Origin of the sequence: Nocardia acidivorans NBRC 108247, assembly GCF_001625085.1 — a bacterium.
Taxonomy (GTDB): Bacteria; Actinomycetota; Actinomycetes; order Mycobacteriales; family Mycobacteriaceae; genus Nocardia; species Nocardia acidivorans.
On the sequence record NZ_BDAW01000015.1, the window covers coordinates 113,376 to 166,151 of the forward strand.

Here is a 52,776-nt window from a genome sequence, read left to right on the forward strand (position 1 = left end):
GGCTACGGATTTCCTTAGCTCCGAGCGATTCTCGGGTCATCTTTGCCTCTACCGCCGCCTGTTCCTGGCATAGCACGAAGTCGATGCGATACGAGCCGCCCGCCCTACGCGGGGTCGTTTCTTCCGGCTCAGCTCGGAGGCAATCTCGCGGATCGACAAACCAGAACGGCGCAGGTCCTGAATTTGCTCACGCTCGACCAGACCGAGATATCGCCGATGGATGACCTTCTCGACAACCTCGAGGTCGACACTCCCACCGATCGCGCGTGATCTTCGTTGCGGCACAACGCCATTGTTGGGCTCGGGGTAACGCACCACGCGACCGTCCGGATAGACCCGGCCCCGGTTGATGATCGTGATGCCCTTGTCCCAATCGGTGGCCGATCGGGCATCGGCGCCGACCCGCTTGCGGGCCTGCGCGTGGGTAAGTCCGGCAGCGCGCAGCCGCGGGAATTCCTGCCTGCGCGGGTTGACCTTTCGTGCCTCGCTCGCACCAGGCGCAGAAACTCCGCCTTCAACTCCGCAGAGAGCCCAGGTCGAGAGCTGGGAGGCGGCATAGTGTGGCGGTATGACAGCGGCGAGGGTGTGGTCAGTGACGTCGACGACTCCGACCGAGGATGATGCGCGAGCCATTGCAAGGGCTGTAGTCGCTGACCGGCTCGCGGCCGGGGCCGAGATCAGCGGGCCTGCTACGTCGGTGTTTTGGCACTTGGGGGAGCTCGGCGAAGGCAAGGAGTGGCGGGTCACTCTGCGAACGTCCGCTGCCGTGCGCGACAGGCTCGCGGCACGGGTGGCCGAGCTGCATCCTTGGAGTAGCCCAGAAGTGACGGCGAGCCCGATCGAGTGGTGTATCGACAGCTATGCCGAATGGGTCGAGCAGACTACAGCTGCGTCGGAATAGGCACGTGCGCGGCGTTGGCACGCCTGGCGAGTTCGAGCCCACCCGTGAGACCGATTGCGGCGCATCGCTGTGCGACTCTCGCACCCTGGCCAAGGGGCGCACCGAGGCGACGCGACCGGCCAATGCGAATGCTTGCTCGGTGGTCGATATCGCCTGGGCTTCGTCGCCAGCGTCGAGGTAGGCATAGGCAAGCCACGTCAGGTACAGCGACTGGTCGCGCGCCCAGTGATCGGGGTAGGACGCGAGGGCGCGTTCCAAAGGTGCAGTCGCTCGGTCTGGTTGGCGTAGCACTGACCAGACGCGGCCGGTCTTGATGTCGAGCTCGGCAGCGTCGACCCAGGCGCACCAATGAGGAGCGTCATCGGTGGACGCACCCGCGAGTGCATCATGGGCCGAGTCGAGCGCACGGGCCACGCCGTCACGATCGCCAGTGGTGGCGTAGGACCAGGCACGCCGAGACTCGAGCAGGGCGCGAGCCTTGCCATGGGCATCGGGTCCTATTGCGGTGCAGGCTGATTCGGCTGATTGTGCGGACTCGGTTTCTCCAGTCGCATATGAGATGTGGACGAGTGCGTTCGCTGCCAGCGCGCGGCTCGATGCCTCGTCGGCAGCTCGGCCGCTGTAGTGAAACAGGACCCATTCGCTGGGGACGGGCCACTCCAGCCAGGCTCGCCCGAGCGGCCGGAAATTCGCTTGTTCGCGTGACTCCGGAACGGTGTACTGAAATGCGATGAAACAGCAACGCCCGGCTACAGCCAGATCCGCCACCGACGGCCTCAAACTGCACCGACACCTGGTGCGGTCCTCCGGTCGCACCCACACGGTCATCACCTTGCGCCCCGGTAGCGTCGCTCGTTTCAGCACGAACTACTACCACGGCACCTGGCACGTATTGTCGGACGACCACGGGGCACGCCTGCTGGCCCGATTGCTGTGGGGCCTTTCCTATCAGGCTCGTCCCGGGACGGTCGTGCTCATCGACCGACCGTTCCTCATCCCGACGCCGTTCGACGCCGACCCGCCCGATCCCATTGTCCTGGCGCCCGGTTGGTGCGCCCCCTTCGGCGATCGGGTTGCCCTCGAACTGAAACGCCAACTGCCCCTGTCAAATTCGGACGGCACGGTGCGCTGGCACACGTTCGGTCTGGACCGGACGTTGAAACCCGAGGCATGGCAGAGCTGGTGGGATCGCTACCGCCACTGGGACGACGAGGGCAGCGTCGGTCGCCGGAGCGGGCTGCTCGTCGTCGCCCCCGCCACCGCCGAGGAGTGCCGCGCCTGGGCGCTGAGCACAGCCCAACTCGATACGTCGGGCCCGTACGGAACCGACCACGTCGAGCTCGGGTCCTGGGATCGAGGCGATGACGGTGAAATCCAAGTCTTCCGGCGCTTCCGTTCAATGGCGAACGTGGCCAGCCAGGCTCGTGCGCAAGTGTTGTCCCGCTCCGACGCACCGATCGACCCCGCAGTCCTGCGACCGGCCATCTGGCGCGAGGCCGAAAAGGTCAGGGGCGAGGCCCATCTGACGATTCGCGAATGGAGGGGTGGCCGCTACGAGCTCGGCCGCGCCGCCGCTGTCATGCTCGCCCACGCCGAGGTGTCCACCCTCGACGATCTCGCGGACGTCGGCGCGGTCGAGGCGTACCGCCGCATGCGCGCCGCCGAGGTGAAGGGCCTGGACCTCGAGATGCTGTGGGCGATGGCAGGCGCACTCACCTATCGCGACCGTCGCGGCATCGATGCGGACCGCCGCCGCGAGCTGCTCGCCGCACTGGGTCCGGAGCCCGCACGACAGCCGCGCCGCCGACACCGCTACCGAGCGCCCGTCCGCCCCACTGTCGGTCGGCGTCGCTGACCTCTGGGCGGACCGTCGGTTGTTCGGTGACGCCGAACCGAGGACCCGGTGCACCTCCGAGGGCCGCCCCGACAAGGGCGACGGCGTCGCTCGCCGTGTTCAACAGACCCGCGCCGCGGCAGCGAAGTCGCTCGGGCAGGCCGCCCAGCAGGGTGTTGGCGGCCGGGGCCTCCCATAGCCCAGCGAAAGTCATGGCATCCCCGAGAAACGAATCACCACGGCGAGCCAGTACCGGCGATAGATCCGATCGCCCGGCAACTCCGGCATCGACGACTCCGACCAGACTCGTCGTCGGGTGCTGGGCCCGTCAGAACAGAGACTGAGCGCCAGCCGCGACCATGAATCCGTGGCCGCCCGAACTACATCTCACGCCGGTTCGCAGTGATTCGCACGCCGTGCCCTGAACAGTGATCGTGGCACCGTAGGGCAGGACCTTGCCGCCGCCCTTCGACCCGCCGCCAACCGGGTCGCCCACGAATACACCCTGGTTCAGACATGCGAATTGCGCTGCCCCACCGGCAATCCGGGCGGCAACCGCACGATCCGGCCGAGAACCGCAGTCCGGCAGGGCCGGTGGTACGACCGACACACGCGCCAGCTGACATCCGACGACACTGCCATCTCCGACGTTGAAGCCGCACATAATGTTTCCGCTCGGCGACTGGAAGTAGAACCGATCACCCTGTTGGTAGTCACGGGCATCGACGGTCGCGCCGTCACGCGCCGGCAATCCAGAGGGCGCCTGCGGTGCCAGAGGTGCGGTTGTCAACCGATCGACCGACGAGGCATCGGGCCGAGCTGAGCTGGGCGCGGCGGCGCCACTCGTCCCTGGCGCGGCGCCACCGTGGTCGCAGCCCGCAAGAGCGCTGACCGCCACGACAACCAGGGCCACGGTCGCAAATTTTCTCATGCCTGTTGATTCCTTTTCGGATAGGATTCCGGAATGGCGGCCCTCGGGCCATGATTGGCAAAATGGTTTATGATGCCCGCTACCGCGTTCCGCAATTAACCAATGAGGTACGTAGCAACTATCGGGCTGATTCCTGCCTTCAATCCCCATGCCAAGCTTAACTGGGCGATTTGTTGATACGCTACGAATCCGGCAGGGCATTACTGAAAGAAATCGCAATGCTGCTCGATCGCAAAACTATCGAAGGCATTGCCGCCCAGAACCGAGCCGCCCGGGTCACAGCGAACGGTCGGCCGATCATGTACATGGCATCGAGATCACCCAATCCCGCCGCCCAGCCGAGCCGGAGCAGTCGGCCTTCGGAAGCCAACCATGCCTTGATTCTCATCGTATTCACCCCCGTGCCTGTCCGGAGCACAGGCCACTCCATCATTCACCACATGAGACGGAGCGACCAGTCACTATCCGCAATGACACCGGCGAGAAGTTCTCTCCTAATCAGAACCCCACAGTTGTGGCCTTAGGCTCGTATTCATGCTTCATCCTTGGCGTTTGCGGCTTCTGGTGGAACTGTCCGAACGTGGCACCATCGCCGCTGTGGCAGACGCGCTGTACATCACCCCGGCGGGCGTCTCGCAGCAGCTCGCGAGCTTGGAGTCGGAGGCCAGGACTCAGCTACTGGAACGGATCGGCCGCCGCGTGCGGCTCACGGCGGCGGGCGAGCTGCTGGTCGGGGCGGCCAAGGAGATCCTCGCCGACATCGAACAAGCCGAGGCCGGCCTGGAACAGTTGCGCGGCTCCATCTCCGGTTTGCTGCGATTGAGCTGTGTCCCAACGGCTTCGGCCGCCGCCGTCCCGACCGTCACCAAGCTGCGAGCGGAGTATCCCGAGCTCGATCTAAAGCTGGAACAGCGAGAGACACCAGATGCGCTGCGCGCATTGAAACTCGGCGAGATCGACCTGGCGCTCGTGGACTCCTTCGAGCCGCAACCCCGGTCCGACGATCCTGTACTGCAACGGATTCCGTTGCTCGACGATCAACTGGTGGTACTGCTCGGCGCGGAGCATCGCTTGGCTCAATCGGAATCACTTCGCATCGAGGAGCTGCGCGCCGAGAACTGGGTGCTCTGCGAAGAGGGGACACCCTGGTGCGAATATCTCGGCAAACTCTGCGAGGACGCCGGATTCACCCCCAATGTGGTCGCCCGCTCACGAAGCATCGACTTCTCGGCCGCCTACGTCGAGGCCAGCGACTCCGTCGCGGTGCCTTCACTGCTACTGCTGCGCGACACCCATCGGCGGCGGGTGGTCTCGGTTCCGCTGGAGCCAACCGCCTACCGCTATCTCGGTCTGGCACTGCGCAAGTCCTCGACCACACGCCCGAGCATGCGCGCTGCCCTGGACGCCTTCACCCGACTGTTCGCCTGAGTCCGCCGTATCGACTCACCCCGCGCCTGGCGCGATGCACGCTGTATTCGGCGGTCCCCGTTTCGGCCAACGGGATCGCGCACAGCCCGAAAGCGCGCCATGACAATCGCGGCTCCCGTCCGGTCACCGGGCCCCCAATGCCATCATCGACCCCGTCGGCGGGTCGAAGGTAGTTGCCTGATTGGGCTCCAGCGTCGTCGTTCCCGTTGTGCTGCCGCAGGACTCGTCCGGGTAGAAGCGGACGGATACATTGGTGTCGTTGACGGCATAGTTCGCCCCGGCGATCTCGAAACTGCGGCATTCGAAGTCCGCGGGGTCGATGACGGGGTGCGTCTGTCCGTCGATGACCGCCTTGTAGTACACGATCCCGGACGCCGCCTGCGCGGTCGTCGCCGAATAGCCGCCGATCGAGGTTGTCACGAGGAATGCGACAACCGCGCCCCGCTCGAGCATTCGTCCCAGTGAAATCACTGTGACATCCTTTCGTTCTGTGGTGCGAGCATTCGGTGATCGCGTCAGCTGGTCGCCAGCGCATCCCAGTGGGACGGGAACTCGTAGATCCAGGACAGCGGGTCGGCTTTGCCTCTGCCCGCGTGAGGGCCGACGAAGAACGGGAAGACGATGTGGTCGCGGATCAGGCGACCGAAAGCGCCTGGAGCCTTGCCGTCCCCTGCCTTCTTTCCCCAGGCTACGACCCGTTCGACGCGGGCGCGGCGGGATTGCTCGAAGTGTTCGAAAGCGGCCGTCGCGGAAGATTTTTCGGAGAGCGCGTGGGCGAGGACGACGGCATCCTCGATGGCCAGCGACGCGCCCTGTCCAGCCGACGGTGAGGCAGCGTGAGCGGCGTCGCCGATAATGATCATGAGATCGCGGGACCAGGTGGGGACCGAGGGGAAGTCGTAGGTCCCGTACGGCGCGGCCAGTGCGGCGGTGCGGCCGATGATGTCGAGGGCCGGGGAGCGGTCGCGATCGAACAGAGTGACAAGCCGCGCACGAAGATCCATGCAAGACAAGTCCTTCGGGCACGGCTCGGTGCTCTCGGGCAGGTTGGCAAACCACCACACCGTGTCGTCCGGATGCACGACATATCCGAAGAACGCGCGCCTGCCGAAGATCAGGTTCAGTTCGCCCGGCGGCGAAGCCAACCGCACGCCGTTCGCGTATCCGCCGGTATTGAGCAAACCGGTGTAGCGGGCGGACGGTGCGGCGGCGTCGATGATCTCGCGAGTGCGCGAGCGCAATCCGTCCGCGCCGATGAGCAGATCGCCGACCGCGCTACTCCCGTCGGCGAAATGCGCGCGCACGGCGGAGCCGTCGCTTTCGGCATCGAGAAGCCGCTTGCCATGCAGTATTTCGATTCCACGATCCTGCGCCTCGGCGCGCAGTGCCGTATAGAGGTCGGATCGCGAAATCGTCCGGGCCACCGGACCGTTCGGCAGCGTCGGCCCGTAGGGGAAAGCGGCCAGGAGTTTGCCGCTGCCGCTGGAAATCGCCATGTCAGGAGTCGGGAAGCCCGCAGCGAGGCAGTGGTCGAGTTCCAGTGTGCGCAACGCATACTGGCCGTTCACCGCCACGGTCAGGAAGCCGCCCACCGATTCCGCTGTGCCGGAGTAGCTTTCGTAAATGGTCGCCGCTATCCCGGCGCGCTGTAGCGCGATCGCGGCGACCGGCCCGGCAATCCCCGCGCCGATGATCAAAGCTTGTCTCATGACGATCCCATCCCCCCGGGTCTCGAAGTGTCCGAATTCAGTGTTGTGCGGACGAGCCGAGGCAACCAGCTGGGATTCGCAGGGTCCACCGTAAGAGATTCTTTCCTAACAAAACCCTCACGGGGGCCTCGAGCTAATTGCGTCGCAGCACTTTCCACGCTTCCGAGGCTTCCAGTCGTGCCCGGTTCCGGCGGTTCGCCACAGCACCTCGATATGGTCCGCGGCTTCCTCAACCACCGAGCCGATGCATCAGCTCGATGCGGACACCACCCGTGGACAACATTGACATCACATCTAAAAGCGTTGCAGCCCAGCCGGTGTCGTCCGCACGGCAGACGGCGGTGACGACGCCCGACAGCTCGGCGGTTCCGTCATCCTCGCGCCGAAACAGCCGCGGCCACCACCGTGGCGACGACGCGGCCCGCTCGACGAGTACCGCCTTCGGAGGATCGTCGATCGACGGATCCGAGTCTGTCGTGCGGCGGGTATCCGGGTCCATCAACTCCCGCACGACGGTCCGGATCAATTGCTCTGTGGCCGTCGCGGCTTCGGCGTCGGGCTCCTCGCTGTATTCGAGATGGAACGGCTGCACCCGATGCTCTATCGGTCCCCGGCCGCGGTAGCGCCCGGTGATCAGATTCCGCACGAACATCCATGCGCCCTGCGCGACGTCGACGATAACGGAACCCATTCCCTCGAACGTCCCACTGAGTATCGCGAAGATCAACGCCCAGCCGATCAGGTGCTTGACGTCCATTGGGCCCGTCATCCACCTGTCGATTCGATACGGTACTGGGCCACGCCGACGCTGAAGGCCGCGGCGAACCGATCGATGCCAACCCGGCACAGGGAGTCGACTCTCCACTCGACCGGGAGTGCGGCAAGCCGGTCGCCGGATGGATCTCGTCGAGACCACGCCCATCACCGATCCGGTGACCACGCAGATTCCGGTCCTGCTCGATACGCGACCGCATTCGAAGGTTTCGGGTTAGCGCCGTGGTCATTTCCCGCTCCGTTGTGACCGGCGGGCCAGATGTCGGTATCGTCGCCGCCGATGAGTAGTTCGACCGCAGTTGATGAGCCGAAGTCGCTGGACCGCCGTTTCGGGCGGGTGATGTGGCTGGTTCCGGCGTTGCTGGCGGGCTTCACCGCACTGTGTTTGACCCGGCCGCTGTGGCCGTTCACGCGGATAACCGGCGGGTTCATCGATTTGCAGGTGTATCGGATCGGGATCGATACGCTGCGGCACGGTGGTGATCTGTACGGGCAGTTGCCGCAGACGACCATCGGGATCGGGCTGCCCTTCATCTATCCGCCGTTCGCGGCGTTGATTCTGTCGCCGTTCGCGCTGCTGCCGTGGGATGCGGCGGCGTTCGGGTTCTTCGTGACCTCGGTGGCGGCGCTGGCGTTGTCGCTGTATCTGGTGGCGCGGCGGGTGTGGGCAGGCGAGGACCGGGTTCGGCTGGCGCTGTTCGCGGGCGCGTGCGCTACGCCGCCGGCGTTGCTGTTGGAGCCGGTGCGGTCGACGCTCGATTTCGGGCAGGTCAATCTGCTGTTGATGGCGTTGGTGGTGGCCGACTGTTTGACGGAGAAGCCGAAGTGGAAGCGGGGGATGCTGGTCGGTATCGCCGCCGCGGTGAAGCTGACCCCGGCCGCGTTCGTGCTTTACTTCCTGATTCGCCGTGACTATCGGGCGGCGGCGACCGCTGCGATCACCACCGCGACGGCGACGCTGATCGCGTTTCCGGTGCTGCCGAAATCGTCGATGGAGTACTGGTTCGGCGGGCTCGGCAATGTGTCGGGGTTGAGCGGTTCGGCCTTCCATACCAATCAGTCGATCCAGGCGGTGCTGGCGCGGTACGAGATTCACAAGCCGTTGTTCACGGTGCTGTGGTTGGCGCTCGGGGCACTCGTGCTGGCGCTGGTGGTGGCCGCCATGCGGCAGGCGATGGATTTCCCGCCGTTGGCCTTGGCGCTCAACGCTGTCTTCACGCTGCTGGTGTCGCCGATCTCGTGGTCCCATCACTGGGTTTGGATCGCCCCCGCACTGCTCGCCATGGTCGGCTACGCGGTGCGGTTGCCGTGGAGTAGTGCGGTCGGCTGGTATGTGGTCACCGCGTGCACCGCGGCCGTCTTCGTGTACGGGCCGCCGAATTGGGTTCCCGGTGGCGATGGTCGCGAGATGTCTTGGACCCCTTGGGAACAGGTCTTCGGCAACTCCTATGTCTGGTTGAGCGTGCTGCTGGTGGCGCTGTACCTGGTCACCGCACGCCGCCGCGCCACCCCGGTGCCCGTCGCTTCCGGGATGGCCCTGAACAACTCGTAGTCCGCTGATATCGGCGGCGCGCTGGGCGCTTTCACGCCGGAACGTCGTCCGTGCCTTCGAGTATCGCGAGGCGGATCGCACCGAGCACGAGGGCGCGGTGCGGGAGGTGCAGGTCGCCCGGGGTGGGTTCGCAGGCCCACCGCCAGCCGAGGGTGTCGTCGGAGCGCGGGAGCATGACCCGGGAGCCGGGTTGGGGGAGGGTGACGCCGTGGTGGCCGAGGCGGCGCTGAAGTGGTTGGGGGACAGCGTGATGCGGGGTGGGGCGGGCGGTGAGAAAGGTCCAGTGCCGGTTGCGGGGGTCGACCACGGCCGGGGTGGGCTGGGAGAGGTAGGCGAGGCGGGCGCGGACCTGTTCGCCGAGGGTGCGGGGTACGACGATCGCCTCCAGATCCGGCCCGGTGGTGAGGTATAGCCGATCGGCGAACAGTTTCACGGGTAGCCCGTATCGCGCCCGCAGCAGGTGGGCGGATTCGTGTGGGGAGCAACAGGATTCGAACATCGGGACCTCCGGGCTACAGTGCGGAAATCATTGTGCGCCTTGACCGTCACCGCTGTGGTGACGAGCTGATGGCATTCCGATGACCGCTTGTGAACCCATCCTTCCCGGCCCGCCCCGAGCCCTGTGAGAGGGTTCGCCGCCACCCCGCACCCCGTTACGCGATGGCACGCACGCCGCGCCGAAATCCGATCGCATGTCGGACCTTGTCCATCTCCGCCTTCGGGACCGCGCCCACCAGACTCACCCCTCGGCAGCGGTGACCACCGGTCCCCGGCCCGATCGTTCGGGGCCGTAACGGAGACCGGTGCACACTGTGTCCGGACTATCTGTCTCGTGGATCACGCGCCCGGTTCGCCGTAGGCGGCCGCGATCTCCTTGGAGCCGCTCCAGCGGCTGTAGGTGGGGGATTGCGGCCAGCCGTCGGGGGAGTCCTGCCACTGCTCCTGGCGGCCGTACGGCAGCAGATCGATGAGTGCGAACGAGTGGCTGAGTTGTTCGGTGCCGCGGCCGGTGGTGTGCCAGGTGCGGTAGACGGTGTCACCGTCGCGGAGGAAGACATTGACGGCGAAGCCGCCGCCGGGCGGTGCGCCGACATCGGCGCCGAACGGGCTGTTCGCGGTCGAATACCAGTCCATCTTGTTGCCGACCCGGCGCTTGTAGGCCAGCGCCTCGTCGATGGGTCCCTGGGTGACGATGACGAAGCGCGCGTCGTAGTTGTCCAGGAATTCCAATCGGGTGAATTGCGAGGTGAATCCGGTGCAGCCGCCGCACTGCCACTCCTCGCCCTCGAACCACATGTGGTGGTAGACGATGAGTTGCGGTTTGCCGTCGAAGAGATCGACCAGCCGGACCGGACCCTGTGCGCCTTCGAGGGTGTAGTCGGGCATTTCGACCATCGGCAGGCGTCGGCGCTGGGCGGCGATGGCATCGAGTTCGCGGGTCGCGGCCTTCTCCCGAACGCGCAGCGCGTCGAGTTCACGCCGCCAGGTTTCGGTGTCGACGACGGGTGGCAGTGCGGAATTGCTCATGGGATCCTCCCTGAACGTGCTCACAGAGTGCGTGCTGTAGGTGTAGACCCCGCGGAGCGCGCGAACTCATCGGTCAACCGAAGCGCAGTATCGAGAGCGTTCCGGCGATCAGGCAGCGCGAAGACCCAATGATTCGCACGAAGTGTCCGATCTTGCACGCTATCGGGCGGTCAGTCTCCACAGCGAGGTGACCTCGGCGGAACGCGCCGCGTGCAGCGGATCCTCGGTCGCGGTGGCCCGCCGATGCCGCGGCATGGTGTCGAGCCGGTCGGCCACCCGCAGTCCCGCCGCCTCGATCAGGGCGAGAAGATCCGCGCGCGTACGCAATTCGAGCAGTTCGGCCAGATCGGAGATGATCAACCAGCCCTCGCCGCCGGGTTCCAGGTGTGCGGGCAGATCGGTGAGGAAGTCCCGCAACATGGCGCTGTCCGGGTCGTACACCCCGCGCTCCAGATCCGATGTCGGACGCGCGGGCAGCCACGGCGGATTGCAGACGATCAGATCGGCGCGGCCCGGCGGATAGAGCGCGGGTCCGACCACCTGGATCCGATCGGACAGCGCGAGATCCTCGACGGTCGCGCGGGCGCAGACCAATGCCCGGGGACTGGCGTCGGTCGCCACGATCCGCTCGACACCGCGCCGCGCGAGGACCGCGGCCAGCACCCCGGTCCCGGTGCCCAAATCGAAGGCGGTCCGAATCCGCTGGGGGAGTGGCGCTTTCGCGACCAGATCGATGTATTCACCCCGGACGGGCGAGAACACCCCGTAGTGCGGATGAATCCGCGCGTCGAGGCTGGAGATCGGCACACCCCGCTCCCGCCACTGCCGCGCGCCGAGCACGCCGAGCAGTTCGGTCAGCGCCACCACGGTGGCCCCGGTCGAAGGGCCGTACGCCTCCTGACAAGCCTGCCGGACATCCGGAGCCCGGCGCAGCTCGAGGGTGTAGTCCTGTTCGAGAACGACCAGCACGCGTCCCAGCACCCGGGCGCGATGACTGCGAATCCCGCGCTGCTGCCGGAACAGTCCGGCCGGATCGGCCACGGGGGCAGGGGTTTTGCGGTCCAATCGGCGCTCGAGCGCGGCGAGCAGCTGCCGGGCGTTGTGGTAGTCACCGCGCCACAGCAGGGCGGTGCCCTCGCAGCAGTGCCGGTAGGCGGTATCGGCCTTCATCTCGTCATCGGCGACCAGCACCCGCGCGGGCGCGGGCGCGCCGTTCTCCGAGTGCCGCCGCGCGGTGATCTCGATCTGGTTCTCGGCCCAGGAAATGGTGGTCACGGCGCTCTCTCCTCGTCGCGAAACGTGCGGGGTGCGAGAGAGCGCTGGCTAGCGAATTTCGCTGATGAACGGCGCCGCCGGGGCGCCGATACCCATCCGTCGAACCTAGCACGGTTTCACGTCCCGCTCCGGGAGACCCTCGCCACGTAATTGCATTTTCTGAAAAATTGCAGATTCTGCTAAATTTGCGCCATGCCCTCAGCGCAGGAGGAATCCGCCCTCGGTTGGCGGGAGGAGAAGAAGCGTCGTACCCGACTCGAACTCTGCATGGCCGCAAGGCGATTGGCGGTCGAGCAGGGGATCGACGCGATGAATGTCGACGATGTGGCCAAGGCGGCGGGGGTTTCCGCCCGCACCTTCTTCAACTATTACGAGACCAAGATGGACGCCGTGGTCGGCCCGGCCGGTGAGATCGGGACGCCCGAGGCCCGGCGGGATTTCATCGCCGGTGGTCCCGGCGGCGTGCTCATCGACGACCTCGTCGCGCTGTACGCCTCCCTGTACGAGCCGGAAGAGCAAGCACGCGAGGGCATTTCCTTGGTCACCCAACTCATCACCGCCGAACCCCGGGTGCTGGCGGGCTTCATCGCCGCGGGCATGCGACATGAGGCCGCACTGGCCGAACTGCTCTCCGCGCGCCTGGGCGAGCAGGTCGATCCCGAATTCGCCTCGCTCGCCGCGGGCATCATGTCCGCCCTCACCACCCGGGCCGCCATGTGCCTGGCCGCCGATCCGAACCGCTCCCTGACCGCCGCATTGCGCGATCAGTCAGTCCTGGCCGCAAGGCTTTTCGATAGTTCCGATGACAGGAGAAACCGATGACCTCGACGGCTGACGCGCCGCCGACCCCGATCGTCCTCACCCAGAAGCGCATCTGGCTCATCTTCTCCGCGCTCATCGCGGGAATGTTCCTGGCCAGCCTGGATCAGACCATTGTGGGCACCGCCATGCCGACCATTGTCGGCGATCTCGGCGGTGTCTCCCAAATGGCGTGGACCGCAACGTCCTACCTGCTGGCGACCACCATCGTGATGCCCGTCTACGGCAAGTTCGGTGATCTGTTCGGCCGCCGCTGGCTGTTCCTGTTCGCCATCGCCGTCTTCACCGCGGCCTCCATCGGCGCGGCCGCCTCGACCGGTTTCTGGGAGTTCGTGACCTTCCGCGGCCTGCAGGGCGTCGGCGGCGGCGGTCTGATGATCCTGGCCCAGGCCATCATCGCCGATGTGGTGCCCGCCAAGGATCGCGGTAAGTACATGGCTCCCATGGGTGCGATCTTCGGTATCACCTCGGTGGCCGGACCGCTGCTCGGCGGCTTCTTCGCCGATGGCCCGGGCTGGCGCTGGTGCTTCTGGCTGAATGTGCCGATCGGGCTCGCGGCGCTGGTCATCGCCTTCCGCTACCTGTCGATTCCGAGTCATCGGCCCAAGACCAAACCGGATTACCCGGGCGTGGTGCTGATGTCCTCGGCGACCGCGCTGCTGATTCTGATCACCGACTGGGGCGGGAAGCAGTACGCGTGGGGTTCGGCGGTGATCATCACGATGATCGTGGCGCTGGTGCTCGCCGTGGCCGCCTTCATCATGGTGGAATCGCGGGCGCAGGAGCCGATGCTGCCGCTGTGGTTGTTCCGCAATCGCACCTTCGTGCTGACCTCGGCGATCGGTTTGATCGTCGGCCTGGTCATGTTCGCCGCGCTGGGCTTCCTGCCGACCTACCTGCAGATGGCCACCGGCGCCTCGGCCGCGGTCTCGGGTCTGCTGCTGATCCCGATGATGGTCGGCATGATGGCCACCCTGATCACCTCGATGGGCGCGATCACCAAAACCGGTCGCTACCGCATGTATCCGCCGCTGGGCGCGCTGGTCATCGTCGCCAGCATGCTGTGGCTGACGACATTGAAGGCCGACACCCCCATGTGGGTGATCGGCGGGATGCTCTTCACCATCGGCGCGGGTCTGGGCCTGATCATGCAGATCATCGTGCTGGTGGTGCAGAACGCGGTGTCACCCGAGCAGATCGGCACCGCGACCAGCGCCAACAACTATTTCCGTGAGATGGGTGGCGCGATCGGCGTCGCGGTCTTCGGTTCGATCTTCACGCACCGGCTGACCGAGGGCCTCACCGATGCCTTCCACGCGCACGGTGCGGAGGCGATGGGCAGTGGTCTGGATCCGAGCAATCTGGTGCCGACGGTGGTCAAGCACCTGCCCGCCGGACTGCACGACGCGATCGTCGATGCCTATGTGCACGCGCTGGTTCCGGGATTCTGGTATCTGATTCCGGGCGCGATCCTGGCCTTCGTGCTCGCGCTGTTCATCCCGCAACTGACGCTCTCGGATGAGGCCGGAATGGTGGCACGCGGCGAGGCGATCATGGAAGAAGATGTGCCGCAGCAGGATTCGGAGCCGATCGGCTCTCGCTGAGCGCGGTATTCCGCGCAGCGCGGCCCCCGATCGTCTCGGTGATCGGGGGCCGTGCGCACGGTGCTCGCTACCCGCCCGCGCGGCGGCGGAAGGTGCGCTTACCGCCGGCCTGGGCATGTGTGCCGTGGATCTTGGCATTGTTCTGAGCGGTTCCGCCGTTTCCGGCGTGGCCGTTCTTGCGTTCGAGCGCTTCGCGGAACTTGCGCTTGGTCGCCTCGGTCGGCGACTCGTTGACATCGCCCTCGGGGTGTTCGGTGGGGGCTTCCTGTTCATCGGCCATGGGGTAAGCCTGCCATGACCGGACCCACACGGATGTCTGCGGATCGAGTACACCCGTGCCGGGCGTACTGCGAACGCAGTAGTCGCAACGGCCTTCACCTGCACGATGCCGACTACAGCGCCCGCGAACGAGCATGGGCGCATGGCGAAATTCCTGTACCGGGTGGGTCGATTCGCGTTCGAGAAGCGACGGCTCGTCGTAGTCCTCTGGCTGGGCATCATGGCCGCGCTGGTGGCCGGGGCGGCGACCGCGCCGACCGCGCCGCCGGACACCTTCTCGATTCCCGGGACCGAATCCCAGCAGGCGTTCGATCTGCTGGCCGACCGGTTCCCGGGCACCAAATCTGATGGGGCGCAGGCCCGTATCGTCTTCGCCGCCCCGGACGGTCAGCAGATCGGTTCGGATGCCAACAGGGCGGCGGTCGAGCGGCTCGTCGCCGAGGTCGCGGGCGGCGCGCAGGTGAAGGGCGTGCTCGATCCGTTCCAGACCGGTGCGGTCAGCAAGAGCGGGAGCACCGCCTACGCGACCGTGAATTACGATGTGACACCGAATGATCTGACCGATGCGACCAAGACCGCGCTCAAAGACGCCATCGAGCACGGTAAGACCGCGGGCGTCACGGTGGAGGTCGGCGGTTCCGCGCTCATGCCCAAACCGGAGATGGGCGGTGCGACCGAGGCCATCGGCATCGCCATCGCCGCGGTGGTGCTGATGATCACCTTCGGCGCGTTCGCCGCCGCCGGACTGCCGCTGCTCACCGCGCTGATCGGCATCGGGGTCGGTATAGCCGCCATTGTGGCGATCGGAATGTCCACGACCACAACGACTCTCGCCATGATGCTGGGACTCGCGGTGGGCATCGACTACGCGCTGTTCATCGTCTCGCGGTACCGCACCGAACGCGCGGAGGGGTACAGCCCCGAGGAAGCCGCGGGTCGCGCGGTCGGAACCGCCGGTTCCGCGGTGGTCTTCGCGGGCCTGACCGTCGTCATCGCCCTGGCCGGGTTGGCCGTGGTCGGTATTCCGGCGCTCACCAAGATGGGCCTGGCCGCCGCGGGGACCGTCGCCGTCGCCGTCACCATCGCGCTGACCCTGCTGCCCGCACTCCTGGGCTTCTTCCAGCGCGCGGTCATGCCGAAGGCGTTCCGCAAGTCCTCGGCTGCCAAGGCCGACGGCACCGTGGTGGCCACCGAGGGGCCCGACGAGAAGGACCGGATGGGCACCCGCTGGGCACGGTTCGTGGTCCGCCGCCCGGTGGCGGTACTGCTGATCGGCCTGGTCGGCATGGGTGCGCTCGCCCTGCCCATGACCGGTCTCGAACTCGGTATGCCCGGTGACGAGGCGCAGCCGACCTCGACCACCCAGCGACGCGCCTACGACGCCCTGGCCGCCGGATTCGGCCCCGGCTTCAACGGTCCGCTCACCGTGGCGGTCGACGTCAAGGGCGTCGCGGATCCCAAGGTCGCGGTCGAACAGGCGAGCCGAATCCTTTCCGGGACAAAGGGTGTGGTCTCGGTGTCGCCCGCCATGTTCAATCAGGCCGGTGATGCCGCCATGCTGAACGTGGTGCCCGCCACCGGTCCCTCGACCACCGAGACCAAGGACCTGGTTCACCAATTGCGCGGTGAGGCAGCCGATCTGAAGTCGGCGACCGGGGCGACCATGCTGGTCACCGGTGCGACCGCGATGAATATCGATGTCTCGCAGAAGATGTCCGATGCCCTGCTGCCGTACCTGGCGGTGGTGGTCGGGCTGGCGATCCTGCTGTTGATGGTCGTCTTCCGCTCCATCGCGGTGCCGATCAAGGCGGCGCTGGGCTTCCTGCTCTCGGTGGGCGCGGCCTTCGGTGTGATCGTCGCGGTGTTCCAGTGGGGCTGGCTGGCCGAGCTCATCGGCGTGCATCAGACCGGGCCGGTCATGAGCATGATGCCGATCTTCCTGATCGGCGTGGTCTTCGGACTCGCCATGGACTACGAGGTCTTCCTGGTGACCCGGATGCGGGAGGCGTACGCGCACGGTGAGAGCGCCAAGGAGGCGATCGTCACCGGCTTCCGGCACAGCGGGCGGGTGGTGGTGGCCGCGGCTGCCATTATGATCGCGGTCCGTCACCGGGGTGCCGCGACCGTTGTCACCGGGTGCGGACCTGACCGCGTACCGGATCATCCAGGAGGCGCTCACCAATGTCACCAAGCACGCGGGCACCACGGCCGCGGCGGTGCGACTGGTCTACTCCCGGCTGCTGCTGACCATCAGCGTCTCCGATGAGGGCGGCGAGGTCGCCGAACGTCTTCGTGCCGAACAGGATTCGGAGAGTCAGGGCTACGGTCTGATCGGAATGAACGAACGCGCGGTCTCGGTCGGCGGCCATCTGCGCGCCGGGCGCAGGCCGGACGGCGGCTTCGAGGTCACCACGGAACTTCCGCTGGAGCCACCGAAAACCCCTGAGCCGGAGGAACAGACGCCATGGCCATTCGGGTACTGCTGGCCGATGATCAAGCCCTGCTGGCCGGAACCTTCCGGCTGCTGATCGATTCGGCCGAGGATATGGTGGTGGTCGGTATCGCCGGAAACGGCCGCGAGGCAGTCGATCTGGCGCGACAGACCGAACCGGATGTGGTGGTCATGGATATCCGTATGCCCGGGGTGGACGGTCTCACCGCCACCCAGGAGATCTGCGCCGATCCCGCTCTGCGCGACACCCGGGTGCTGATCCTGACCACCTTCGAACTGGATGAGTATGTGGCGCAGGCGCTTCGGGCCGGGGCCAGCGGTTTCCTCGGCAAGGACGTCGGCCCGGAGGAGCTGCTGCGCTCCATCCGGGCCGTGGCGGCGGGTGATGCGCTGCTCTCACCCACCGCCACCCGCACCCTGATCGCCCGCTACCTGGCCCGGCCCGAAAGCCGGATCAGCGCGGGCGAATCCCTGGCGGTGCTCACCGCCCGCGAGCGCGAGGTGGTGGCCATGGTCGCCGAGGGCCTGTCCAATGAGGAGATCGCGGAGAAGATGTATGTCAGCCCGCTGACCGTGCGCACCATGTGCAGCGCGCCATGTCCAAGGTGGGCGTGCAGAACCGCGCCCAACTCGTCGTCATCGCCTTCCAATCCGGTCTGGTCCGGGTCGAACCGCCCCGCTGAGACTCCTCACTCGAGCGGCCGGGCCAGGGGCAGATTCACGTAGCTGGATGCGCTGGGATCGAGCTGAACGTGCTGCGGCGCGGCGGTATTGAGAATACCGCCGTCGAAGAGCAGCGGCGGCACCAGAATGCCCTGGGGAAGTTGCCGGCGAAGACCTTCACGCGCAGGCGATGTCCGGGCTGGGGTACCGCGTCCACGGAGTTGATCGCCACGTCCAGGGGGTGGGTTGACCGGGGATCAGCGGCTGCCGGTCGGCGAGCAGCGGCTTGTACACGGTGCGGGTGTAATCGCCGCCGCGACCACGAGCACCGCCACGTTGGAGTCGTCTCTGACCGTGGCGGCCGAGAACAGCGATTGCGCCCGCGCCCTGCATGTGGAGTGCCTGACCGCCGGACTCGCCGTCGCACAGCAGCGATCCGCGCAGCCTGCCCGAGCTCACGCCGCTGCGGTATCAGATCACCTTGGCGCTCTTCGGAACTCCGTGCTGGGAGTCGCTCTGAATCTGCTGCCGGGCCTTCAAACCGATGCGCTTCGTGTGTATAGTTGGCAACCGCAAGTAGTTGTAGTAGCTAAGTAAATAGGCTTCATCATGAAGGACTCGATCATGGCCGTCGTTGTCCGTGATCTCGGTGTGACAACCGAACCGGATCCCGCGGATCGGCTCGGATCACTGCTGGTCCGCCTCATGCGGGCGGTCGGCAGGGTCAAGCATCGGGTGGCCAAGGACGGACTGGAACAACTCGCCTACGCGGTGCTCTTCTGCCTCGTTCACGACGGGCCGCAGCGCACCGGCAAGCTTGCCGAGCTGTTGCACGCGGAGATCTCGACCATCAGCCGCCAGACCAGAACACTGGTGGCACACGGTCTGGTCGCCCGCGGCGCCGATCCCATCGACGGCCGCGCCTGTGTGCTGACCGCGACGGCGGAGGGTGAGCGGGTCTTCGCGGAGAACCGCAGGCTGCGCAATCTGTTCCTGGCGGGTCTGCTGGCCGACTGGCCCGCGAGCGACCGGGCGACCCTGATCGAACTGCTCGAACGACTCGTGCACGATATCGAAAGAACCACCGCGCCAACCGAATCGAAATAGGTCCCGGACTATGACAAGTGCGACTATCGAGGCCTCGCCGGACGTGCAGGCGGGTGCACCGCCGCAGCTGTCGCATCGGCAGATCCTCACCATTCTCTCCGGTCTGCTGCTGGGCATGTTCCTGGCCGCGCTCGACCAGAACATCGTGAGTGTGGCGATCGTCAAGATCGCCAACAGCCTGCACGGCTTCGATCAACAGGCCTGGGCCACAACGGCTTATCTGATCACGGCCACCATCAGCACCCCGCTGTACGGGAAGCTGGCCGATATCTACGGCCGCAAACAATTCTTCCTGACCGCGATCGCGCTGTTCGTCATCGGCTCGGCGGCCTGCACCTTCGCCACCTCGATGTATCAGCTGGCCGGATTCCGCGCCTTCCAGGGGCTGGGCGCGGGCGGGCTCATGTCGCTGGCCATGACGATCATCGGCGATATCGTCCCGCCGCGTGAAAGGTCCAGGTACCAGGGCTATTTCATGATGGTCTTCGGCATCGCCACCGTGCTCGGGCCGGTGCTGGGCGGCTGGTTCTCCGGCTTCGATCACCTCTGGGGCATCGAGGGCTGGCGCTGGGTGTTCCTGGTGAACGTGCCCGTCGGCGTGATCGCGCTGGTCGTGGTGGCCAAGGTGCTGAACCTGCCGCAGCAGCGCCGGCAATTGCGGGTGGACTGGGGCGGCGCTGTCGCACTGACTATTTGCGTGGTGCCGCTGCTCATCGTCGCCGAACAGGGCCGCGGCTGGGGCTGGGATTCGGGCCGGGCCATCCTCTGCTACGTCATCGGCGTGATCGGGCTGGTGCTGTTCATCGGCGTCGAGTACCTGATGAAGGACGCCGCGCTGATTCCGCTGCGGCTGTTCAAGAATTCGACCTTCACGGTCTGCATCGTGGGCGGATTCATCGTCGGCATCGCCATGTTCGGCGCGATCTCGATGGTGCCGCTGTATCTGCAAGTGGTGCGGGGGTTCTCACCCACCAAGGCGGGTCTGCTGATGCTGCCGCTGGTGGCGGGCATCATGATCGGATCGCTGATTTCCGGGCAGGTCACCAAGCGCACCGGGCGGTACAAGGTGCTGCCGGTGATCGGCACGTTCGTCATCGCCTGCGGTGGCGCGCTGTACGCGACCGTGCACTTCGACAGCTCGCTGTGGCAGCCGCTGCTGTACAGCGGCATCATCGGGCTCGGGCTGGGCGGCTGTATGCAGACGCTCATCATCGCGGTCCAGAATGCCGGTCCGCGTTCGGATATGGGCGTCTCGACCGCGTCGGCGACCTTCTTCCGGCAGGTCGGCGGCACCCTGGGGGTGGCGGTCTTCCTGACGATTCTGTTCAATCTGTTGCCGAACAAGATCATCGACGCCTTCGGCGGGCATCTCCCGGCCGGTTTCGACACCTCCAAACTCGACAGTGTGCAGTCCAATACCGCCGGGATCGCGGCACTTCCGGCGCAGGTGCGCGAACCCATCCTGATCGGTTTCACCAATGCCATGCACGGCGTGTTCTGGGTGGCGGCGGGTGTGGCGCTGCTGGCCTGCATCGTGCTGCTGTTCATGAAGGAGATCCCGTTGCAGGATGTCGCGCCCGCGCCGATCGAACCCGCCGCGCCGGATGTGGCGGCGCAGGCGCAATGGGCCGAGGATCAGGTGTGGGAGGGGGCCGCGCAGGCAATCTCGCAGCCGGAACCGGTACTGGCCGAAGGGCATACGGCCGAGGCCGATGGGCACGACCGCGAGTTGGTCACGGCCGCGGTCGGATCGGGTGCCGAGGCCAACGGGTATGACAAGGCGTACGTCAATGGGATCGGCGCGGCGGGGGAGGCCAACAGTCGTGGCGGGCAGCAGATCTCATCGTTCGCGGCGGTCTCGACCACGACCACGTTGCCGGTGGTGAGCGCGGCCGCGGCGTCGCGCACCATCGGCGGGCGGGTGCAGCGCGAGGACGGGCGGCCCGTCGCCGCCGCCGCGGTGACGCTGATCGACCAGAGCGGACACCAGGTTTCGCGTGCCACGGGTGACAGCGGAGGCCGCTACCGCATCGATCCGCCCGCGCGCGGCAGCTATGTGCTGATCGTCTCGGCGGCCGGACATCTGCCGACCGCGGTGAACGTCACCGTCGACAGTCAGCCGCAGCAGCGCGATCTCACTCTCCAGGGCGCGGGTGAGCTCTCCGGTACGGTGCGCGTCACCGGTCGTGGCGAACCGCTTGCGGGCGCGAGCATTACGCTCACCGACGTGCGCGGTGAGGTGGTCGGCGCGGCCGTCACCGGGGCCGACGGCGGCTATCTCTGCCACGGCGTGGTGGCCGGGTCGTACACGCTGGTCGCGGCCGCCGCGCAGATGCGGCCGACCGCCACGGCGGTGGTGGTGCCCGAAAGCGGGCTGCTGCGTTTCGATCTCGACCTCACCCCGATGGCGGTGCTCACCGGCAAGGTGTGGGCCGAGGGCCGGGCGGTGCCCGATGCCTCGATCACCGTGCTGGATCGGGACGGCAATGCGATCGGATCGGCGCGCACCGATGAGCACGGCCGCTACACCATCACAGATCTGGACGAGGGTGGTTACACCGTCATCGCCCGCGGCTATCCGCCGGTCACCTCGCAGGTGCGCCTCACCGGCGGCGAGATCGACCACGATATGCACCTCGGCTACGACGTGGCCGATTCCGAGTGGTCCGGCGACGGCGACGCGATCGGCGACCGCGCGGAGGCCGAGCGTTCCGGCGTCGAATGGCCCCGGGAGCGACCATGAGTGGGCTCACCGCCCGAATTCGCGGTTCGTCGGGGTGGCCGGTGCCGGGCGCGGTCCTCACCGTCACCGATCTGACCGGCCGTCAGCTGGCCCGCGCGACCACCGATTCGAGCGGGCTGGCGACCACCGAACCGCTGCCCCCGGGCACGCATACCGCGGTGGTCACCGCCCCCGGTCATCAGCCGGTCGCCCAGCTCGCCCGCATCTCCGCCGCGGGCGGCGGCCGCCTCGGTGAGATTCGGCTGCAACCCGAGGCGGGCGCGGTGGCCATGCCGCCGCCCGGTCCGTGGACGATCGATCCGGCGCACTCGACGGTCATGGTGACCGCCCGGCACCTCGGTATCGCGGGCATCCGAGCTCGTTTCGCCGAGGTGGGCGGCCGTCTGGAGATCGCCGGAACCTTCGAGCAGTCCACGGGTTACGCCGAAATCAAGGCCGCGACCGTCGACACCGGCGTCACCATGCGCGACAACCACCTGCGCTCGACGGACTTCCTCGACGCCGACCACTACCCCCTGATCACTTTCGCGGGCAACGGTTTCCGCCGCACCGGCGGCGACACCTGGGTCATGCCGGGCGAACTCGCCCTGCACGGTCGCGCCCGCCCCGTGGACCTGGCCGTCACCTATGGCGGCTTCGGCCCCGACCCCTGGGGCGGCACCCGCATGGCCTTCCACGCCGAAACTTTGCTGCACCGCGAAGACTTCGCCATCGACTACAACGCCATCGTCCGCGCGGGTATAGCCGCCGTCGGCGCCACCGTCCAGGTCGAACTCGATATCGAACTCGTCCAGGGCGAGGCCCTCCCCTCCCTGTGATCGGCCGCCACGGCCGGGGCGCTTGACGCCGGTCCGTGGTGGGCGCAGGGTGGGCGGATGGGCGTTCGGGATGGGCTGAAGTTCAGTAGTTTGGACAGTCCGCTGTTCGATGGGGCCGAGGCCACCAAAGGGGAGTTGATCGACTACCTGGAGGCGGTGGGGGAGCGGCTGGTGCCGGTGTTGCGGGAGCGGCCGCTGTCGGTCATGCGGGTGCGGCCGGGGCAGGAGCCGTTCATGCAGAAGAACCTGCCCAAGTACACCCCGGAGTGGGTGAGCCGGGTGAATATGTGGGCCGGTAGCGCGAAACGGGAAGTGTCGTACGCGGTCTGCGACGATGTGCGGACGCTGCTGTGGTTCGGGAATCAGCGGGCGGTCGAATACCATGTGACGCTGCTGCTCGCCGAGAACCTTGCCGATTACTCCGGTGGGCCAACGCATCTCGTGCTCGATATCGATCCCGCGCCGGAACAGCCGTTCACCCAGGTGGTGGGTGCCGCCGAACTGATTCGGCAGGCCCTGGCCGATGACGGACTCGCCGGTGCGGTGAAAACCAGTGGGGCCAAAGGGGTGCACATTTTCGTACCCGTGCGCGATGCCGACATCGAGGACGCCGCGGCCGCCACGCGTGCCATCGCGGCGCGCGCCGAACGGCTCGATCCGGCCCTGGCCACCACCGCCTTCATTCGAGAAGACCGGGGCGGCAAGGTATTTCTGGACTCCACCCGGGCGGGCGGGGCCACCGTCGTGGCCGCCTACAGCCCGCGCATTCGGCCCGGAACGACGGTGTCCTTCCCGATCGACTGGTCGGAGCTGCCGCAGATCCATCCGCGCGATTTCACCCTCCGCACCGCCATCAAGGAACTCGGCGACCGCGACCCGTGGGCCGAGCAGATGCCCGCACCGCAGACCCTCCCCGCCGATCTCATCGAGGAGGGTCACACCATCCCGGTTGCCCGCGTCCAGGCCATGCACGAGGGCAAACGCCGCGCCCGCGCCCGCCGGGACGGCTGAATCGCGCGGCGGATCAGTCGGCGGTCAGGCGGCGGCCGGAGAAGACCCCGCCCGCGTTATCGGCCAGAATGTCGATCGGTCGCTCACGGAGTTCATCGGCCAGTTCGCGCACCTCGTAGAGACGGCTGAAATCGGCGATATGGTGCTCGGCGTCGATGGCATCGGCGACCGCGCGGGTCTGCTCCGGCGACCTGCCGACCACCACCACGCGCGTGCCGAGCTCGGCGAACCGGCGTACGGCGGCCGCTCCGATACCCGAACTCGCCCCGGTGACGACCACCGTGCGGTCCCGCCGATCTGGCATATCGATGAACTCCTGACGCTCGGCGTTGCGGCGTCGAGGCAGAGTCGCAGTGCCGGAACGGGTTCCGCGAACGGCACCCGGTCGGTCGCTCCGATGCGCGGCGGGCCGATCCGCCCGGGCGCCGGGTCGGACTCGAAGCGAATTCTCAGCCGTGCCCTCGGCGGCGCACCGCTCGACTCGGGTACAGTTCGCGCACGCCGATCACTCGGGCGGCGGGTGTGAACAGGAGAAATTCGATGTCGGTGTCCCGTGCCGGACTATTGCTCGCCGAAGGTGTCGCGGTGGTGAGCGTTCTCTTCGCGGCGTCGGGCGGTGCGGCGAGCCGCACCGAGCTGGTGGCCGAGGGGCTCGAGAGCGGCTCGGCACTGTCACCCACGGGTATCTCGGCGGGCTCGGTCAACGGCGGACCCCATTCCTGTGTCACCTCCGGTTCGGCGATCAGCGCGAGTGGGGAATCCGGTCTCACCTGCAAGGGCGGCATCTTCAGCGGCAGCTGATCCGCCGCCTCAGTCGTCCGGGAGCCAGCTGCCGTGGAAGCCGTACGGAACACGCTGGGGCAGATGGATATTCGCGAGCGGCGGGGCGTTCAGGTCGGCGGCGTCGAGAATCACCAGATCACTGCGATCGGTCGCATGGTTGTACACATAGGTCATGAGATACCCGCTGCCCCCGATGTTCTCATCGGCGGGCGCGAATACGGCCTCGGCCGGGACCAGACCCTTCGCGAACTCGTGCGCGGTGCGATCACCGGTGTGCAGGTCATAGCGCACCAGCGCGCCGCCCTCCCCGCTCAGCCGGGATTGTCCCGAGACGGTCGCATGCCCGAAGCGCGCGTCCAGGCTGAGCAGTCGATCATCGACGCGCGGGAATTCGGCTGGGCGGTCGTCGATCTGCTCCTCGCGCAGCGTCCCGGTGGCCAGGTCCAGGGTCCAGCGCCACAGCATCGCCTCGGTGAAATCGTCCGAGCCCGCGCGCCAGAGCTCCGGATAACGCATGGCGTACAACACCACCCGGCCGGGCTCGTCGAAAGCGTTGAGGGTGTGGAAGACATAGCAGGGGTCGATGGCGAACCAGGTGATCGCGCCGAACGGATCATCGCGGCGCAGGACGCCCAGGCGGGCCTGATAGTCCTCACTCCAGCGGAACGGCATACCGCCACCGCTCATCGCGGTGCGCACATCGAAAACCACCGGTAGATCCATGAACACGACATGCTCGCCGGTCAGCGCGAAATCGTGGTGCATGGTCGCGGCGGGCACGTCGATCGGACGGCTCAGCAGCAGCTTCCCCTCGGCATCGGCGCGGTGATAGGTCAGGAACGGCGCGCCCACCACCTCGTAGCCGAAGAAGTGCAATTCGCCTGTGCGCGGGCAGGTTTTGGGATGCGCGGTCATGGCGGTGCGCAGTGCGCCGTCGAAATCGTAGGGGCCGACGGTATCGAGTTCGGGCGTCAATTCGTACGGGTACGACGACTCCACCAGCGCCAGCGTGCGCCCAGCATGCCGGATGACATGCGTATTGGCAACGCCCGCAGCGAGATTCCGCTCGCCGTGCGCGCCGTAGCCGCGCTCACCGTCGGTGAAGGTGCTGGTGCGCACCCATCGATTGCGGTAGGCGACCGCGCGGCCGTTCTCGAGCCGCACGCCGTGCACCATGCCGTCACCGAGGAACCAGTGCTTGGCGGAGGCCTCGTGCGGGTTGGGGCCGTTGCGCAGATACCAGCCGGTGAGTTCGGGTGGAATCCGTCCGGTGACCGAAAGCGCCTGTGCGGTCAGCTCTTCGGTGACGGGGGCGTAGTTGCCGGTCAGATGGGGCGGGATCGTATTCATGACGGATCAGCCAGTTTCTCTGCCTTGGCCTGAACGTAGGCCACGTAGCGGATGGTGAAGACCATCGGAATCACGAAGGCGACGATCTGTGCGATGGTGCGCGGCGCCGAGGTGTGCCAGCAGGGCCAGCGCCACACAGCCGATGGCGAAGCTCGCCGCCCATACCGAGGTTATGACGTAACTGGTGCGAATGAAACCCGGATGGTCCCAGAGTTCGCGCGGTGTGCTCTGCTTGGCGATCGGCAGGGTGAACGGATTGCGCAGAGCCGGTGAGACTCCCGCGATCACGGCCAGCACACCCGAGGACAGTGCCGGGGAGCAGGGGTGCAGCGCGGTGTCGGGATCGGCGGCTCGGCCTGGTCGCCGAGGAGCGACTATCTGAGCGCCATCGACGAGCTGTACGCGGGCGTGGCGCGGGAGCTGCGCGAACTCTCCGACAGCGTCGACTGGGACGACACCGACCTGTCGATAGACGGCCGCATCGCCATGGAATGGGGTGAGCGCTTCGCCGCCATGAATCAGGAGTGGGCGCGCTGGGCGCTCGAGCAGATCCCCGAGCGCCGGGCCTGAGCGGCGCGAAGACCTCGCGCGCATTGGTTTTCGCATTTCGTCAGCCGGCCGACTCGCGGGCGATCTGCTCCATCGCCTCGCGCTGGATGCGCTCGAACTGCGCGCCCATGGCCGTCGCGAGCGCATTCGCCGCGGACAACGGGCGCACCATCACCATCAGCTCGGTGATCTTGCCGTCCGCGTCGAAGGTCAGGAAATCGCAGCCGTTGACATGCTTTCCGTCGACCGTGGTCTCGAACAGCAGGGCGTGTTGGCCGCCGTCGGCGATCTCGCGGACGTAGCGGAAGTCCTCGAAGACCCGCATCACCCCGCGCAGGATGGCCGCGGTGATCGCCTTACCCGGATACGGCTTGAACGCGACCGGGCTGATGAAGACGACATCGTCGCTCAGCAGCGCCTCGATGGCATCGGCGTCGCGGGCCTCGACGGCTTTACGGAAGGAGTTCATCGGCACCTCTTATGCAACTCGTTGTATAGGTTCTTCGGACGGTACCCGAATCGCGCGGCGGTGGCGATGGCCGGTGGGTGTGGTGACCCGGTTGCGCATCCGGACCGAAACCCGGCCGGGCGCGTGTCAGTGCGGGACACGGGCCGGGGAGCCGCGTAGGTTCACCACGGTTGCCGAGTACTTGCTACACCGATCGGCTAGGAGAGCATGTGAGCACGGTCATCGACGATGCACCCTTCACCGGCTTTCACCGGCGGTTGGCGGTGGCCTGCTCGGGCGGGCCGCTGCTGGACGGTTACATCCTCAGTATCGTCGGGACCGCGCTCATCGGCATGACCGCGGAATTGGATTTGAGCACCGGGGACATCCAGCTGATCGGCGCCGCGGCGCTGATCGGAATGTTCATCGGCGGAGCGCTTTTCGGCGTCCTGACCGACAAGATCGGCCGCGAGGTCATGTACACCGCCGATCTGGTGGTGATGGCGGCCTGTTCGATCGCCTCGTTCTGGGCCGAAGCCGTCTGGCTCATCGTGATTCTGCGCGTCATTCTCGGCATGGCGGTCTCGGCCGACTATCCGATCGCCACCTCATTGCTGGGTGAGTGGCTACCGGTCAAACAGCGCGGCAAACTGCTCGGTTTCCAGATCGTGGCCTGGTACGCGGGCTCGGTGCTGGCCTACGTGGTCGGCTATCTGCTGCTGACCTGCTGCGGGAACGGCAGCTGGCGTTGGCAATTGGCGAGCGCGGCGGTGCTGTGCGCGTTCTTCCTGATCATTCGCCAGAGCACCGCGCCGGAATCGCCACGCTGGCTGGCCCAGCACGGTGAGCCGGACAAGGCCGCCGGAATGATCGACAAGTATTTGCAGGTGCGGGTGGATCCGGCGGACCTGATCGAGGCCGGTCATGCGGAGCCGTCGCACGGTTCCCTGCGCGAGCTGTTCCAGCCGCCCTACCGCAAGCGAATCCTGTTCTGCTGCGGCTTCTTTCTCTGTCAGGTGGCGGTGCTCTTCGCCATGCTGACCTTCGGCCCGCAGATCCTGGCCTCCTTCGGCATGCCCTCGGGCACCTGGATGGACACCCTCGGGACCGCCCTCATCAGCCTGGTCTTCCTCATCGGCTGCCTGCCCGCCATGCGCCTGATCGACACCCTCGGCCGCCGCCCGACCATCGTCTGGTGCTTCGGCCTGATGATCATCCCCGTCCTGTTCATCGGCGTCTGGCCCGCCATGCCCGCCCTGCTGGCCTTCCTCATGCTCTGCCTCTACGCCTTCTTCTGCGGCGGCCCGAACGTGCTGGACTGGACCTACCCGAACGAACTGTTCCCCACCCATATTCGAGCCACCGCGGTAGGTGTGGCGACCTCCGTCAGTCGAATAGGCGCAGCCCTGGGCACCTACCTGCTCCCCTGGTCCCTGGACCACCTCGGCATGGGCCCCACCTTCCTCTGTGCCGCTGCCCTGACCGCGGTCGGCTTCGGAATCTGCCTCTGGGGCGCCCCCGAGACCAAGGGCGTCTCACTCGAATCCGCTGCCTCGTAACGAGATTCAGCGGGTGGCGCGGGGTGCGCCTATGTCGGGGTCGATGCGGGCCGGAGGCGGTGGGGGCGATGGGGAAGTCGAAGATGGCGGTGGGGATGTAGACGGTGCCGCAGGAATCGGGGATGTCGACCACGCCGGCCCTCCTTCGGTATCAGGGACGGGGAAGCTTGCGGTGCAGTGGATTTCGAGTGACGGGCGCGCTCGACCGCCCGGCCGGAGCGCTCACCACGGCGGGCTCGCTCGCGGTGCGTTTCGTGGCGTCGATGAGCCGCGCGGCGGCCGATCCGGTACGCACGAACGCGCCGCCGCCAACCTGCCGCCATGACAACTGTCATGCCGCGGTCGTGATGGTTGGCAGATTCGCTCGCACCGCGATCTCCGTAGCGTTCTTCCCATAGCGCACAGCCGAAACAACAGGGGAGATAACGCCATGACCGCCATCGACACCACCCAGGCCGCACCGCGGGCCGCGGCGCGTCCCGGAATTCGACGCATGCTCGCTCCGATCGCCCGGGATATCGCGATTCCGATGGCCGTGTACTTCGGACTGCACTGGATGGGCTACTCCGATTTCACCGCCCTGCTGGGCGGCGCGGTGGCCTCCGCGGCGATCGTCCTGATCCCCGCCGTCCGGGCCCGCAGACTCGATCCCATCGCCGCCATCGTGCTCATCGGCTTCGTCATCGGCCTGGTCGGATCGTTGATCAGCGGCGATCCGCGCATCATGATCGTGCGGGATTCGGTCGGCACCGCGGGCCTCGGCCTGGCGTTCCTGATCAGCGCCGTCATCGGCAAACCACTGACCTACGCGGCCATGCGCAAGGCCCTGGCGGGCGCTCCCGAACGCCTCGCCGAGATCGAAACCTCCTATCGGACCGAGCCGTCCGTGCGGCGCACCCACCGGGGTATCGCAATGCTCTGGGGCGCGGGCCTTTCCGGTGAGGCCGCCCTGCGCATCGTGCTGGCCTACCAGCTGCCGATCAGCACCATGGCCTGGCTCTCCAGCGTCCTGATGGTCGGCACCATCGCGGTGCTCATGGTCATCACCGCCCGCACCGTCAAGCACCTGCGGCAGCGGCTCGCGGCGTCCGCCACCGCGTAATTCCGCACCGTCGGCAAGGCCCCGTCCCTGCGACCGGGGCTTTCGTTTCGCCCGGGTCGCCACGCTCGTTTCGGGTTACGCTCGCGAGAAGCGGTACGAAGGAGTGGACGCGACAATGCTGTCGACAGGACCGATCACCCAGATCGCATGGGTCGTCACGGATGTGGCGCGGAGCGAGCAGTTCCTGGGCGCGACGCTCGGCGCGCGGCGATGGACGCGCATGCCCGATATCCACTTCGGACCCGATACCTGTACCTACCGGGGCGAGCCCGCGGACTTCACCGCGCATGTCTCGCTGGCCTACAACGGCGATATGCAGTTGGAGCTGATCCAGCCGGTACGCGGCGACTCGATCTACACCGAATTCCTCGAGCGCGGCGGACCCGGCCTGCATCACCTCTGCCTGGAGCCCGCCGATTTCGACGGCGCCCTGAAAGACGCTGCGGCACAAGGCATCGACCTCGTCCAACAGGGCACCATGGGCGGGCAGATGCGCTTCGCCTACCTCGACGGCGCCGCCGCCGGGGTGCCGTATGTCGAACTCGCCGAGGTCGGGCCGGATATGCGGATGTTCTTCGAGCAGATCAAGAAGGGTGCGCTGTGAGCACGAAAGCGCCGGAAGTCGTTGCGGTGGAGTCGGTGACCGAATGGTCCGCCGAATTCGATGTGTTGGTCGCCGGATTCGGTATCGCGGGCGGCTGCGCGGCCGTCGAAGCGGCGTCGCGGGGAGCTCGGGTACTGATCCTGGAACGCGCCGCGGTGGCCGGTGGCACCACCGCGCTGGCGGGTGGGCACTTCTACCTCGGTGGCGGTACCGCGGTCCAAAAGGCCACGGGCCACGCCGATTCCGCCGAGGAGATGTACAAGTACCTGCTCTCGGTGGCGCGCGATCCGGAACCCGACAAGATCCGCGCCTACTGCGACGGCAGCATCGAGCATTTCGACTGGCTGGAGGGGCTCGGCTTCCAATTCGAGCGCAGCTACTACCCGGAGAAGGCGGTCATCCAGCCCGGCACCGAAGGGTTGATGTACACCGGCAATGAGAAGGTGTGGCCGTACCGCGATCAGGCTGTCCCCGCACCGCGCGGGCACAAGGTTCCGGTGCCGGGCGATACCCAGGGCGCGGCGCTGGTGATCGAACTGCTGGTCAAACGCGCCGCGGCGCTGGGTGTCGAGGTCTGGTACGAAACCGGGATCACCGATCTGGTCGCCGACGCCGACGGCGGCATCACCGGCGTGCGCTGGCGGCGGCCCGGTGAAACCGGTGCGGTGCGGGCGAATTCGGTCGTCCTGGCCACCGGTGGTTTCGTCATGAACGCCGATATGGTCGCCGAGCATGTGCCGTGGCTGGCAGAGAAGCCGTTCGTGCTGGGCACCACCTATGACGACGGCACCGGTCTGCGCCTGGGCGCGGCGGCGGGCGGCGCGACCCGGAATATGAACCAGGCCTTCGTCACAGCACCCGTCTACCCGCCGTCCATCCTGCTGACCGGAATCATCGTGAACCAGCGGGGCGAGCGCTTCGTGGCCGAGGACTCCTATCACGCCCGCACCTCTGCCTTCGTCCTCGAACAGCCCGGCGCGGCAGCATATTTGATCGTCGACTCCGAACATATGGAGCGGCCGATGTTCCCGCTCGCCCCCTTCATCGACGGCTGGGAGACCGTGCCGGAAATGGCCGAGGCGCTCGGAATTCCCTATGCGGCACTGCAAGCCACCCTCGACCGATACAACGAGAATGCCGCCCGCGGCGAGGATCCGGACTTCCACAAGTACCCGGACTGGCTGGCCCCGCAGACCGCCGGTCCCTGGGCGGCCTTCGACCTGACCCTGGGCAAGGCGCTGTACGCGGGTTTCACCCTCGGCGGCCTGCGCACCTCCGCGGATGGGGAAGTGCTGCGCGACAACGGCTCTCCGATTCCGGGCCTGTACGCGGCGGGCGCCACGGCATCGACCCTCGCCCAGGACGGCAAGGGTTATGCCAGCGGCGCCCAGCTCGGCGCGGGGTCCTTCTTCGGCCGCCGCGCCGGAGCTCACGCCGCCAATCGCTCCAGCTGACGCAGTATCTCGGAGGCGGCGAGGGCATCCAGCTCGCCGAAATCGCCGCCTTCACAGCTCACCGATACGATCACCTGCTCATCGGCCTCATAGCTGTACCCGCCGTGGATTCCGGGGCTCACGGTCACGATGACCTGATGTCTCGCGCTCACCCGGCGATACAGCGCGTCATAGCCCAGCTCCCAGCCGCGCTGCCGCAGCCCGTAGAGCTTGCCCGTGGGCAGCTTGCGATCCTCGAAGCGCGGCAACACATTCGACGCCGCCTCCGCGGGGGTGAAACCGTACACTCGGCGCTCCAACTGCTCGAACGGTTGCGGCAGTTCGTCATCGGCGAACACCTCCCGCCAGCGCTCCAACTCCGTACCCAGGTGCAGCGGATGGGCGATCCCGACCAGGGCGTCGTCCGGTAGCTCGAGCCGCTCATCCTCGACATCGGCCAGGGTGCCGTCCTGATCGACCCGGAACGATCCGGTGACCGTGCCATCGGCGGCGAAGGTCGCCCAGACCAGCCGCCGTGCCAAGCGCCCCAGCACCGGATGCTCGATGATCATGGCGCGATGCGCCGGAGCCCGCCAGCGTCGGCCGTCCACCATGGCGGCCTCGAACCGGCGCAGCTGATCGGTGGTGACGGTCTCGCGCTCCTTCGCGAAATCGCGATAGGACCGATAGGCGACCGGCGCGAGCTCGGGATCATCGGCCGCGGCGGGTTCGGGCATACCGCGCACCGGCTTGCCGCCGACCGAAGTACTCGGCCGCTGTTCATGATCCGCCGGGACCTGCCAGGCGTCCTCGCTCGTCATACCCGGCGATCATGCCGGATGGCACCGACAGGATTCGACCTCACCGCCGAGGTCCGTTCCGACGACTTGGTTCCGTCCGCGAAAGTGTCGCCCGGGCAGGGTAATCTGCACGTCGACGCTTCGCCCCGGGCGGAGACATGATCATGAAACGGGGGTGTTCATGGCTCGTGTGGGAACCGGATTCGGCTGGCGCGCCGCAATAGTCGCGGTGGTCGCCACGGTCGTCACCGGGTGTGGTGGATCGGGCTCATCGGGTGATCAGTTCCAGTGGCTGGAGGAGCTGGACGGTCCCCGCACGCAGTCCTGGGTCGATACGGAGAACGCCAAGACGCTCGGTGTCCTGGAGCAGGATCCGCGCTACGCGGAGAACCTGACGCAGGCCACCACACTGGCCAACGCACCGGACAGATTGCCCGTGCCCGAGTTCCGCGACGGAGTGATCGGCAATTTCTGGCAGGACGGCGAGCATAAGCGCGGTATCTGGCGCGAGACCACCGTCGCCGATTACGAAGCGCCGCAACCACGGTGGAAGACGGTGCTGGACCTGGACGCACTGGCCGCCGCCGAGGGCCGGAACTGGGTGTGGGAGGGCATGAACTGCGCCCCCGGCCGCGGCACGCGTTGTCTGGTGAATCTCTCCGAGGGTGGTGAGGACGCGGTCACCGTCCGCGAATTCGACCGCGGCACCGGGCAATTCGTGCCGGGCGGGTTCACCTCGGAACGCGGTAAACAGTATGTCGCCTGGGCGGACGACGACACGCTGCTGGTCTCGCGGGAGTGGCAGCCGGGGGAGAAGACCGCCTCCGGATATCCGTACATCGTCAAGAGCTGGCATCGCGGCGAATCCCTGGACCGGGCCACCGAAGTGCTGCGCGGAGATCCGGCCGACGGGTTGGGCACCGCGCCGATCGTGCTGGACGGCGGCGATGGTCATCGGGTGCGCATGGTGGTGCGCCGCCCCTCGTTCTTCGAGGCCCAGTTCGATCTGATCGTGAACGGAGAGCCGGTGCGGTTGACCCTCCCGCCGAAATCCGAGCTGGAGGGCATGATCGGCAATCGGGTGCTGGTCGCGCTGCGCGACGACTGGACGGTCGGCGGGGCCACCTTCCAATCCGGTTCGCTCATCTCCCTCGACGCCGATGAGCTGGCGCGGCATCCGGCTGCGCCCCGCGCCACCGTGGTGTATGCCCCCGGCCCGCAGGAGGCGTTCCAATCGGTCATGACCACGCGCGGTCATGCCGTGGTGACCTCGCTCTACGACGTGAAGGGGCGCGCCACCGTCTACACCCCGCAGCCCGACGGCGCGTGGACCGCCACGCCGGTGCCGTTGCCGGACAATGCGACCGTCTACGCGGTGGACGCGGATTCGCGCGGTGAGACCGCGTACCTCTCGGTCACCTCACTGCTCACGCCCGCCACACTGTGGAGCGTGAACGCCGCGGACGGGCGGCTGGTCCCGGTGAAATCCGCACCGGCGCGGTTCGATTCGTCGCGCTTCGTGGTGGAGCAGTTGAAGACCGACTCGGCGGACGGCACCAGGGTCCCGTACTTCATCGTGCACGCGGCCGCTATGAAGTACGACGGCAGCACCCCGACCATCCTGTACGCGTACGGCGGCTTCGGCAGCTCCTCCACGCCCGCGTACAACGGGCTGCTGGGCAAATCCTGGCTGGAGAAGGGCGGGGCGTATGTCATCGCCAATATTCGCGGTGGCGGCGAGTACGGTCCGGCCTGGCACGAGGCCGCGCTGAAGACCAAGCGGCAGCGGGCTTTCGACGATTTCACCGCGGTGGCCGACGATCTCATCGCACGCGATATCACCACGCCGCGGCATCTGGGCATCCAGGGCGGCTCCAATGGCGGTCTGCTGATGGGCGTGGAGTTCACCCAGCATCCGGAGCTGTGGAACGCGGTGGACATCCAGGTGCCGCTGCTGGATATGGAGCGGTACGAGCAGATCGCGGCGGGCGCGTCCTGGGTGGGCGAGTACGGTTCCATGTCGGTGCCGCAGGAGCGCGCCTTCCTCGAATCCGTCTCGCCCTACGCTCATCTGAAGTCGGGTGTGAAGTATCCGGAGCCGTTCGTGTGGACGACCAGCAAGGACGATCGGGTAGGCCCCCAGCACGCACGCAAATTCGCCGCTCGACTAGCGGATCTGGGTGACCCGTACTTCTTCTACGAGGCCACCCAGGGCGGGCACGGCGCAGGGGCCAATAATGACGAGAAGGCCCACACCAGCGCGCTCGAGTACACCTACTTCATGCGCCAGCTCATGTGAGGGGGTTCCGGCTCAGTCGTGGATGATGAGCGAAACCGCCACGGGGACAAGCATATCCACCAGGTCGCTGACCGGCGGGCGCGGATTCGACAGCAGCCATTCGTGCGCGAGGCCGTTGATCGCGCCGATCAGGGCACTGCCCGCCATCTCCGGATTGCCGCGAATGCGCGCACCCGGTCCGGCGAGCGGCTCGAGCGCCTGGCGGATCACGCCTATCCAGGCGTGCCTGCGCGCGCGACGGTGCTCCTCCATGGCCTGGCTGACCCCGACCACCTCCACGAAGGCGACCTTGGCCCGATTCGGGTCCGAACCCACCGAGCTCAGGAAGGCGGACAGCACCAGCGTGACGGTATCGATCGGATCCGGATCCGGGCCGAGTCCGGCGAGCGCGTTCGCCAGCGCCGCGGCGGCCTTGTCCTGGATCTGGTCGTAGGCCGCGACCAGGACGTCCTCGCGGGTGGCGAACTCCTCGTAGAACTGTCGCTTGGAGAGTCCGGCGGCGGCGCAGACGTCGGCGAGGGAACAGTTGGCGTAGCCGCGCTCGCCGAAGATCTGGATGGCGGCATCCAGAAACCGCTGTCGGCGTTCGGCTTTGCGCTCGGTGACGGCCCGCCCGCCGTACTGTCTGCCCGCGATGGTCACTGTCTGCCCTCGGTTCTCACAGCCTGCCCTCGGTTGTCACTGCCTGCCTTCGGTTGTCGCCGTGTGCGATGGTTCCGGACGCGATTGACTCGTATGCGATGGTCCGCACCAAAGGTAGTGGTGCGGTGCCCGGTTTTCAGTGACGGGGACGCAAACCGTCCAACATGTGGGTCACGGTCTCTTCAAACAGGCTGTCCGCATCATCGGCGGCGATGAAGCCCGACCCGACGAAGGTGGCCAGCCCCTGCAATGCCGCCATGGCCGAAAGGCAGAACCGGCGCGCATCGCCCGGGATCACCTCGCCCTGCTGCTGTGCCTCACCGATCATGGCCACCGGCATGGCCAGCGCCTGCGCCACCGCCGCCTGCATGGCCGGGGTCTGCTGTTGTTTGCGCGCGAACATGACCGCGAGCAGCGCCGGATTGTCGATGGCGAAGCGCAGATAGGCCCGCGCCACCGCGGTGGTCCGCTCCAGCAATGTGCCGGTGGCCGCGGCCTTTTCGAAGGATGCGCCCAACCGCTCGAAGCCCGACACCGCGAGCGCGTCCAGCAGCGCCTGCTTATCCCGGAAGTGCCGGCTCGGCGCGGCGTGACTGACCCCGGTGTCGCGGGCGAGCTGCCGCAGTGACAGGCCGTCGACCCCGGCGCGGCGCAGCAGGGTTTCGGCGCGCCGCAGGAGTTCGGCGCGGAGGTCGCCGTGATGGTAGGAGCGCGGGCTGGTGATGGACATGGTGAGTAGCAGGATATCGGACACACTCGCCGATGTTGGCATTGACTACTTTGTTGTCAGTGCCTACATTTGCGAATGCTATGACGAAAAACAGTGTGCCGCTCCGCGGCTGGATTGCGCCGGTCTTCGTAATCACCCTGCTTGCCGCGCTGTTGGGCACCATGTACCTGGGGTACACGTCGGATCCGGAGAAGAATCTGCACGATTTCCCCATCGCCCTGGTCAATCAGGACGATGGCGACATCCTGGACGGGAAGCCGCTCAATATCGGCGACCAGATCACCGACGCCCTGAACGAACAGATCCCGGCCGACAAGATCGACCTGCGGGTGGTCGGCATCAGCGAGGCGCACCGCGATCTCGCCGACGGCAAGGTCTACGGCGAGATCGTCATACCCAGCGACTTCACCAAACGACTCAGCATTCTGGCCGCCGCCTCGGTGGTGCCCGGCGATGTGGAGCGGCCGGTGATCACCGTGCACACCAATCCGCGCGCCAGCACCTACGCCGCCTCGATCGTGCAGCGCATCTCCGATCGGGCCATGGCACAGGTCAATTCGACGGTCGGCGCCCAGCTCACCGATCAGGTCAAGGCCAAGCTCGCACCCGCGCCGGGCGTGGCCCCGACCGAACTCAGCGGCGCCGCCCGCCTGCAATTGGCCAAGCCCATCGATGTGATGGTGAGCCCGTTCCGGCCGCTGCCCGATGGCACCGGACAGGGGCTCTCGGCGTTCTTCTACACGCTCATCCTGCTGTTCGTCGGCTTCAGCGGGGCCATGATCATTCACGCCATGGTCGACAATGTGCTCGGCTATGTGCCCGCCGAGTACGGACCCTGGTACCGGCATATCGCCCCGGTGGCCATCTCACGCTGGCGCACGCTGCTGGTGAAATGGGCCATGGCGGCGGTGACCGCGCCCATCGCCTCGGGGGTGTTCCTCGGTATCGCCACGCTGCTGGATATGCCGATCGAGCACGCGCTGCCGCTGTTCCTCTACGGCACGCTGGCCGTCACCGCCGTTGCGGTGACCGGACTTTCGGTGCTCGCCGCCTTCGGCACCGCCGGTCTGCTCATCAATATGATCGTCTTCGTGGTGCTGGGCCTGCCGTCCTCGTCGGGCAGCATCCCCATCGAGGCGACGCCGCGCTATATCGCCTTCCTGGCGAATTTCGAACCCATGCACCAGATCTACCTGGCGGTGCGGTCGCTGCTGTTCTTCGACGGACACCTCGCGGCCGGGCTCGCCACCGGACTCTGGATGACGCTCTTCGGACTCGCCGTCGGCATCGCGCTCGGGGCCGTCGCCACGCACACCTATGACCTGCGGGGTCTGTACCGACTCGGGGTGCCGCACCGGCCCGCGGACGTGGCGGCGGTGGAGTAGGCCGCGCGGATCCGGGTCGCCGGAACGGGCGATCAGTGCGCGGCGGTGGCGGTGAATCCGCGCGGCACCAGCACGACCGTGAGCAGCGCGACCGCGGCGACCAGTCCGGCGGAGATCCACGAGGTGGTCGTAAGCGCGGAATCATAAGCGTGCTGGGCGATTTCGAGAATTCGCGCACCCTGGGCCCCGCCCACCTGATCCGCCACGTACGCCGCCCCGCCGACCGATCCGCGCGCGGTATCGAGCTGCTCACCGTGCAATGGCAGCTCCGTCATATGCGAAACGAACAGTCGCCCATGGATACTGCCCAGCAGCGCCACCCCGAGCCCGATGCCGAGTTCGTAATTGGTCTCCTCCACCGCACCCGCCATTCCGGCCCGCTCGGGCGGCACCGCGGAGACCAGCACCGCCGCCGCGGTGGTGATGGCGACGCCGTCGCCGATGCCCAGGCATACCAGCACCAGCGCCACCAGCGGATAGGTGGTGCTCGGAATCGCCGCCAGCACGAAGAAACCCACCGCCAGCGTGGCCAGCGCCGACCCCATCAGCAATCGCACCCCGACATGCCGCATGAGCCACGGCGTGCAGAGCGAACCGAGCAGGGTGGCAATGGCCGCCGGTACCGTGCGCAATCCGGCCTCCGAGGGCGTATAGCCGTGAATGTACTGCAGCCACAACGAGATCAGGAACAGCGCGGCGCCGATGGCCAGCATGGCCACCAGCGTCGCCAGTGCTGCCGCGGTGAACGCGCGATCGCGGAACAGCCGCACATCCAGCAGCGGATCGGGCGACCGCAACTGCCGGTACGCGAAGAATCCGAGCAGCAGCACCGCCGCCGCGAGGATCACCAGATCGATCACGGCCGGATTCCCCTTGGCCACATGCTTGATACCCCACGCCAGCGCCACGATGCCCAGCACCGACAGCACCGCGCTGAACCAGTCCAGCCTGCCGACCTGCGGCGCGCGGAACTCGGGCAGTAACCACACCCCGGCGGTCACCGTCACCACGACCACCGGCACATTCAGCCAGAACGCGGCGGACCAGCCGAACGCCTCCACCAGATGCCCGCCGACCAGCGGCCCGATCGCCGCACCGGCGCCCGCCACCGAGGCCCAGATGCCGATGGCCTGGGTGCGCTGCTGATCATCGGTGAAGATATTGCGGATCAGCGAGAGCGTGGAGGGCATGACCATGGCCCCGCCGACGCCCAGCAGCGCCCGCCCGGCAATCAGCTGCGCGGGCGAATGCGCGGTCGCCGCGACCACCGAGGCCAGTCCGAAGAGTACGAATCCCGCGAGGAACAACCGCTTGCGGCCGTACCGATCCCCGATCGCACCGCAGGTGATGAGCAGGCCGCCGAGCACCAGACCGTAGAGGTCGACGATCCACAGCTGCTCCATCGGGCTGGGATCCATATGGTCGATCAGCGAGGGCAGCGCCACATTCAGAATCGTGGCGTCCATGGCGACCAGCAGCAGGCTGCAACACAGCACCGCGAGCATGGCCCAGCGGCCGCGCATTCCGCCTCCTCGATTGGTTGCCGGGTGTTCAGCAACGCACTGGCTAGCACCCTAGCCGGATTTCGCGGAGGCGACGGCCCTACTTGTTCAGTGAGTCGCCCTCTTCGGCGCGCTGCTTGGCGAGCAGATCGCGAATCTCGGTGAGCAACTCCAGCTCGGTCGGATCGGCCTTGACCGCGGTCGGCTTGATCAGCCGGGCCTTGAGGTGATTCATCGGCACGATCAGGACGAAGTACAGCACCGCCGCGACGGTGACGAAGTTGATGCAGGCGCTGACGATCGGACCCAGGGCCACGAAGGTGGAGGGCTTACCGGCGAGAATCTGGAATCCCAGACCGAATTCGCTGTTACCGCCCGCGGTGGCGAGCAGCGGCTCGATCAAGCCCTTGGTCACCGAGGTGACGATGGCGGTGAAGGCCGTGCCCATCACGACCGCGACCGCGAGATCGAGAACGTTGCCCCTCATCAGGAACTCTCTGAAACCCTTGAGCATGATGCAGCGATATCCAATCCGAGATGAATTCGTAATCTTTTAGCATCGCAGTGTAGGGCCAGGGTGCGGCGTGTTTTGAACACGGCACACCGCACTTGACAGTGCTCACACCGGCGGCCGCGGTGTCGGCCGGAGCACTCCGAGTCGGTGGTGCGGCCCAGCGCTCAGCCGCGGCCCTCGGCCTGGAAGGTGCGCACCAGCGCCCAGCACATGGCCAGCATGACCACGCTGAACGGCAGAGCGATCAGGATGGCGACGGTCTGCAGCGTGGTCAGGGCGGCGGTGCCGGTACCGCTGGCCACCAGCAGCGCGATGGCGACCGCGCCCTGCATGCAGGTCCAGAAGGCGCGACTCCATTTGGGCGGCTCCGGATTTCCGCCGGAGGAGAGCATATTCACCACCAGCGCACCGGAATCGGCGGAGGTGATGAAGAACAGCACGATCACCAGGATCGCCAGGCCCGCGGTAATGCTGCCGCCGGGGAGGGTGTCCAGCATGGCGAACAGCGCGCTATCGCGATCCGGCCCCTCCGGCCCGACCAGGTCACCGCCGCCGAACATTTGGCGATGCATCGCCGCCCCGCCGAACACCGCGAACCAGACGAAGGTCAGCAGGGTCGGCACCAGCAGCACACCGGCGACGAATTCGCGGACCGTGCGACCGCGCGAAATCCTGGCGATGAAGACGCCGACGAACGGGGCCCAGGAAATCCACCAGCCCCAGTAGAACACCGTCCACTGCTGCGTCCACGCGGTACCGGTCGGGCCCTCGGTCGCACCGGTGTAGAGGCTGATCTTGGGCAGCTGCTGAAGATAGGAGCCGATGTTCTGGATCAGGTCATTGACGATGAACAGCGTCGGCCCGGCCACCAGCACATACAGCAGCAGCACCCCGGCCACCCCCATATTCGCCTGGGACAGCAGTTTGATGCCCTTGTCGACCCCGGTCACCACCGAGATGGTCGCCAGCGCGGTGACCACGATGATGAGCACCACCTGCAAGCCCTTGCCCGGTTCATGCAGCCAGCCTTGGAAATTCAGCCCGGCCGAGATCTGCAGAATGCCCAGGCCCAGCGAAGTGGCCACACCGAAGACCGTGCCGATCACCGCCACGATATCGATGACATCCCCGCGCCAGCCCCGAATGCGCTCGCCCATCAGCGATTCCAGTGACCAGCGGATCGACACCGGCCGCCCCTTGCGGTGGATCGAGTACGCGATGGCCAGCCCCACCACCACGTAGATCGCCCACGGGTGGATTCCCCAGTGCAGGAAGGTCTGCACCATGGCGGCGTCGGCGCGCTGCGCGTCGGTGCTGCCGACCCCGGGGCGCGGATCGTCGTAGTGGAAGAGCGGTTCGGCCACACCCCAGAACACCAGGCCGATCCCCATACCTGCCGCGAACAGCATGGAAAGCCAAGCGCCCATGGAGTATTCGGCCTTCTCACCGTCCTCGCCGAGATTGATGTCGCCGAAGCGGCCCAGTCCCAGCCAGACGGCGAAGACCACGAACAGCGTCACGATGACGATGTAGTACCAGCCGAAGGTACCGATCACATTGTCCTGCAAGGCTGTCGCCTGCCGGGCGGCCAGATCGCGAAACACGATGGCGTAGAGGGTGAATGCGGTCACCACGATCGCCGCGGGCCAGAACACCCGGGGCGCGATCGCCACGCGGTGGTGAATCGGTGCGGGATCGGCGGAGGCTTTGCTCGGTGCGCTCACGGGAGATGTCCTCTGTACGGTCTGGCCGGCGGTCCGAACTCCGTTGCGACGCAACCCCGATGCCGAGCGCGGCGGCTCGGCATCGGGGTTGCGGGTACTACTTTCCGACCTTGTTCTTGACGGCTTCGACGATCTCATTGACCGCCGCCATCACATCCTGGGCGGCGTGTTCGAGATTGGCTCGCACCTGTTCCAGCGTGCCCTGCATGTCATCGGTGTTGAGCTTGTCGGCGAATGCCTTCGCCATATCGGCGAGGTCGGCGGCGGCGCTGCTGGCGCGGTCCGCGAGCTCCGCGGCCGCACCGCTCGCCCGTTCGGCGAGCTGTCCGGCGGCCGCCTGTGCCTTGTCGGCGAATTCTCCGGCGCCACCGGCGATATCGGCGGCGGCTTTCTCGGCGCTGTCGCCGATATTGTCATTTGTCGGCATGATCGGCTGCCCTACTTCGAGCCGCCGAGTCGTTCCTTCATTTTGTCGACGAATCCGCCGACCTTCTCCTTGACGTCGTCGGTCGCGTGCTTGAGGCGGTCTTCCATGTGTTCCGCCATACCCTCGGCCTTGTCCGTGGCGTCCTCGGCAGCGGCCTTGGCATTATCGGTCGCGTCATCGACATTGTCACTGAAAGAAGACATCGAAACCTCCTCGCGCGTGGTCACGCCCGGGGTCGGGCGCGCATCCGGGACACTCCGACGAGCAGTTCTGACAAATGCAGCGATCTTTCAGCAACCGATCATAGTGCTATTTCATCCGATCGGGCCGAGTACCCGCTCGATATAGGCGTTGGTGAATCGGCCCTGCGGGTCGAAACGCTTACGCACCTCGGCGAACTTCTCCCATTCCGGGTACCGCTCGCTCAGCGTCTCCGCGCTCAGAAAATGCCGCTTACCCCAGTGTGGACGGCCGTTGTAGCGATCGAACACCCGCTCACAGGCGCGGAAGTACGGCTCGTACTCCATCCCCCTGTACTGGTGCACCGCGATATAGCAGGTGTCGCGGCCGCCGGCGGGGGACAGGAACGCGTCATCGGGCGCGACCCAGCGCACTTCGATCGGCATGGCCGTATTGAAGTGCTTTGCCACATCCTTGATCTCGCGAATGGCATCGGCGGAATGCGCGCGCGGAATCGCGTACTCCATCTCGGTGAAGCGGAAAAGGCGCGGGCTGGCGAAAACGCGATAGGACCGCTCGACCTGTCGGCGATAACTGCCCGCGTAGGCGGCGGCGCGCTGCACATACGGAATCAGGCTGGGCCGGGCGCGGGTGAGTTTGCAGAGCGCGTCGAAGGCGTAGTTGGTGACCAGGATGTCGGAGAACCAGTCCATGGCCTTGCCGCGCGGCTGCTCGGGTAGCTCGACGGTGTTGTTGGCCTTGGTCATGGCCAGCGGTGAGTGCGCGAACATATAGAACTCGAAATGCTCATTGCCGTCGACGAATGTATCCAGGTCGGCGAGTACGTCTTCCACCGGCACCGGTCGCTCGACGCCCTCGAGCACGAACGACGGCACCATCTGCAGGGTGACCGCGGTGACCACGCCGAGCGCGCCCACATTCACCCGCGCCGCGCGCCAGCCGTCCGGATCGGTCTGCTCATTGAGCTCGACTCGGCTGCCGTCGGCCAGCATGAGCTCCACCGATTGCAGTGCGGCCGAGAGGTTTTGCAGGGTGGCCCCGGTGCCGTGGGTGCCGGTGGCGGTCGCGCCCGCGATCGACTGCACATCGATATCGCCGAGATTGGGGAAGGCCAGGCCGAGCGGGTGCAGCGTGTTGCTGGCGGCATTGAGGGTGATGCCCGCCTCCGCGCGCACCAGGCCCCGTTCGCGGTCCACCGAGAGGATCTTGTCGAGCTTGTTCAAGCGCACCAGCGTGCCGTCGGTGAGCACGGTCTCGGTGAAGGAGTGACCCGATCCGGCGACGCGCACCGTATGCCCGGCGGACTCGGCGCTCGCGAGTACCGCGGCCAATTCCTCGGGCGTGTTCGGGGCGGCGATAACCGCCGGAGTGCAGCTCTGATCTCCGGCCCAGTTCGCCCAAGAATTGGTCATGCGACCAACTTTAAACCGCGAGTGTGGGACGCGCTACCGTTTCCGGCTGTTGCACATGGCCTCTTTGGCCATGTCCACCTCGTCATCGGTGAGCGGAGGCTGGCCGGAGATGATGCGCGGGACGCCGTCGCCGCGCACGCCGTTCAGCACCAGCGCCATATACCGTTGCCACACTTCGGTATTGACCGGCCGGGCGAAGCCCGCGACGGCGTCGACCATATTCACCATGGCGAAGAAGTCGCCCGCCTCGATATCGGGCTGCAGCGCGCCGGACTCCTTGGCGCGGCGGATCACCGCCTGCATACCCGGGCGCACCCGTTCCTTCATGCAGGTGAAGCGGTCCATACTGTCGTGCATCTCCAGCACGACTTCGCCGAAGCCGCGGTTGAGTGCCATATGCCGGCAGGAGTAGTCGAACAAATCCACCAGGCCCTGCCAGGGATCCGGATGGTGCAGTGCCAGCTCCACCGCCGCGGCCAGTTCGGTGACCATGGCGTCGAAGACCTCGAGAATGAGCTCTTGTTTATTGGCGAACCGGCGGTAGACGGTTCCCACGCCGACGCCGGCGCGTTCGGCCACGTCATCGAGGGTGACCTCGAGGCCGCGATCGGCGAAGAGTTCGCGCGCGGCGGCAATAATGCGCTGCTGATTGCGCGCCGCATCGGCCCGCAGGCGACGCGGTGGGGGTGCGGTGGTGACGTGATTCACAGCCCAATCCTAACAGGGTCCGGGATTATCCGGAGGGGATAGCTCCGTTTAGATGGTAGCTTGGATCAGTAAACGGAGATGGCTTCTCCGGTAATCCTAGGGGACGAGGAAACCGCCAATGACGACAGCTCTCGAGAAAGAGAAGGCAGTAGCCGCGCCGACGACCGCAGACGGTCGCCGCGGCTCCCATGCCATGCGCTGGTGGGTGCTCGCCGTACTCGGCGTGGCCCAGCTGATGGTCGTGCTCGATGCGACCGTCGTGAATATCGCACTGCCCGAAGCCCAGCTCGACCTCGGCTTCTCCAATGGTGACCGGCAATGGGTGGTCACCGGATACGCACTCGCGTTCGGCAGCCTGCTGCTGCTCGGCGGACGGCTCTCGGACCTGTTCGGTCGCCGCACCACCTTCATCATCGGCCTGATCGGCTTCGCGGCCGCCTCCGCGGTCGGCGGCGCCGCCCCCAGCTTCGAGATCCTGGTCGGCGCTCGCGTGGCCCAAGGCGTCTTCGGCGCACTGCTCGCGCCCGCCGCACTGTCGCTGCTCACGGTGACCTTCACCGAACCCAAGGAACGCGCCAAGGCGTTCGGCATCTTCGGCGCCGTCGCCGGTGCCGGCGGCGCGCTGGGCCTGCTGCTCGGCGGCGCGCTCACCGAATGGGCGTCGTGGCGCTGGGTCATGTACGTGAACCTGGTCTTCGCGGCCATCGCACTGGTCGGCGCGATCCTGCTGCTGGCCAAGCACACCGCCACCGTCCGGCCCAAGCTGGATATCCCGGGCACGGTCGCGGTCACCGCCGCGCTGTTCTCCATCGTCTACGGCTTCTCCAAGGCCGAGAGCGACGGCTGGACCAACTCGGCCACCCTGAGCTTCCTGATCGGCGGCGTGGTGCTGCTGGGCGTGTTCTTCGCGCTGGAACGGCGGGTCAGAAATCCGCTGCTGCCGCTGCGCGTGATCCTGGACCGCACCCGCGGCGCGTCCTATATGACGGTCTTCGCCATCGGTATCGGCATGTTCGCCATGTTCCTGTTCCTGACCTACTACATGCAGCAGTCGCTGGGATACTCGCCGATCATCACCGGCGTGGCCTTCCTGCCGATGGTGGCGGGCATGGTCGCCTCCTCGACCACGGTGCCGTCGCTGCTGGTGCCCAAGGTCGGTCCGAAGGTGACGGTCGTGGCCGGATTCCTGCTCGCCGCACTGGGTATGGCGCTGCTGACCCGGATCGGCGTGGACACCGCGTACGCCAGCCACATCCTGCCCAGCCTCATCCTGATGGGCATTGGCCTCGGTACCGCCATGTCGACCGCGTTCATCGGCGCGACCTCCGGGGTCGAGCATGAGGACGCCGGCGTGGCCTCGGCCATGGTGAACACCAGCCAGCAGGTCGGTGGTTCCATCGGCACCGCGTTGCTGAGCACGCTCGCCGCCACCGCGTTCGGAAACTATGTCTCCGACCATGTTTCGGGTCCCGTGCCGTCACCGGCCGTGCTCGCCGAGGCCGCGGTGCAGAGCTACACCACCACCTTCTGGTGGGCCGCCGCGATCTTCGTGGTCGGCGCGGTGATCACCGGCATCATCATGCCGAACAATGTCCCGGTGCCGTCGGAGGGCGAACCCGTTCTGGCGCACTGAGATTCGCTACCGCGAATCGGGAAGAAGCGGCCCCGCTCACAACGACGTGAGCGGGGCCGCTTCCCGTGGTCGGGCGGGCTGCGCCCGGCGGGGTCCAGCCGCGATGATCCATGCGGGGGCCGGCCCACCCGCCCTCCACGCCACAGCCCCGCTCACGTCGGTGAGCGGGGCTGCTGTCATCTCTTACCCGGGGTGAAATCCCTAGTGGCAGTTGGACGGTGCCGGACGTCCGGCGAAACGGTCCGCGAGATAGCCGTAGGCGTTGATCGCGCCGGGCAGGATGGCCGTACCGTGATCCGCGCCCGGAATGATGTCGAATAGCACCGGGGTTCCGGCGGCGCAGTAGCGACCGGCGGTCGCCATCGCCAGATCCAGGGGCACCTGATCACTGCCGCCGTGCCATTCGTAGACCGGGACGCGGGGAACGCCGGGGAAGATCTCCAGGGCGTTGGCGTGGAAGGCCGCGATGAGCGCCGGATCGTTCTCCATACCGCGATGGAAGACCTCGCTGATGGTGTGACCGGCTCCGGCCGAAATAATGTCGTCCACACAGGAATTCGCGATGCGGTCGCGCAGTGCGAAGCCCGCGGGGGTCAATGCGCGGTCGAGCGGGAGTTCGCCGGGATATTCGCGCTCCATCCCGATGGCCACCGCGAAACCCAGCCCGAAGAGCGGATGCGGGACGTCGCCGACCTGGATGGCGATCTTGCCCGGATTCACCGGCACCCCGCCCTGCGCGATGCCGACGATGTTCAGTTCGGGCGCGTAGTCCGCGGCCAGCGCTCCCGCGAAGCCCGTCGCCATCGCCCCGCCGGAGTATCCGACCAGCCCGACCGGGGAATTCCCCAGTCCCGCGGGGGCGAATCGTTCGACGGCGCGAATACCGTCGAGGGTGATCTGGCCGCCCATGCGCGCTGCCCCGTACGCACTGTCCGGGCCCAGGTGGTCGGGGACCGCGACCGCCCAGCCCCTGGCTAGCAGCAGGTTCAGCGCCGCGGACTCCTTGAGCCCGCCGTCGAACAGCGCGTGCGACGGAGCGCATTGCAGCCCAAGGGAATTCACGAAGGGCTGATAGGAGACAAGCGGTTTCGGACCCGGCCCGCCGGGCATGATGAGCGTGGTCATCGCGGCGATGGGGCCGCCCCTTGAATCGGTCGAGTGGAAGAGCAACTGCCAGACCGTGGATCCGGGCCACGGGGAAGGCATCATGCGCGAGCGCAGAATGTCCCCGGGCGCGGAGTCACCGAGATTTCCTGGGGCGTAGTAGAACCCGTCGGGGTCGGCGATGGGATACACCGCCCCCGCATGTGCCGCCGGCGCTCCCGCCATGACGGCGATCACCACTGCGGCGAGACCGCAGCTCCGGACCAGCATGCTTCTGATCAACTGCCGCACCGCCAACTTGGCTCTCCTCGAGGCCGATGGGACAACACCGGGCAAGCCGCACTATCCTCGCAGTTCCCGGGTCCTGTTAAGGCTCAGCAACACGCCGGAGGGCAATGATTTAGCAAACTGGACAGGAGGGTGGTGGCAGGCACCGTCGCGCGGCGAAAGTTCGTAGACTTGCTCGAATGGGCCGGACACCTTCCGCGCCCTGCGAACTCGGGGGAGCGAAGTGGCGGCATGGCGACGATTGGGGGCAGGCGATGAGTGAGGTGCGGGCGGCCCGGCAACCATGGGATCGCGCGGTGCCGCATCGATTCGCTAGTGTCGTTCCTCTGGGCACACTCGTGCTGACCACATTCAGTAGGTTCGGCGGGACTGCGGTTCGATGGACTGAGGAGGACGCTTACAGCTATGCGGTGGCGAACGTCGTGACGGTGTCCCCGTGATCCTGATGACCAGCCGGGCACAGGCGATACGGAAGGGAGGTGCGAGCATGGCGCACGACCGAGCCGGGCGACCGGCGCGCGCCACGGACCTCGAGGACATCGCGCACCTGGTGACGGCCTACTACAGCCGGATTCCCGATCCCGCGGATCCGGCGCAGTTGGTGTCCTTCGGCACCTCGGGGCATCGCGGCTCGAGTCTGGACAATGCCTTCAACGAATCGCACATTCTGGCCATCACCCAGGCCATCGTGGAGTATCGCGCCACCCGCGGCATTACCGGACCGATCTATCTGGCGCGCGATACGCACGCTTTGTCCGAGCCCGCGTGGACCACCGCGCTCGAGGTGCTCGCCGCCAATGATGTGACGGCCATTATCGATTCGCGGGACAGATACACCCCCACGCCGGCGCTGAGCCATGCGGTGCTGCGGCACAATCGCGGCGGGACGCGGCATCAGGCCGACGGCATCGTGGTGACGCCCTCGCACAATCCGCCGCGTGACGGCGGCTTCAAATACAATCCGCCGCACGGTGGTCCGGCCGATACGGTCGCCACCGACGCGATCGCCGCGCGCGCCAATGAGCTGCTGCGCGGTGGGCTCGCCGAGGTGCGGCGCACCAGTCTGGCGAATGCGCTGGCGAACAAGGTCGAACGCTACGACTATCTCGACCGGTATATCGGTGACCTACCCAATGTGCTGAACCTGGACGCCATTCGCGGCGCGGGGATTCGGCTGGGCGCGGACCCGATGGGCGGCGCGAGCGTGGACTACTGGGAGGAGATCGGGCAGCGCTACGACCTCGAACTCGAGGTGGTGAATCCGTTCGTCGATCCGACCTGGCGCTTCATGACCCTGGACAGTGACGGCAAGATCCGGATGGATCCGTCGTCGCGGTACGCCATGGCCTCACTGGTCGCGATTCGCGACGATTACGACATCTCCACCGGGAACGACGCCGATGCCGATCGGCACGGCATCGTGACCCCAGATGCGGGCCTGATGAATCCGAATCACTACCTGGCGGTGGCGATCGAATACCTGATCGCGAATCGGATGGGCTGGGACGCGCTCACCAAGATCGGCAAGACGGTGGTGACCTCGTCCATGATCGATCGCGTGGTCGGCGTGCTCGGTCGCGACGTGTACGAGGTGCCGGTCGGCTTCAAATGGTTCGTGCCCGGATTGTTCAGCGGCAGTCTGGCTTTCGGCGGTGAGGAGAGCGCGGGCGCATCCTTCCTGCGCATGGACGGCACCGTCTGGACCACCGACAAGGACGGTATTCTGCTCGCCCTGCTGGCCGCGGAGATCACCGCCGTCACCGGGCAGAGTCCGTCCACCCGCTACACCGAATTGGAGAAGCGGTACGGCAGTCCGGCCTACAACCGGGTCGACGCCAATGCCACCGCGGAACAGAAAGCCAAGCTGGCGGCGTTGACGCCGGACATGATCACCGCGAAAGAGATCGCCGGCGAGGCGATCACCGGCATTCAGACCAGGGCACGCGGCAATGGCGCGGCGCTGGGCGGAGTGAAGGTCACCACCGAGAACGCCTGGTTCGCCGCACGGCCGTCGGGCACCGAGGACAAGTACAAGATCTACGCGGAATCGTTCGAGGGCCCCGAGCATCTGGCACAGGTGCAGGCGGCCGCGGAGGAGATGGTGGGACGGGCTCTGGCTGGTGAGTAGATCCAAGGCTCTGCCGGTCGAGATCTGGGTGCTGGTGGGGGCCGCGTTCACCATCGCCATCGGATTCGGTTTGGTCGCACCCGCGCTACCGCAGTTCGCCCGGAGTTTCGGGGTGGGCGTGGCGGCGGCCTCGTTCATCGTGAGCGCGTTCGCGTTGATGCGGTTGATCTTCGCGCCGCTCGGCGGGCGCATGGTGCAGCAGCTCGGCGAACGGCCCGTATATCTGACCGGTTTGATCATCGTCGCCATCTCCACGGGTGCGTGCGCCTTCGCCCAGAGTTATTGGCAGTTGCTGATATTGCGGTCGCTCGGCGGTATCGGGTCGACGATGTTCACGGTGTCGTCACTGGCGCTGGTGATTCGGATCTCGCCGCCGCTCGAGCGCGGACGGGTGTCCGGGGTGTATTCGACCAGCTTCCTGATCGGATCCATCAGCGGGCCGCTGGTGGGTGGGGCGCTGTCCTTCCTGGGGTTGCGCGCGCCCTTCGTCATCTACTGCGTCGCGCTGCTCATCGCGAGTCTGATCGTGTATGTGGCGCTGCGGGATTCACCGCTGGCGGTGCCGGAGGCGGCCAATGGGACCGCGGTCATGAGCTTCCGGAAGGGGCTGGCGCGGCCCGCGTACCGGGCGGCGCTGTGGGCCAATTTCGGTAATGGCGCCGCGGTGTTCGGGGTGCGGATGGCGCTGGTGCCGCTGATCGTGGTCGAGGTACTGCACAAGGACGCGGGCCTGGCCGGTGTGGCGCTGACGGTCTTCGCGGCGGGTAATGCCGCGGTGCTGTTCCTGTCCGGGCGCTGGTCGGATCGGCTGGGGCGCAAGCCGTTCCTGATCGCCGGGACACTGATCTGCGCGGTGGGGACGACCGGGCTGGGATTGGCCCCCACCTTCCCGTGGCTGCTGGTGGCCTCGTGTATCGCGGGCATCGGTTCGGGAATGTTCTCGCCCGCGTTGCAGGCGGCGGTCGCCGATGTGATCGGGCCGGGAGTGCGCGGCGGGCCGGTGCTGGCCGGATATCAGATGTCCGCGGATCTGGGGACCTTTCTGGGACCGTATCTGATCGGCATGCTCGCCGATCAGGTCTCCTACGGTGTGGCGCTCGGTGTCACCGGTGTCATTCTGGCCTCCGCGTCGGCGGTGTGGCTGGTGGTTCCGGAAACCTTGCGGCGCAAGGAACCCGCTGTGGTGGCCGGGGCCTGAGCGATCGGTCGCGGTCCGGTCGTGGGGTCGCCTGGCCCTTCCCGCCGGGGGTGGTGCAGAGTGTTGCGGGTGAGCGCACCGTCTTCGAAACACACCCCGCGGCCGGTATCGAGCAAGACCACCTACGCATTGGCGGCGGTGGCCGTGGTGGTGGTCGCGTTGATCATCTTCGCCGTCTCCCAGTGGAGTAGGGGCGGCAGCGATTCGATCCGCAACGACGGCTACGGGCCATCGCATGATCCGGGCGTCTCGGTGGCCATGGACTCCGATGGCGCGATCGTCCTGGGCAAGCCCGATGTCGCCAGAACCATTGACGTCTATGAAGACCCGCTCTGCCCCGCCTGCGGGCAGTTGGAGAAGCTGTACGGCCAGGAGATCGCCCAGCAGGTCGACGAGGGCAAACTCGCCGTCCGGTATCGGCTCGTCAATTTCCTGGACTCCAAGTCCGGCTCCAAGGACTACTCCACCCGCGCCATCGCGGCCAACGAATGCGTGGCCCAGGCCGGCGACGGACCCGTCTACGCCAAATTCCACTCGCTGCTCTTCACCACGAAGCAGCCCGCCGAGGGCGGCTCCGACCACAACAATCAGGACCTCGCCGCCATCGCCAAGGAGTCCGGGGCTGCGGGCGACACCCTGAAATGCATTACCACCGGCGACCGGCTCGATTCGGCCCGCAATCACGCCGAATCCGCCATGACGGCCCTCACCGCCAACTCCGGCAACCGCGTAGCCACCCCCTCGGTCTTCCTGAACGGCGGCAAAATCGACGTCAACAAGGACGACTGGGTCCAGTCCGCCGCCAAATAACCCACGTGCATGTACTCACGCAGGGGCCTCTCGTCGTTTACCCGCGCGATTACATGCACATCCCTGAACCGAGTCGTAGATCGCGCCCGCCCGCGCGGGCATAGACACGGGCAGTGCCCATTCTCGACATCGGTGATCCCGTAGTTGCTGCGGAGCATCGTCCCGATCGAGGCCGCCACGGCCGCGGAATCGAGCCGGGTTTCGTGCGGGGCCAGGCTTGGGTGTCCCCGGGCGGCTGAGCTGGCGGGTGGCTCGTGGTCGGATTGTGTGGGGGTGGCTCGTCGGATTGTGCGCGGGTGGCTCGTCGGATTGTGCGCGGGTGGCTCGTCGGATTGTGCGGGGATGGCTCGTCGGATTGTGCGCGGGTGGCTCGTCGGACTGCGGGCAGGTGGCTCGTGGTCGGACTGCGCGGGTCGGGTCGCAGTCGGACTGTGCGGGGCGGCGACCGATGGTGCGACGGTCGAGCCATGTCCGGGACGTTCTCGAGTGTCGCGTGGGTGCTGCCGGGACGCTGCGGGCTTTGCGCATGCGGCTGTGCATCCGGCATCGCGGCCGCCGGTGGAAGACCAGGGCGAGGGTGAAGTTTTGCCGGTCATGGTGGTGGCGGCGGGGTCGACGACGCTGGGTACCGGCGGCAGCATGACGGGTATAAGGTGCGGGCCCACATTCGGGCCCGAACGCCCACAGGGCGCTGCCCGGTCTGGCCGACACCCCGTACTGGTGGCGGTGGGTGCTTGTGCGTCGCTTGCCCTCTGGATGGGGTGGGGTGCGGCCGCTCGGGGGTGATTGCGGGCCGCACCCCCGGTGGGAGTCGCGCGCCAGCCGCGGCTCCGTGGTTGTGGGTGCGAGGAATTGGTGGGGCGCGGCCCATCGAGCGACCAGGAGAGCCGCGCCCCGGGCAGGGAACCGAGCTGGCAGCACGGTCCCGTGGCTAGGGGCGGGCGGGTAGGAGGCTCGAGGGCTCTGCCGCATGCGCACGAGGGGATAGTCGGTGGTGAGATGTGTTGCGGTGCTGAGGGTTACGGGTTCTGCTTCGTCGGCGGGAAGGTTCGGCGGGTGGCCGAACCCGGCGGGCGGTCGCGCTCACCGCGGTGCGGGGCGGGCCGGGATGGTGGGGATGTCGTTCTCGGGGGTGGTGCGGGCTAGCTGGGGATGCAGTAGGACGTGGGTGTCGACCGGGTAGGCGATATCGGCCGTGAAGGGCCGCAGCGGAATCGGTAGCTCCAGCGGCTCCTCCGGGATCCGGTGCAGATGCCGGGTGAGGCGGGTCGGTGCGTCGATATCGGTGTCGGGGAAGAGATATCGAGCCCCTTCGCGAACGGTTTCATGGGGTTCACCGGTGGGATCGATCCACCGCATGCGATCGGTATCGGCCAGGTACACCCGCCACGGCTGCTTACCGCTGTCGGCGAGCGCCTTGAGCCGGTGATGGTGCGAGCACAACACCGCTCGCGGACCCGCACTGTGCTGCGGCGCACGCCGCGACCGCAGCGGATCGAACTGCGCCACCAGCGTTTCCGCCGCGGGCATGGTGCACCCCGGAAACCGGCAGAGCCCATCGAACGCCCGTACCTCCCGCGGCGGAGCCGACGAAAACAAATGCGGCACATCCCGTTTTCCCACCTGCCGCCGCCCCGACCCAGCCGGATGCGCCCCCGCCACCTCCACCCCCGCTGCCTCCCGCGCCACCTCAGGCGAGGTCGGATCAGCCTCTCCGGCCCCGGTGCGGGCCGCTGGAATCACGATCGGTGCTGCCATCACCGGACGGTCAAGCCCAATCCTCGGCGCCGCCGCTTGGAGCGCCTCGGGTGAGGTCGGATCAGCCTCTCGCGCCGCCGCCTGGAGCGCCTCGGGTGAGGTCGGATCAGCCTCTCGCGCCGCCGCCTGGAGCGCCTCCGGCGAACCCGAATCGGCCAGCCGCGCCGCCGCCCGCAACGCCTCCGGCGAACCCGGAGCAGCCAGCTCAGCAGCAGCTCGCATTGCCGCTGCTATCGCCGGGTGCATCCGATGCGGGCT

The 52,776-nt window shown here is 67.0% G+C and carries 53 protein-coding genes and 3 pseudogenes (1 of these 56 cut by a window edge); 26 read left to right on the top strand and 30 right to left on the bottom strand.

What is annotated here, in order from left to right:
• Both NA10_RS09965 and NA10_RS38565 read right to left on the bottom strand, forming a co-directional pair.
• Nucleotides 1–76: the start of a PD-(D/E)XK nuclease domain-containing protein gene (locus tag NA10_RS09965; protein WP_067566410.1), read on the bottom strand. 167 nt of this gene lie to the left of the window's left edge; only the first 76 of its 243 coding nucleotides appear in the window; its start codon is at nt 74–76; its stop codon lies off the left edge, out of view.
• Nucleotides 49–633, bottom strand: a complete 585-nt coding sequence (locus NA10_RS38565; protein ID WP_245677120.1) for a helix-turn-helix domain-containing protein — start codon at nt 631–633, stop codon at nt 49–51. Before NA10_RS38565 ends, NA10_RS09965 begins: the two co-directional genes overlap by 28 nt.
• Between NA10_RS38565 and cutA the strand changes: the two genes are divergently transcribed.
• Complete coding sequence (gene cutA, locus NA10_RS39465) at nt 569–901, top strand: divalent-cation tolerance protein CutA (RefSeq protein WP_067566412.1); 333 nt, start codon at nt 569–571, stop codon at nt 899–901. The genes NA10_RS38565 and cutA overlap by 65 nt on opposite strands.
• A 72-nt stretch (nt 902–973) precedes the next feature.
• Here cutA and NA10_RS39755 read toward each other — a convergent pair.
• Nucleotides 974–1,729, bottom strand: a pseudogene (locus NA10_RS39755) (NsdA family TPR-like regulatory protein); the annotation flags it as partial.
• Here NA10_RS39755 and NA10_RS09975 point away from each other — a divergent pair.
• Nucleotides 1,632–2,756, top strand: coding sequence for a TfoX/Sxy family DNA transformation protein (locus NA10_RS09975; RefSeq protein WP_067566414.1), 1,125 nt, complete (start codon nt 1,632–1,634; stop codon nt 2,754–2,756). The pseudogene NA10_RS39755 and the gene NA10_RS09975 overlap by 98 nt on opposite strands.
• Before the next feature lie 307 nt (nt 2,757–3,063).
• Here the strand turns inward: NA10_RS09975 and NA10_RS35425 are convergent, their stop codons facing one another.
• Nucleotides 3,064–3,666, bottom strand: coding sequence for a hypothetical protein (locus NA10_RS35425; protein WP_245677121.1), 603 nt, complete (start codon nt 3,664–3,666; stop codon nt 3,064–3,066).
• Nucleotides 3,667–3,847: 181 nt separating this feature from the next.
• Entirely contained in the window at nt 3,848–4,054 is a 207-nt protein-coding gene (locus tag NA10_RS36610; RefSeq protein ID WP_157556329.1) for a hypothetical protein, read from the bottom strand.
• A gap of 164 nt (nt 4,055–4,218) precedes the next feature.
• Here NA10_RS36610 and NA10_RS09980 point away from each other — a divergent pair, with 164 nt between their 5' ends.
• Nucleotides 4,219–5,094, top strand: coding sequence for a LysR family transcriptional regulator (locus NA10_RS09980; protein WP_218021493.1), 876 nt, complete (start codon nt 4,219–4,221; stop codon nt 5,092–5,094).
• A gap of 123 nt (nt 5,095–5,217) precedes the next feature.
• Here NA10_RS09980 and NA10_RS09985 read toward each other — a convergent pair whose 3' ends face one another.
• The 3 genes from NA10_RS09985 to NA10_RS09995 form a co-directional block, all read right to left on the bottom strand.
• Nucleotides 5,218–5,547 carry a hypothetical protein gene (locus NA10_RS09985; RefSeq protein WP_067566421.1) on the bottom strand — a complete coding sequence of 110 codons (330 nt, stop codon included), beginning with the start codon at nt 5,545–5,547 and terminating at the stop codon, nt 5,218–5,220.
• A 62-nt stretch (nt 5,548–5,609) separates the two neighbouring features.
• On the bottom strand, nt 5,610–6,803 hold the full coding sequence (locus NA10_RS09990; protein WP_067566424.1) for an FAD-dependent oxidoreductase: 1,194 nt from the start codon (nt 6,801–6,803) through the stop codon (nt 5,610–5,612).
• Nucleotides 6,804–7,032: 229 nt separating this feature from the next.
• Complete coding sequence (locus NA10_RS09995; RefSeq protein WP_067566427.1) at nt 7,033–7,560, bottom strand: hypothetical protein; 528 nt, start codon at nt 7,558–7,560, stop codon at nt 7,033–7,035.
• 297 nt (nt 7,561–7,857) lie between these two features.
• Between NA10_RS09995 and NA10_RS10000 the strand changes: the two genes are divergently transcribed.
• The gene (locus NA10_RS10000) at nt 7,858–9,129 is read left to right on the top strand and encodes a glycosyltransferase 87 family protein (protein WP_084514474.1); all 1,272 of its coding nucleotides are present in this window, start codon (nt 7,858–7,860) and stop codon (nt 9,127–9,129) included.
• 31 nt (nt 9,130–9,160) lie between these two features.
• On the opposite strand, the gene NA10_RS10005 is transcribed toward NA10_RS10000, so the two are convergent.
• The 3 genes from NA10_RS10005 to NA10_RS10015 form a co-directional block, all read right to left on the bottom strand.
• Complete coding sequence (locus tag NA10_RS10005) at nt 9,161–9,562, bottom strand: hypothetical protein (RefSeq protein ID WP_157556331.1); 402 nt, start codon at nt 9,560–9,562, stop codon at nt 9,161–9,163.
• Between the two features lie 404 nt (nt 9,563–9,966).
• Entirely contained in the window at nt 9,967–10,656 is a 690-nt protein-coding gene (locus NA10_RS10010) for a DUF899 domain-containing protein (RefSeq protein WP_067566575.1), read from the bottom strand.
• 159 nt (nt 10,657–10,815) lie between these two features.
• A complete protein-coding gene (locus NA10_RS10015) occupies nt 10,816–11,931 on the bottom strand; it encodes a methyltransferase (protein WP_067566441.1) in 1,116 nt (371 codons plus the stop codon).
• Between the two features lie 192 nt (nt 11,932–12,123).
• Here NA10_RS10015 and NA10_RS10020 point away from each other — a divergent pair, with 192 nt between their 5' ends.
• Both NA10_RS10020 and NA10_RS10025 read left to right on the top strand, forming a co-directional pair.
• Complete coding sequence (locus NA10_RS10020; RefSeq protein WP_084514475.1) at nt 12,124–12,753, top strand: TetR/AcrR family transcriptional regulator; 630 nt, start codon at nt 12,124–12,126, stop codon at nt 12,751–12,753.
• Nucleotides 12,750–14,354: an MDR family MFS transporter gene (locus NA10_RS10025; RefSeq protein ID WP_067566447.1), complete on the top strand. Its 1,605-nt coding sequence runs from the start codon at nt 12,750–12,752 to the stop codon at nt 14,352–14,354. Before NA10_RS10020 ends, NA10_RS10025 begins: the two co-directional genes overlap by 4 nt.
• A 67-nt stretch (nt 14,355–14,421) precedes the next feature.
• Here the strand turns inward: NA10_RS10025 and NA10_RS10030 are convergent, their stop codons facing one another.
• The gene (locus NA10_RS10030; protein ID WP_067566450.1) at nt 14,422–14,634 is read right to left on the bottom strand and encodes a DUF5302 domain-containing protein; all 213 of its coding nucleotides are present in this window, start codon (nt 14,632–14,634) and stop codon (nt 14,422–14,424) included.
• A 141-nt stretch (nt 14,635–14,775) separates the two neighbouring features.
• Between NA10_RS10030 and NA10_RS10035 the strand changes: the two genes are divergently transcribed.
• From NA10_RS10035 to NA10_RS10045, 3 genes and pseudogenes are all read left to right on the top strand, one after another.
• Nucleotides 14,776–16,899, top strand: a complete 2,124-nt coding sequence (locus tag NA10_RS10035) for an MMPL family transporter (RefSeq protein WP_084514476.1) — start codon at nt 14,776–14,778, stop codon at nt 16,897–16,899.
• Nucleotides 16,796–17,161, top strand: coding sequence for an ATP-binding protein (locus tag NA10_RS10040; RefSeq protein WP_373862354.1), 366 nt, complete (start codon nt 16,796–16,798; stop codon nt 17,159–17,161). The genes NA10_RS10035 and NA10_RS10040 overlap by 104 nt, the downstream gene beginning before the upstream one ends.
• Nucleotides 17,098–17,768: pseudogene (locus tag NA10_RS10045) on the top strand (response regulator). Before NA10_RS10040 ends, NA10_RS10045 begins: the two are co-directional and overlap by 64 nt.
• A gap of 157 nt (nt 17,769–17,925) precedes the next feature.
• Here the strand turns inward: NA10_RS10045 and NA10_RS37930 are convergent.
• Nucleotides 17,926–18,207 (bottom strand): hypothetical protein, encoded by a 282-nt coding sequence (locus NA10_RS37930; protein WP_174562493.1) that lies wholly within the window; start codon nt 18,205–18,207, stop codon nt 17,926–17,928.
• Nucleotides 18,208–18,372: 165 nt separating this feature from the next.
• On the opposite strand from NA10_RS37930, the gene NA10_RS10050 reads away from it, so the two are divergent.
• The 4 genes from NA10_RS10050 to NA10_RS10065 are packed head-to-tail and all read left to right on the top strand — an operon-like array spanning nt 18,373 to nt 23,427.
• Nucleotides 18,373–18,855 (top strand): MarR family winged helix-turn-helix transcriptional regulator, encoded by a 483-nt coding sequence (locus NA10_RS10050; protein WP_067566578.1) that lies wholly within the window; start codon nt 18,373–18,375, stop codon nt 18,853–18,855.
• Nucleotides 18,856–18,865: 10 nt separating this feature from the next.
• Nucleotides 18,866–21,598 carry an MFS transporter gene (locus NA10_RS10055; RefSeq protein ID WP_067566454.1) on the top strand — a complete coding sequence of 911 codons (2,733 nt, stop codon included), beginning with the start codon at nt 18,866–18,868 and terminating at the stop codon, nt 21,596–21,598.
• A complete protein-coding gene (locus NA10_RS10060) occupies nt 21,595–22,416 on the top strand; it encodes a YceI family protein (protein WP_067566580.1) in 822 nt (273 codons plus the stop codon). The genes NA10_RS10055 and NA10_RS10060 overlap by 4 nt, the downstream gene beginning before the upstream one ends.
• 57 nt (nt 22,417–22,473) lie before the next feature.
• Nucleotides 22,474–23,427, top strand: a complete 954-nt coding sequence (locus NA10_RS10065; protein ID WP_067566456.1) for a DNA polymerase domain-containing protein — start codon at nt 22,474–22,476, stop codon at nt 23,425–23,427.
• Nucleotides 23,428–23,440: 13 nt separating this feature from the next.
• Here NA10_RS10065 and NA10_RS10070 read toward each other — a convergent pair whose 3' ends face one another.
• Complete coding sequence (locus NA10_RS10070) at nt 23,441–23,731, bottom strand: SDR family NAD(P)-dependent oxidoreductase (RefSeq protein ID WP_067566459.1); 291 nt, start codon at nt 23,729–23,731, stop codon at nt 23,441–23,443.
• A 236-nt stretch (nt 23,732–23,967) separates the two neighbouring features.
• Between NA10_RS10070 and NA10_RS10075 the strand changes: the two genes are divergently transcribed.
• A complete protein-coding gene (locus NA10_RS10075; RefSeq protein ID WP_157556335.1) occupies nt 23,968–24,228 on the top strand; it encodes a hypothetical protein in 261 nt (86 codons plus the stop codon).
• 9 nt (nt 24,229–24,237) lie between these two features.
• On the opposite strand, the gene NA10_RS10080 is transcribed toward NA10_RS10075, so the two are convergent.
• Both NA10_RS10080 and NA10_RS36615 read right to left on the bottom strand, forming a co-directional pair.
• The gene (locus NA10_RS10080; protein ID WP_067566466.1) at nt 24,238–25,560 is read right to left on the bottom strand and encodes a carotenoid oxygenase family protein; all 1,323 of its coding nucleotides are present in this window, start codon (nt 25,558–25,560) and stop codon (nt 24,238–24,240) included.
• A gap of 6 nt (nt 25,561–25,566) precedes the next feature.
• A complete protein-coding gene (locus NA10_RS36615; protein WP_157556337.1) occupies nt 25,567–25,857 on the bottom strand; it encodes a hypothetical protein in 291 nt (96 codons plus the stop codon).
• A 27-nt stretch (nt 25,858–25,884) separates the two neighbouring features.
• Between NA10_RS36615 and NA10_RS10085 the strand changes: the two genes are divergently transcribed.
• Nucleotides 25,885–26,130: a hypothetical protein gene (locus NA10_RS10085; protein ID WP_067566468.1), complete on the top strand. Its 246-nt coding sequence runs from the start codon at nt 25,885–25,887 to the stop codon at nt 26,128–26,130.
• A 40-nt stretch (nt 26,131–26,170) separates the two neighbouring features.
• Here the strand turns inward: NA10_RS10085 and NA10_RS10090 are convergent, their stop codons facing one another.
• Nucleotides 26,171–26,578 carry a nuclear transport factor 2 family protein gene (locus tag NA10_RS10090; protein ID WP_067566469.1) on the bottom strand — a complete coding sequence of 136 codons (408 nt, stop codon included), beginning with the start codon at nt 26,576–26,578 and terminating at the stop codon, nt 26,171–26,173.
• Between the two features lie 209 nt (nt 26,579–26,787).
• On the opposite strand from NA10_RS10090, the gene NA10_RS10095 reads away from it, so the two are divergent.
• Nucleotides 26,788–28,116 carry an MFS transporter gene (locus NA10_RS10095; protein WP_067566471.1) on the top strand — a complete coding sequence of 443 codons (1,329 nt, stop codon included), beginning with the start codon at nt 26,788–26,790 and terminating at the stop codon, nt 28,114–28,116.
• 6 nt (nt 28,117–28,122) lie between these two features.
• On the opposite strand, the pseudogene NA10_RS36620 reads toward NA10_RS10095, so the two are convergent.
• A pseudogene (locus NA10_RS36620) lies at nt 28,123–28,261 on the bottom strand (acetamidase/formamidase family protein); the annotation flags it as partial.
• 43 nt (nt 28,262–28,304) lie between these two features.
• Here NA10_RS36620 and NA10_RS39470 point away from each other — a divergent pair.
• The 4 genes from NA10_RS39470 to NA10_RS10115 all read left to right on the top strand — a co-directional run bounded on the left by NA10_RS39470 (nt 28,305) and on the right by NA10_RS10115 (nt 31,276).
• Nucleotides 28,305–28,514: a hypothetical protein gene (locus NA10_RS39470; protein WP_067566473.1), complete on the top strand. Its 210-nt coding sequence runs from the start codon at nt 28,305–28,307 to the stop codon at nt 28,512–28,514.
• Nucleotides 28,515–28,546: 32 nt separating this feature from the next.
• Nucleotides 28,547–29,218, top strand: a complete 672-nt coding sequence (locus NA10_RS10105; RefSeq protein WP_067566475.1) for a VC0807 family protein — start codon at nt 28,547–28,549, stop codon at nt 29,216–29,218.
• A 115-nt stretch (nt 29,219–29,333) separates the two neighbouring features.
• Nucleotides 29,334–29,822: a VOC family protein gene (locus NA10_RS10110; RefSeq protein WP_067566477.1), complete on the top strand. Its 489-nt coding sequence runs from the start codon at nt 29,334–29,336 to the stop codon at nt 29,820–29,822.
• Complete coding sequence (locus NA10_RS10115) at nt 29,819–31,276, top strand: FAD-binding protein (protein WP_067566479.1); 1,458 nt, start codon at nt 29,819–29,821, stop codon at nt 31,274–31,276. Before NA10_RS10110 ends, NA10_RS10115 begins: the two co-directional genes overlap by 4 nt.
• Here the strand turns inward: NA10_RS10115 and NA10_RS10120 are convergent.
• Nucleotides 31,252–32,076 (bottom strand): DUF4132 domain-containing protein, encoded by an 825-nt coding sequence (locus tag NA10_RS10120; RefSeq protein ID WP_067566481.1) that lies wholly within the window; start codon nt 32,074–32,076, stop codon nt 31,252–31,254. The genes NA10_RS10115 and NA10_RS10120 overlap by 25 nt on opposite strands.
• Nucleotides 32,077–32,236: 160 nt before the next feature.
• Between NA10_RS10120 and NA10_RS10125 the strand changes: the two genes are divergently transcribed.
• Nucleotides 32,237–34,354: a prolyl oligopeptidase family serine peptidase gene (locus NA10_RS10125; protein ID WP_067566583.1), complete on the top strand. Its 2,118-nt coding sequence runs from the start codon at nt 32,237–32,239 to the stop codon at nt 34,352–34,354.
• Nucleotides 34,355–34,366: 12 nt separating this feature from the next.
• On the opposite strand, the gene NA10_RS10130 is transcribed toward NA10_RS10125, so the two are convergent.
• The gene (locus NA10_RS10130; protein ID WP_067566483.1) at nt 34,367–34,996 is read right to left on the bottom strand and encodes a TetR/AcrR family transcriptional regulator; all 630 of its coding nucleotides are present in this window, start codon (nt 34,994–34,996) and stop codon (nt 34,367–34,369) included.
• 136 nt (nt 34,997–35,132) lie between these two features.
• Nucleotides 35,133–35,750, bottom strand: coding sequence for a TetR/AcrR family transcriptional regulator (locus tag NA10_RS10135; protein ID WP_245677123.1), 618 nt, complete (start codon nt 35,748–35,750; stop codon nt 35,133–35,135).
• A 56-nt stretch (nt 35,751–35,806) separates the two neighbouring features.
• Between NA10_RS10135 and NA10_RS10140 the strand changes: the two genes are divergently transcribed.
• A complete protein-coding gene (locus NA10_RS10140; RefSeq protein WP_067566485.1) occupies nt 35,807–37,111 on the top strand; it encodes a YhgE/Pip domain-containing protein in 1,305 nt (434 codons plus the stop codon).
• 32 nt (nt 37,112–37,143) lie between these two features.
• Here NA10_RS10140 and NA10_RS10145 read toward each other — a convergent pair whose 3' ends face one another.
• The 7 genes from NA10_RS10145 to NA10_RS10175 form a co-directional block, all read right to left on the bottom strand.
• Nucleotides 37,144–38,634: an MFS transporter gene (locus NA10_RS10145; RefSeq protein ID WP_067566488.1), complete on the bottom strand. Its 1,491-nt coding sequence runs from the start codon at nt 38,632–38,634 to the stop codon at nt 37,144–37,146.
• A 79-nt stretch (nt 38,635–38,713) separates the two neighbouring features.
• Nucleotides 38,714–39,127 (bottom strand): large conductance mechanosensitive channel protein MscL, encoded by a 414-nt coding sequence (gene mscL / locus NA10_RS10150; protein WP_067566491.1) that lies wholly within the window; start codon nt 39,125–39,127, stop codon nt 38,714–38,716.
• 164 nt (nt 39,128–39,291) lie between these two features.
• A complete protein-coding gene (locus tag NA10_RS10155; RefSeq protein ID WP_067566492.1) occupies nt 39,292–40,851 on the bottom strand; it encodes a BCCT family transporter in 1,560 nt (519 codons plus the stop codon).
• A 97-nt stretch (nt 40,852–40,948) separates the two neighbouring features.
• Nucleotides 40,949–41,278, bottom strand: a complete 330-nt coding sequence (locus NA10_RS10160; protein WP_067566494.1) for a hypothetical protein — start codon at nt 41,276–41,278, stop codon at nt 40,949–40,951.
• Nucleotides 41,279–41,289: 11 nt separating this feature from the next.
• On the bottom strand, nt 41,290–41,481 hold the full coding sequence (locus tag NA10_RS10165) for a hypothetical protein (protein ID WP_157556339.1): 192 nt from the start codon (nt 41,479–41,481) through the stop codon (nt 41,290–41,292).
• 111 nt (nt 41,482–41,592) lie between these two features.
• A complete protein-coding gene (locus tag NA10_RS10170; protein ID WP_067566500.1) occupies nt 41,593–42,891 on the bottom strand; it encodes a D-arabinono-1,4-lactone oxidase in 1,299 nt (432 codons plus the stop codon).
• A gap of 33 nt (nt 42,892–42,924) precedes the next feature.
• Nucleotides 42,925–43,599 carry a TetR/AcrR family transcriptional regulator gene (locus tag NA10_RS10175; RefSeq protein ID WP_067566503.1) on the bottom strand — a complete coding sequence of 225 codons (675 nt, stop codon included), beginning with the start codon at nt 43,597–43,599 and terminating at the stop codon, nt 42,925–42,927.
• Between the two features lie 118 nt (nt 43,600–43,717).
• On the opposite strand from NA10_RS10175, the gene NA10_RS10180 reads away from it, so the two are divergent.
• Nucleotides 43,718–45,232, top strand: coding sequence for an MFS transporter (locus tag NA10_RS10180; protein WP_067566505.1), 1,515 nt, complete (start codon nt 43,718–43,720; stop codon nt 45,230–45,232).
• Between the two features lie 201 nt (nt 45,233–45,433).
• On the opposite strand, the gene NA10_RS10185 is transcribed toward NA10_RS10180, so the two are convergent.
• Nucleotides 45,434–46,606 carry a lipase family protein gene (locus NA10_RS10185; protein WP_084514485.1) on the bottom strand — a complete coding sequence of 391 codons (1,173 nt, stop codon included), beginning with the start codon at nt 46,604–46,606 and terminating at the stop codon, nt 45,434–45,436.
• A gap of 505 nt (nt 46,607–47,111) precedes the next feature.
• Between NA10_RS10185 and pgm the strand changes: the two genes are divergently transcribed.
• From pgm to NA10_RS10200, 3 genes are all read left to right on the top strand, one after another.
• The gene (pgm, locus tag NA10_RS10190; protein ID WP_067566507.1) at nt 47,112–48,752 is read left to right on the top strand and encodes a phosphoglucomutase (alpha-D-glucose-1,6-bisphosphate-dependent); all 1,641 of its coding nucleotides are present in this window, start codon (nt 47,112–47,114) and stop codon (nt 48,750–48,752) included.
• Nucleotides 48,742–49,950: an MFS transporter gene (locus NA10_RS10195; RefSeq protein ID WP_067566509.1), complete on the top strand. Its 1,209-nt coding sequence runs from the start codon at nt 48,742–48,744 to the stop codon at nt 49,948–49,950. Before pgm ends, NA10_RS10195 begins: the two co-directional genes overlap by 11 nt.
• Before the next feature lie 69 nt (nt 49,951–50,019).
• On the top strand, nt 50,020–50,760 hold the full coding sequence (locus NA10_RS10200; RefSeq protein ID WP_067566592.1) for a DsbA family protein: 741 nt from the start codon (nt 50,020–50,022) through the stop codon (nt 50,758–50,760).
• 1,083 nt (nt 50,761–51,843) lie between these two features.
• Here the strand turns inward: NA10_RS10200 and NA10_RS10205 are convergent.
• Nucleotides 51,844–52,290, bottom strand: coding sequence for a hypothetical protein (locus tag NA10_RS10205; RefSeq protein ID WP_067566512.1), 447 nt, complete (start codon nt 52,288–52,290; stop codon nt 51,844–51,846).
• Nucleotides 52,291–52,776 lie beyond the last annotated feature (486 nt).

Excerpts from the sequence above, each read along its gene's own strand:
- cutA (WP_067566412.1), top strand. The coding sequence starts at position 569 with ATGACAGCGGCGAGGGTGTGGTCAGTGACGTCGACGACTCCGACCGAG.
- NA10_RS38565 (WP_245677120.1), bottom strand. The coding sequence starts at position 633 with ATGGCTCGCGCATCATCCTCGGTCGGAGTCGTCGACGTCACTGACCAC.
- NA10_RS09975 (WP_067566414.1), top strand. The coding sequence starts at position 1,632 with ATGAAACAGCAACGCCCGGCTACAGCCAGATCCGCCACCGACGGCCTC.
- NA10_RS35425 (WP_245677121.1), bottom strand. The coding sequence starts at position 3,666 with ATGAGAAAATTTGCGACCGTGGCCCTGGTTGTCGTGGCGGTCAGCGCT.
- NA10_RS36610 (WP_157556329.1), bottom strand. The coding sequence starts at position 4,054 with ATGAGAATCAAGGCATGGTTGGCTTCCGAAGGCCGACTGCTCCGGCTC.
- NA10_RS09985 (WP_067566421.1), bottom strand. The coding sequence starts at position 5,547 with ATGCTCGAGCGGGGCGCGGTTGTCGCATTCCTCGTGACAACCTCGATC.
- NA10_RS09990 (WP_067566424.1), bottom strand. The coding sequence starts at position 6,803 with ATGAGACAAGCTTTGATCATCGGCGCGGGGATTGCCGGGCCGGTCGCC.
- NA10_RS09995 (WP_067566427.1), bottom strand. The coding sequence starts at position 7,560 with ATGGACGTCAAGCACCTGATCGGCTGGGCGTTGATCTTCGCGATACTC.
- NA10_RS10000 (WP_084514474.1), top strand. The coding sequence starts at position 7,858 with ATGAGTAGTTCGACCGCAGTTGATGAGCCGAAGTCGCTGGACCGCCGT.
- NA10_RS10010 (WP_067566575.1), bottom strand. The coding sequence starts at position 10,656 with ATGAGCAATTCCGCACTGCCACCCGTCGTCGACACCGAAACCTGGCGG.
- NA10_RS10020 (WP_084514475.1), top strand. The coding sequence starts at position 12,124 with ATGCCCTCAGCGCAGGAGGAATCCGCCCTCGGTTGGCGGGAGGAGAAG.
- NA10_RS10025 (WP_067566447.1), top strand. The coding sequence starts at position 12,750 with ATGACCTCGACGGCTGACGCGCCGCCGACCCCGATCGTCCTCACCCAG.
- NA10_RS10030 (WP_067566450.1), bottom strand. The coding sequence starts at position 14,634 with ATGGCCGATGAACAGGAAGCCCCCACCGAACACCCCGAGGGCGATGTC.
- NA10_RS10035 (WP_084514476.1), top strand. The coding sequence starts at position 14,776 with ATGGCGAAATTCCTGTACCGGGTGGGTCGATTCGCGTTCGAGAAGCGA.
- NA10_RS10050 (WP_067566578.1), top strand. The coding sequence starts at position 18,373 with ATGGCCGTCGTTGTCCGTGATCTCGGTGTGACAACCGAACCGGATCCC.
- NA10_RS10055 (WP_067566454.1), top strand. The coding sequence starts at position 18,866 with ATGACAAGTGCGACTATCGAGGCCTCGCCGGACGTGCAGGCGGGTGCA.
- NA10_RS10060 (WP_067566580.1), top strand. The coding sequence starts at position 21,595 with ATGAGTGGGCTCACCGCCCGAATTCGCGGTTCGTCGGGGTGGCCGGTG.
- NA10_RS10065 (WP_067566456.1), top strand. The coding sequence starts at position 22,474 with ATGGGCGTTCGGGATGGGCTGAAGTTCAGTAGTTTGGACAGTCCGCTG.
- NA10_RS10070 (WP_067566459.1), bottom strand. The coding sequence starts at position 23,731 with ATGCCAGATCGGCGGGACCGCACGGTGGTCGTCACCGGGGCGAGTTCG.
- NA10_RS10075 (WP_157556335.1), top strand. The coding sequence starts at position 23,968 with ATGTCGGTGTCCCGTGCCGGACTATTGCTCGCCGAAGGTGTCGCGGTG.
- NA10_RS10080 (WP_067566466.1), bottom strand. The coding sequence starts at position 25,560 with ATGAATACGATCCCGCCCCATCTGACCGGCAACTACGCCCCCGTCACC.
- NA10_RS10090 (WP_067566469.1), bottom strand. The coding sequence starts at position 26,578 with ATGAACTCCTTCCGTAAAGCCGTCGAGGCCCGCGACGCCGATGCCATC.
- NA10_RS10105 (WP_067566475.1), top strand. The coding sequence starts at position 28,547 with ATGACCGCCATCGACACCACCCAGGCCGCACCGCGGGCCGCGGCGCGT.
- NA10_RS10110 (WP_067566477.1), top strand. The coding sequence starts at position 29,334 with ATGCTGTCGACAGGACCGATCACCCAGATCGCATGGGTCGTCACGGAT.
- NA10_RS10120 (WP_067566481.1), bottom strand. The coding sequence starts at position 32,076 with ATGACGAGCGAGGACGCCTGGCAGGTCCCGGCGGATCATGAACAGCGG.
- NA10_RS10125 (WP_067566583.1), top strand. The coding sequence starts at position 32,237 with ATGGCTCGTGTGGGAACCGGATTCGGCTGGCGCGCCGCAATAGTCGCG.
- NA10_RS10140 (WP_067566485.1), top strand. The coding sequence starts at position 35,807 with ATGACGAAAAACAGTGTGCCGCTCCGCGGCTGGATTGCGCCGGTCTTC.
- NA10_RS10145 (WP_067566488.1), bottom strand. The coding sequence starts at position 38,634 with ATGCGCGGCCGCTGGGCCATGCTCGCGGTGCTGTGTTGCAGCCTGCTG.
- mscL (WP_067566491.1), bottom strand. The coding sequence starts at position 39,127 with ATGCTCAAGGGTTTCAGAGAGTTCCTGATGAGGGGCAACGTTCTCGAT.
- NA10_RS10160 (WP_067566494.1), bottom strand. The coding sequence starts at position 41,278 with ATGCCGACAAATGACAATATCGGCGACAGCGCCGAGAAAGCCGCCGCC.
- NA10_RS10165 (WP_157556339.1), bottom strand. The coding sequence starts at position 41,481 with ATGTCTTCTTTCAGTGACAATGTCGATGACGCGACCGATAATGCCAAG.
- NA10_RS10170 (WP_067566500.1), bottom strand. The coding sequence starts at position 42,891 with ATGACCAATTCTTGGGCGAACTGGGCCGGAGATCAGAGCTGCACTCCG.
- NA10_RS10180 (WP_067566505.1), top strand. The coding sequence starts at position 43,718 with ATGACGACAGCTCTCGAGAAAGAGAAGGCAGTAGCCGCGCCGACGACC.
- NA10_RS10185 (WP_084514485.1), bottom strand. The coding sequence starts at position 46,606 with ATGCTGGTCCGGAGCTGCGGTCTCGCCGCAGTGGTGATCGCCGTCATG.
- pgm (WP_067566507.1), top strand. The coding sequence starts at position 47,112 with ATGGCGCACGACCGAGCCGGGCGACCGGCGCGCGCCACGGACCTCGAG.
- NA10_RS10205 (WP_067566512.1), bottom strand. The coding sequence starts at position 52,290 with ATGCCCGCGGCGGAAACGCTGGTGGCGCAGTTCGATCCGCTGCGGTCG.